Raw genomic sequence first — 55653 nt, forward strand, 5'->3', positions numbered from 1 at the left:
GGCGCACGACGACGGCGACGGGCATGTCGTGCACGGGCTTGTCGCCGTACGGTTCAACGGCGCCTGGCACCGGCAGGACCCGCGCGGCAACAAGGCGGGCGTGGACGCCCGGTTCTCCCTCGGCGGGGAGCGCCTGGCCTTCACGCCCGATGCGAAGTTCAGCGAGTTGGACTATCCAGTGCTGTACGCGAAACCGCACCCGGTTGTCCTCGGCGCCCTGCGGGCCGCCCCCGACCGGCCGTACCTGTGGAAGACGCTCCCCACCGCACTCTGAGGTCCAGGAACGGTCAGCGGGCCTCGGCCGCGCGTACCTCTTCCGGGGTCGGCGCCGTGCCGCCGAGGTGGGCCGGCAGCCACCACGTGTCGTCCGGACCCTTGGGGCGTACCGGGTACGCACGCTGGGCGGCCTCCAGCAGTTCCTGGACCCGCTCGCGCAGCTGCCGGGTGATCGCGCCGGCGTACTTGTCGCGCGAGGCCTCGAGCGCCTCGCCGACCCGGATCGTGATCGGCGTGTGGCTGCGCCGGAAGTTGCGCGGGTGGCCCTTGGTCCACAGCCGCTGCGTGCCCCACACGGCCATCGGGACGAGCGGGACGCCCGCCTCCTGGGCCAGTCGGGCTGCGCCGGACTTGAAGCCCTTCAGGGTGAACGACTGCGAGATCGTGGCCTCGGGGAACACACCGACCACCTCGCCGGAGCGCAGTGAGTCCAGGGCGTGCGCGTAGGCCGCCTCACCCTGCTTGCGGTCCACCGGGATGTGCTTCATGCCGCGCATCAGCGGGCCGGAGATCTTGTGCCGGAAGACGGACTCCTTCGCCATGAAACGCACCAGGCGCTTCTGGGGGAGCGCGGCCAGGCCGTTGAAGATGAAGTCCAGATAGCTGATGTGATTGCTCACCAGCACGGCGCCGCCCGAGCGCGGGATGTTCTCCGACCCCTTGCAGTCGATCTTGAGGTCCCAGGCCTTGAACATCGTGAGGGCGAGACCGACGACGGGGCGGTAGACGAGTTCTGCCATGGGCGGAGTGGACCCTTCCTGCTCTGCCTGGGAAGGGATTCCCGGCGGAAAAGCTACGGAGCCGTAGGTTTACGGCATCTCGCAGATCGTGCCCCAAGAACGGCCGGGGAGCCAGCCCTGGTGCCCGGCCGACACGAGATCCTCGTCACGTCGGCCGGTGATCCACCTCGTGCTTTTAACGGTCTTTTACTTTGCGCGTACCGCCACTCGTTGGGCCATCAGGTACAACTCGCAGCCCAGGCAGTACCCGAACGCGGCATTGAGGAAGGCGGCGCCGAGCGCGGCCCCGGTGGCCGCGAGGCCGAGCCATACGGGCCCCAGGGTGAAGCCGACCAGACCGACGCCGGCAAAGAGCAGGCCCACCGCCTGCGCGAAACGCGGCGGTTCGGGTGACTCGAACTCCAATGGCGGCCCGATCCGGGGCCGTACGAACGTGCGGAACACCCAGCCGTACGGCGAACGGCCCACGCCGCCGGCCGCGCCGAGCGCGAACACCAGGGTCTGCCAGGCCAGCAGCCAGGCGCTTGTGGTGATCAGGGCGACCGCCAGGAGGACGGTCGTCACGGCCGCCCCGAACCGCGGCCCTCTCACGTCGATGTCCATGAATCCAGCATTCCGCAGCGGATCCGCTTCCGGGAGACGGGAATCTTTGCGGTCTCGTGAATGCTTGTGCATGCGATGACGGGACTTGTGGTGTGTCTTGCGGTGCTCGCGGCGGCGAGCGTCTACGGAGTGCTGCACCGGTGGCGGAGCGGGAGAGTGCGCGTGCGCGGGCGTGACGAGGGAAAGCGGCTCGGCGCGGCCGAGCTGGGCACGGAACTCGGCGAGCGGGCCACGCTGGTGCAGTTCTCCAGCGCCTTCTGCGCGCCCTGCCGGGCGACCCGGCGCATTCTCGACGAGGTGGCCGGTCTGGTCCCCGGCGTCACCCACGTCGAGATCGATGCCGAGGCCCACCTGAACCTCGTCCGCGCCCTCGACATCCTCAAGACGCCGACCGTGCTGGTGCTGGACGCCGACGGCCGTGTCGTGCGGCGGGCCACGGGGCAGCCGCGCAAGGCCGATGTGATCGCCGCGCTGGGGGAGGCGGTCTGAGTGTCGACGGTCAGGAGGTCGTTTCCGCATGCCGGAACGAACTTGACTGCGTACACCACCTATCGTCAGCCTGGCCGTATGCCTTCGGAACTCCTTCTCTTCGGGCGGGTCCATGTCGACCTCGTCCGTACCGCGAGCGCGTGCTGTCCGGGCTGTTGAACCGCCCTGGAATCCTCGCCCACCTCGCCCCTCGCAGAAGGTCAACTTCATGACGGCCATCCCCGACCTAGCCGCCCCCCGTACCGCCTCACCCGATCTGCTCCGCGCCGTCTTCCGTCGGCACGCGGCCGGAGTCGCGGTGATCACCGCGCAGGGCGACGCCGGCCCGGTCGGCTTCACCGCCACGTCCCTCACGTCGGTCTCCGTGGAGCCGCCGATGCTCTCCTTCGGGATCGGCACGGGCTCCTCCAGTTGGGCGGCGATCTCCGAGGCCGGCCACGTGGGGGTCCACATACTCGGCGAGCACCAGCAGGAGCTGGCCGCCACCTTCGCCCGAAGCGGCGCCGACCGGTTCGGTGCCCCCACCGGCTGGCGTGAGGGCCCTGAAGGCGTTCCCGTGCTCGACGACGTGCTGGCCTGGCTGGTGGGCCGGGTCCACGCGCGCGTGCCCGCCGGCGACCATCACATCGTGCTCGCGGAGGTCGTTCTCGGTGATCCGGCCGGGGCGGGCCGCCCGCTCCTGTACCACCAGGGGCGCTTCACCGCCCTGCGTGACTGAGCACGGCCCGACCGTCCTGCGAAGCCGTCCAGTTCCGGTTACGCTGCGTTGCGAAGGTCACAGTTCAAAGCGCTTGCTTAGCGGGAACGAACTGGGTGTACTGACGAGTAATATTTCGTTCGGAGCGAGGGTCGCCCCGACCGGGATCGGCCGCTTCAGGCGCCTATGCTGCCTGCAAGCAGGCAGCCGAGAAATGACGATGCAGTAGGAGAGCCGGCGTGAGCTTGAGGATCGTTGTCACTGTGAAGTACGTGCCCGACGCCACTGGCGACCGGCACTTCGCCGATGACCTGACCGTCGACCGGGACGACGTGGACGGTCTGCTCTCCGAGCTGGACGAGTACGCGGTCGAGCAGGCGCTGCAGATCGCCGAGGACGCGGACGACGCCGAGGTCACCGTTCTGACGGTGGGCCCGGAGGACGCCAAGGACGCGCTGCGCAAGGCGCTGTCGATGGGTGCCGACAAGGCGATCCACGTCGAGGACGACGACCTGCACGGCACCGACGCCATCGGCACCTCGCTGGTGCTGGCCAAGGCGATCGAGAAGGCGGGCTACGACCTGGTCATCTCCGGCATGGCCTCCACCGACGGCACCATGGGTGTCGTCCCGGCCCTGCTGGCCGAGCGTCTGGGCGTCCCGCAGGTGACCCTGCTGTCCGAGGTTTCCGTCGAGGACGGCACGGTCAAGGGCCGCCGGGACGGCGACGCCGCCTCCGAGCAGCTCGAGGCCTCCCTGCCGGCGGTCGTGTCGGTCACCGACCAGTCCGGTGAGGCGCGTTACCCGTCCTTCAAGGGCATCATGGCCGCCAAGAAGAAGCCGGTGGAGTCCTGGGACCTGTCCGACCTGGACATCGACGCCGACGAGGTCGGCCTGGAGAACGCCTACACCGTGGTCGACTCCGCGGAACCGCGCCCGGCCCGCACGGCCGGCACGATCGTCAAGGACGAGGGCGAGGGCGGCAAGCAGCTCGCTGAGTTCCTCGCGAGCCAGAAGTTCATCTGAGCTCGAATTCGCTGACCGCCCCTCATACTTCGCAAGCAGGAGAGAAGAAGTCCCATGGCTGAAGTTCTCGTCTACGTCGACCACGTGGACGGTGCCGTCCGCAAGCCCACCCTGGAGCTGCTGACCCTGGCCCGCCGCATCGGCGAGCCCGTTGCCGTCGCGCTGGGAGGCGGTGCCGCCGACACCGCGTCCACGCTCGCCGAGCACGGCGCGGTCAAGGTGCTCACGCACGACGCCGCCGAGTACGCCGACTACCTGGTCGTACCGAAGGTGGACGCCCTGCAGGCCGCCGTCGAGGCCGTGTCCCCGGCCGCCGTCCTGGTCCCCTCCTCCGCCGAGGGCAAGGAGATCGCCGCCCGTCTGGCGCTGCGCATCGGCTCCGGCATCATCACCGACGCCGTCGACCTGGAGGCCGGTGACGAGGGCCCGGTGGCCACCCAGTCGGTGTTCGCCGCATCCTTCACCACCAAGTCCCGGGTCTCCAAGGGCACCCCGGTCATCACGGTCAAGCCGAACTCGGCCGCCGTGGAGGCCGCCCCGGCCGCCGGCGCGGTCGAGGCGCTGTCGGTGACCTTCTCCGACCAGGCCACCGGCACCAAGGTCACCGCGCGCACCCCGCGTGAGTCGACCGGGCGTCCGGAGCTCACCGAGGCCGCGATCGTCGTCTCCGGCGGCCGTGGCGTCAACGGTGCGGAGAACTTCGCGATCATCGAGGCGCTCGCCGACGAGCTCGGCGCGGCCGTCGGTGCCTCGCGTGCCGCGGTGGACGCGGGCTGGTACCCGCACACCAACCAGGTCGGCCAGACCGGCAAGTCCGTCTCGCCGCAGCTGTACATCGCCTCCGGCATCTCCGGCGCGATCCAGCACCGCGCCGGTATGCAGACCTCGAAGACGATCGTGGCCGTCAACAAGGACCCCGAGGCCCCGATCTTCGAGCTGGTCGATTACGGCGTCGTCGGCGACCTGTTCGAGGTAGTCCCGCAGCTCACCGAGGAGATCAAGGCCCGCAAGGGCTGATCGTCCGCAGGCTGTACGAGGCCCCCGTGACCAAGCGCCGGTCACGGGGGCCTCGGCTCATCCCAGGGTCAGCGACGCCTGCACCGGCAGATGGTCGCTCGGGAACTGGCCGTTCACGGAGAAGGTGTTGATCTCCGCCCGGTGCACGGTGACCCCCGGCGTCGCCAGGATCCAGTCGATGCGGTCGCCGTCCGGAGTCAGCGGCCGGTAACCGTGGAACGTCCCGTACAGCGCGCTGCGTTCGGCGGCCTGCTCCCAGGTGTCGACGAGCCCGGCGCCCAGCAGCGTGTCGTAGACCGGGCTCCCGTGGGCCGCGACGTTGAAGTCGCCGGTCACCAGCAGCGGCAGCGAACGGTCGAGCCCGGCGATCCGCTGCACGGTCAGGGCGGCGGCACGCGCGCGTGCGTCCTGGCTGCGGTTGTCGAGGTGGGTGTTGAGGAAGTAGAACTCCCGGCCGGCGTCCCGCAGATCGCGGAAGCGGACCCAGGTGACCATGCGGATGGACCCGCCGCCCCAGGTGTTCGACCCGATCACGTCCGGGGTGTCGGAGAGCCAGAAGTGGTCGTACTCGACGGGGGCGAGACGGCGCGTGTCGTAGAAGATCGCCATGAACTCGTCGCGGCTGCCGCCCGCACGGCCCGTGCCGATCCAGTCGTGGTGCGGCCCGAGGTCGGCCTCGATGTCCTGCAACTGCTGGTAGAGGCCCTCCTGGGTGCCGATGACATGCGGGCGCTCGCGGCGCAGCAGTTCGCGCATCACCGGTCTGCGCACCGCCCAGCTGTTCGGTTCGCTGGTGCTCGCGAAGCGCAGGTTGAAGGACATGGCCTCCAGGCGCCGGCCGGCGGAAACCTCGGCCGACGCGGGCGACGGGGACAGTGCTGTACTGGACAGGGGCAGGGCGACCGCTGCGGCTAACGCGGTCTTCAGACCCAGACGGCGCGTGACTCGGCTGTGGTTCGGCACGGTGGCTCCTTCGTTGGGGACTGCCGGGCGGAGTCGTGCGTACCGAAGTGTTCTACCGCCGCATGAGATGAGCGTGAACATGCCGAAAGTTCGCGGTGGCACCGCAAGGAAGCGGTGTTGACCAGGCGGAAGGTCCCCGGATAACTTCGTTCTACGGATTGTTGATTCCGTAAAGCGGAAAGCTGGAGGGTGTGGGATGGGTCAGGGTCAGCAGGAGCAGGTGGCGACGAGCCTGGCGGGCACGGTCAGCGAGGAGATCAGCGCCTCCCTCGCACCGGTCGACGCCGAACTGGAGCGCCGCTACCCCGGAGACCCCGGCACCCGCCAGCCCGTCCACACCGTCTACGTCCCCGGCGACGCCTTCGCCGCCGACACCATCCGCTCCTGGGGCGACCAGGCCCTTGCCGCCCTCGACGAACACGCACCGGACGCCGCCTCCTTCGCGGCCGTCCTCGGCCTCCCCGACGACCTCGCCGAGCCCGTCCACGACCGGGTCCGCGCCAAGCTGGAGCGTGAGCCGATCGAGGACCTGCGCGTCGACTTCGAGGACGGCTACGGCCCCCGCCCCGACGCCGAGGAGGACGAGACGGCCGCCCGCGCGGCCCGGCTGATCGCGGAGGCGTACGAGAACGGCACCGCGGCCCCGTACATGGGCATCCGCATGAAGTGCATGGAGGCCGCCGTCCGGGACCGGGGCATCCGCACCCTCGACATCTTCCTCACCGGCCTCATGAAGGCCGGCGGCCTGCCCGACGGGCTGGTCCTCACCCTGCCCAAGGTCACCTACCCCGAGCAGGTCACCGCCATGGTCCGGCTCCTCGAGGCCTTCGAGAAGGCGCACGCGCTGGAGCCCGGGCGGCTCGGCTTCGAGATACAGATCGAGACCAGCCAGTCCATCCTCGCCACCGACGGCACCGCCACCGTCGCCCGGATGATCCAGGCCGCCGAGGGCCGCGCCACCGGACTGCACTACGGCACCTTCGACTACAGCGCCTGCCTCGGCGTATCCGCCGCCTACCAGGCCGGCGACCACCCGGCCGCCGACCACGCCAAGGCGATCATGCAGGTCGCCGCCGCGGGCACCGGCGTCCGCCTGTCCGACGGCTCCACCAACGTCCTGCCGGTCGGCCCGACCGAGCAGGTCCACGACGCCTGGCGCCTGCACTACGGCCTCACCCGCCGCGCCCTGGCCCGCGCCTACTACCAGGGCTGGGACATGCACCCCGGCCACCTCCCGACCCGCTACGCGGCCGTCTACGCCTTCTACCGCGAGGGCTTCGAACAGGCCGCCGCCCGCCTCGCCCGCTACGCGGGCCGTATCGGCGGCGACGTCATGGACGAGCCCGCCACCGCCAAGGCCCTCAGCGGCTACCTGCTGCGCGGCCTGGACTGCGGGGCCCTCGACATCGCCGAGGTCGCCCGGCTGACCGGCCTGACCCGGACCGACCTGGAGGGCTTCGCGGCGCCCCGGCGGGGTGATCTGACGGCCTCCGCCAAGTAGCGGTTCACAACTACGCCCCGATGCCCGGACTCCCCGTCTGCTGAGCCCGTACGTACCGCTCCAGGCCGGAGGCCGTCACCAGCTTCTCCTCGGCGAACAGCCGAGTGCCCCGCTCGCACAACTGCCGGTCGGCGCGGGCCCGTGCGCAGAACTCCGCGGGCGTGGCGCCGAACAGCTTTCGCAACCGGGGCAGGGTGACGAGGAGTTCGGTGAGCAGGGCACGCTGCCCGGGATGCGTGCGGGGCGCGGGGGAGCCGTTGTGCAGGACGCCATGGCGGTTGACGTACACGTACGCGCCGGGCAGCGGCTCACCGTTCTCCAACTCGATCCACACCTCGGGCGCGGGCAGCCAGGCGCGGGCGAAGTTGCCGTGCGACAGCGGCACGCCCTCACTCGCATCGACCACCGCGAGCTGCTCGGCGTCGAGCCAGATGACGAACAACTCCCGTACGATTCCTGGAGCGTTGAACGGGGAAGCGCTCACGTACCCCAGGCGGCTCACGTGGGCGGAGACACCCACGTCGACACCCGTGACCCGGGCCTTGACCATCGGGACGGGGGAGGTGATCCCGAACTCGGTGAGCTTGTGGCGCAGTTGGCCGGGGCAGGCGTTGGAGCCCACGGCCAGGACCGGGGTGCGGTCCGCGTGCACCAGCCGGGTGAGCGGCAGCAGCCGGTCCCCGTCGAGCAGCCCCGACGCCTGCGGCCAGGCACCCGGATAGCTCAGCGGACGGTCTCGGGGCGCCTCCGCCAGCCCCAGCGCCTCCAGGGTGCGGTCCGGCCCGTCATGCCGCGGCTGCTTCGCGTGTTCCTCCATGGGCCGCTCAGTCCGCCGGCGGCAGCTCGCCCGAGCCGCGGGTGATCAGCCGGGTCGGCAGTTCGATGCGCTCCGGGACGACGAGCGAGCCGTCCAGCTGGCGGAACAGCCGCTCCGCGGCGGTGCGGCCGAGGGCGGCCGCGTCCTGGGCGACGACGGTGACGCCCGGCTGGAGCAGATCGGCGAGTTCGATGTCGTCGAATCCGACCAGGGCGACCTGCCGGGACTGCTCGGCCAGCACACGGATCACGGTGACCGTCACACGGTTGTTGCCCGCGAAGACCGCGGTGACCGGGGCGGGGCCGGAGAGCATCTCCTCGGCCGCCCGGCGCACCCGGCGCGGATCGGTGATCCCCAGGGACATCCAGGACTCCTCGACCGGTATGCCGGCGTCCTCCATCGCCGCCCGGTAGCCGCGCAGCCGCTCCGCCGCGGTGTGGATACGGGGCATGTCGCCGATGAAACCGATCCGCCGGTGACCGTGCGCGATCAGGTGTGCGACGCCGTCCCGGGCGCCGCCGTAGCTGTCCGACAGGACGACATCGGCGTCGATCTTCCCGGCCGGACGGTCCACGAACACCGTGGCGACACCCGCTTTGAGCTCGGGTTCCAGATAACGGTGGTCGTCACCGGCCGGGATGACGACCAGCCCGTCCACCCGCCGCGCGCACAGCGCCAGCACCAGCTCCTGCTCGCGCTCGGGGTCCTCGGCGCTGGAACCGTTGATCAGCAGGGCGCCATGGGCGCGCGCCACCTCCTCGACCGCGCGGCTGAGCGGCCCGTAGAACGGGTCGGCCAGGTCCTCCAGGACCAGCCCGATGCTGGCCGTACGGCCCTTGCGCAGCACCCGCGCGCTGTCGTTGCGCCGGAAGCCGAGCGCCTCGATGGCCTCCTGGACACGGCGTTCGGTCTCCGGCGTGACCCCCGGTTCACCGTTGACGACCCGGGAGACCGTCTTCAGTCCGACCCCGGCACGGGCCGCGACGTCCTTCATGGTCGGCCGGTTGCCGTAGCGGTTCGCGGAGAGATGCGCGGAGAGGTGGTTTGCTCGGCGGTGGGTCTCGGGCACGGTGCGGTGTCCTGTCCTGTGGTCCGCGGGGATGCGTCTGTCCATGGTTTGTATGAGGATGTGGCGTCGAGCATAGAGCCTGGACAACGTTGTCAGGCGCAGGGGAGACTGTCCACCGCAATCTCCGGCCCGCGCCCCACCGCTGGACCGGCCAGCCCTTTTACCCAGGTTGACGGGGAGATCCGACACTGATGCACACCGACCTCGTGGCTGCGCTCGACATCGGCGGAACCAAGATCGCAGGCGCGCTGGTGGACGGCGGCGGCCGGATCGTGGTGCGCGCCCAGCGACCCACGCCCGCCCAGCAGGACGGCGACACCGTGATGCGGGCGGTCGAGGAGGTGATCGGCGAGCTGACCGCGGCGCCGCTGTGGGGCCGCGCGAACGCCGTCGGTATCGGCAGCGCAGGTCCGGTGGACGCCTCCGCGGGCACGGTCAGCCCCGTGAACGTGCCCGGCTGGCGCGACTACCCACTCGTGGAGCGGGTCCGGGCTGCGGCCGGCGGACTGCCCGTCGAGCTGATCGGCGACGGCGTCGCGATCACCGCCGCCGAGCACTGGCAGGGCGCCGCACGAGGCCACGACAACGCGCTGTGCATGGTGGTCTCCACCGGCGTCGGCGGGGGCCTGGTCCTGAACGGCCGCCTTCACCCTGGCCCCACCGGCAACGCGGGCCACATCGGTCACATCAGCGTGGACCTCGACGGCGATCCCTGCCCGTGCGGTGCGCGCGGCTGTGTGGAGCGCATCGCCAGCGGTCCCAACATCGCACGCCGCGCCTTGGAGGCCGGCTGGCGGCCCGGCCCCGACGGCGACACCTCCGCCGCCGCGGTGGCCGCCGCCGCACGCGCCGGCGACCCGGTCGCCGTGGCCTCCTTCGAACGCGCCGCCCAGGCCCTGGCTGCCGGTATCGCGGCCACCGCGACCCTCGTCGAGATCGACATCGCGGTCATCGGCGGGGGAGTGGGCAAGGCGGGCGACGTCCTCTTCTCCCCCCTGCGCAAGGCCCTCGGCGACTACGCGACGCTGTCGTTCGTCCAGGGGCTGAAGGTGATGCCGGCTCAGATGGGCACGGACGCAGGCCTGGTGGGGGCCGCCGCGGCCGCCCTGGCGAGCCGGACGGACGCCACGGCGGCGGGGGTGTGAGCGCCGTCGGCAGGAACGTTCACCCCCGGTCGGACAGGGTCCCACGAGCCGACAGACCCGGGACAGGTGCGTGACCCCGGACCGGGTCCGTCGGTTGAACGGGGCATGAAGAAGCGCAGCATGCTCGCCATCGCCTCCCTCGCCACCGGATTCGTCGTCGCGGCGGTCACCCCCTCCCAGGCCGGCGGTGAAGAGCCGGGCAACCCCAAGGTGGACGACGCCCTCAGCACCCTCGACAAGACCAGCGTGACCGACGGTCCGACCCTGGACGACCGCACCCCCGGCGGGCAGGAGAACTGACGCAGCCGCCACAGCCGCACCGCGAGGCGCCGGCCCCCGGAACGGGGGGTCGGCGCTTCCGCTTGTGCACCCTCAACTGGGCCTGGTTTCCGTGGCAGGGTGGAACGGGCAAGCCACAGGGGTCCAACAGAAGAGGGGGAAACGTGACCGTCGTCTGGATCAACGGCGCGTTCGGTGCGGGGAAGACCACCACCGCACGGGAACTGATCGAACTGATCCCGAACAGCACGCTCTTCGACCCCGAGGTCATCGGCGGCGAACTGACACACCTGCTGCCGGCCAAACGCCTCGCCGAGGTCGGCGACTTCCAGGACCTGCCGATCTGGCGACGCCTCGTCATCGACACCGCGGCAGCGCTGCTCGCCGAACTCGGCGGCACACTCGTCGTGCCCATGACCCTGCTGCGCCAGGAGTACCGCGACGAGATCTTCGGCGGTCTCGCAGCCCGCCGCATCACCGTCCGGCATGTGCTTCTCACCCCGGCCGAAACGATCCTGCGCGACCGAATAGCGAACCGTGAGCTCCCGCCCGACGTGCCCGACGGCGAGATACGCACACGCCAGTGGTCGTACGACCACATCGAGCCGTACAAGGCCGCCCTCGCCTCCTGGCTGACCGCCGACGCCCACCCCATCGACAACGGCGCCCTCGCCCCGTACGAGACCGCCTCCCGTATCGCCGAGGCCGTCGCCTCCGGGGCCGCGCCCGTCTGTGACATCGTGCAGACCCCCGAACCCACCGCCGAGACGCTGGCCGCCGGTGTCCTCCTCTTCGACGAAAAGGGCCGCGTGCTGCTCGTCGACCCCACCTACAAGGCGGGGTGGGAGTTCCCCGGCGGTGTCGTCGAACCCGGCGAGGCGCCCGCCCGGGCCGGCATGCGCGAGGTCGCCGAGGAGACCGGGATCCACCTCGACGACGTACCCCGCCTGCTGGTCGTCGACTGGGAGGCGCCCGCACCGCCCGGCTACGGCGGGCTGCGCCTCCTCTTCGACGGCGGAAGCCTCGACTCCGCCGAGGCCCGTGAGGTGCTGCTGCCCGGACCCGAGCTGCGCGCCTGGCGCTTCGTCACCGAGGAGGAGGCCGCCGGCCTGCTGCCGCCGGTGCGCTACGAGCGGCTGCGCTGGGCACTGCGGGCCCGCGAACGCGGCGCGGCGCTCTACCTGGAGGCCGGGATCCCGGTCGGCTGAGCGCAGCTGTCCGCGCTCAGCCGGGGGCGTGGCGGAGGCCGGTCAGCTCGCCGCGTAGTTGCGCAGGAACACGGCCTCCGCCACCGACAGCCGCTCCAGTTCCTCGGGGGACACGCTCTCGTCCACGGCGTGGATCTGGGCCTCCGGCTCGCTCAGGCCGATGAGGAGGATCTCCGCGCGCGGGTAGAGCGCGGCGAGGGTGTTGCACAGCGGGATCGAGCCGCCCTGCCCCGCGTACTGCATCTCCTGGCCCGGGTATGCCACCGCCATCGCGTCGGCCATCGCCTGGTACGCCGGGCTGGTCGTGTCGGCGCGGAACGCCTGGCCCTGGCCGATCTGCTCGGTGCTCACCCGCGCACCCCACGGCGTGTGGGCCTCGATGTGCGCCTGGAGCAGCTTGGTCGCCTCGGCCGCGTCCTCGCCCGGCGGCACCCGCAGGCTGATCAGCGCCCGGGCGCTCGCCTGCACGGACGGGGTGGCGCCGACGACCGGCGGGCAGTCGATACCGAGCACGGTGACCGCCGGACGCGCCCAGATCCGGTCGGCGACCGTGCCGGAGCCGATCAGACCGACGCCGTCGAGCACCTTGGCGTCCTTGCGGAACTGCTCGTCCTCGTACTGCAGACCCTCCCACCGCGCCTCGGACGTGAGCCCGTCGACCGTCGTCGAACCGTCCTCGGCGCGCAGCGAGTCCAGTACACGGATCAGCGCGGCCAGCGCGTCCGGCGCCGCGCCGCCGAACTGGCCCGAGTGCAGGTTGCCTTCGAGCGTGTCGACCCGCACCCGTACGAGGGTCATGCCCCGCAGGGTCGAGGTCACCGTCGGCAGCCCGACGCGGAAGTTGCCCGCGTCGCCGATGACGATCGTGTCGGCCTCCAGGAGCTCCGGGTGCTCCTCGGTGTACCGCTCCAGGCCGCCCGTGCCCGTCTCCTCGGACCCCTCGGCGATCACCTTGACGTGCACCGGCACGCCGCCGTTCGCCTTGAGCGCGCGCAGCGCCAGCAGGTGCATGATCACGCCGCCCTTGCAGTCGGCGGCACCGCGCCCGTACCAGCGGCCGTCGCGCTCGGTCAGCTCGAAGGGCGGGGTCGTCCAGGCGGCCTCGTCCAGCGGCGGCTGCACGTCGTAGTGCGCGTAGAGCAGGACGGTCTTCGCGCCCTCGGGACCGGGCAGGTAGCCGTACACCGACTGCGTCCCGTCCGGGGTGTCGAGCAGCGCCACGTCCTCGAAGCCCTCGGCGCGCAGCGCGTCCGCCACCCAGCGTGCGGCGCCCTCGCTCTCGCTCCGCGGGAACTGGTCGAAGTCCGCCACCGACTTGAAGGCCACCAGCTCGGTGAGCTCCGCCTTCGCCCTGGGCATCAGCGAGGCGATGGTCTCGGCGACCGGATTCGACGACATGGGCACGCTCCTCGTAGGTGCGACGTTGTACTTCTCGGTACGGGTCTGCGCGGTGGGCCCGTGGTGTGGTGCACGGACATCCGCTGCGGTGCGCACGGATGACCGCGCGCGTGTAGGCGCGTCCTGGTGTGCGGGCGCATACGCTGCCGATCCTCCCACAGCGGTCGGCGGCGATGCCCGCCGTAGGATGCGGGGGACAGATGCGGCAGGCGGCGGATCGGGAGCAGCAGACCATCGTGAGCAGCGAGAACTCTTCGGCGGACGACGACGTGCGGCAGGTGTGGGACGTCGTCGTGGTGGGCGCGGGACCCGCAGGGGCTTCGGCCGCCTACGCGGCGGCGGTCGCGGGACGGCGCGTGCTGTTGCTGGAGAAGGCGGAGCTGCCCCGGTACAAGACGTGCGGCGGCGGGATCATCGGCCCTTCGCGCGACGCGCTGCCGCCCGGCTTCGAACTGCCCCTGCAGGACCGGGTGCACGCGGTGACGTTCTCCCACAACGGACGGTTCACCCGTACCCGGCGCTCCAGGCAGATGCTCTTCGGGCTGGTCAACCGGCCCGAGTTCGACCAGCAGCTCGTCGAGCAGGCCCAGAAGGCGGGCGCCGAACTCCGCACGGGTGTCACGGTGTCGCGGGTCGAGCAGCACGGACCGGCGGTGCCCGACCGGCGTACGGTCGCCGTCGTCCTGCAGGACGGTGAGACGGTGCTGGCACGTGCGGTGGTCGGCGCGGACGGCAGCGCCAGCCGCATAGGAGCCCACGTCGGGGTCAAGCTCGAGCAGGTGGACCTCGGCCTGGAGCTGGAGATCCCGGTTCCGGATACGGTCGCCGAGGACTGGAAGGGGCGCGTCCTCATCGACTGGGGGCCGATTCCCGGGAGTTACGGCTGGGTCTTCCCCAAGGGCGACACACTGACGGTCGGAGTGATCTCCGCACGCGGTGAAGGCGCCGCGACCAAGCGCTACTTGGAGGACTTCGTCGGGCGGCTGGGACTCGCCGGCTTCGAACCGGGCATCTCCTCCGGCCACCTGACCCGGTGCCGCGCAGACGACTCGCCCCTGTCGAGGGGGCGGGTGCTAGTGTGCGGGGACGCGGCGGGGCTGCTGGAGCCGTGGACGCGGGAAGGCATCTCCTTCGCGCTGCGGTCGGGGCGGCTCGCGGGGGAGTGGGCGGTGCGGATCGCCGAGGCGCACGACGCGGTGGACACCCGTAGGCAGGCCCTGAACTACGCGTTCGCGATCAAGGCGGGACTGGGCGTGGAAATGGCCGTCGGCAAGCGCCTGCTGACGGTGTTCGAGCGGCGTCCCGGTCTCTTCCATGCGGCCGTGACCGGGTTCCGGCCCGCATGGAAGGCGTTCATGGACATCACGCGCGGCGCCACGTCCCTGGGCGAGATCGTCCGCAGTCATCCCCTGGCCCAGCGTGCCCTGACCGCGCTGGACCGCCGGCCCACGCCGGGTGGCGAGGTCAGCTCCTGACGCCCGTGGCGTTCGTGTAGGTGATCCGGAAGACGGGGTGGTCGGGGGCGATACGGCGCAGCTCCTCGTCCGAGGAGTCGGGACCGACACCTTTGAAGAAGACGCCGACTTCGGCCTTCCAGCGCTTGAGATAGGCGCGTAGCAGCGCGGGCTTGTCGTCGTCGGCGATCTTGGTCCACGTTCTTGCCGAGCGTCTCTGATCAGCTTGGTGATTCCGTGCCAGGCGTGGTGACTGGTGTGGGATCTGCCCATCGTGGAGGGGTGGCGTGGGCGTGCAGGTGGAAGCCAGCGCCCAGTGCTGCTCCTCGTGGCCGGTGTCGGCTGGTGGTGGGTGTGCTGATCGTCGTCACGCCCTGGTGCCGGTGGGCTGCGCGGGGCAGCCTCGTCCGGTCCGTTGGTGCGTGTCCCTCCGGACGCTTGCCCGCCGGGCCCGAGGGGCTGGTGGGGGAGGGTGCCCTGCGTCGCCTGCGCGCGGGGCGTGTGTTTCGGCGCCGGGTGGGGCCGGTCTTGGACCGGTCGGCCCGGCGAGTCTCGGCGGTCGGGGTGATGACCGCTTTCGTTTCGAGCGTGGCCGCCACCGTGCGGATCACCATCTGCCCGGTGGTCCGGTCGGTGACGGTTCTGGCCTGGTGGGTGAGGCCGCGTGCGGCGATGCGCTGCCATGAGCCGTGGTCGCGGTCACCCTGCCAGCCGCATCGGTCCGGTCGGGGCAGATGGCCCATTTCCAGCCCGTCGTGGTGGGGCGGTCGGGGGCTTTGCGGTGCCGCAGGGGGGTCAGGCACCGGGGGCAGTGCCGGGAGGTGTTGCGGGGCGGGACGGTGACGACGGCGATCCCCGCTTCGGCGGCGAAGTGCCGGATGCGGTCGGCGATCTGGCCGCGCACGGTCTGGGACAGGCGGGTGTTGTGGGTGCGGCCCATGCCGCCCGCTTCCATCGACCGCAGGTCTTCCAGGTAGATGACCGTGGCTCGGACGGCGATGGCCTGGTCCACGGCCCAGCGGGCGGCGGCCCGGGCGAGGGCGTCGTTGAGGTTGGAGCGGCGGTCGCAGACGCGGCGGGTCTCCTCAACCAGCACATTGTGCCTGCCGGTGAGCGGATGACCGGCGGTGTCGCCGATGAGCCGCCGGTACTGGTCGGCCTTGGAGTGCAGGTGTTCCGACAGGCGCCGCAGGCGGTGCTGCCTGGCCAGGATCCCGGCGGCCCGGAACTGGGCGCCGTGCCCGAGCGCGGTGATGTGCCCGTCGTCGTACAGCCGGGCGGCGCCCGCGGGCAGCAGGGTGTTCAGGCCCCAGTCCACGCCGAGGGCCACTGTGTGGCCGCTACGGCGGGCCCTGGGGACGGCGTGGGTGTAGGCCAGGTCGGCGCGCACCTCCCCGCCCGTGATGCGCAGGGTGGGCAGGTGCAGCACCGCACCGGGCGGGACCGTGGGCGGCAGCGTGACGGAGCAGGCCACCCACGTCCAGTCCCGGTAGGAACGCGGGTCGGACCGGGTGGGCAGCTGCAGGCGCAGCAGCGCCCGCTGCGGGTCGTCCTCGCCGCGTTCGAGGGTGGCCTGCTGCCCGTCACACGCCGACAGCAGCAGCATCCGCGCCGCCCGGGGCGGGGCCTCCAGCTCGAACACATCAGCCGGCAGGCGGCCGTTCTTCGCGAGAAAGGCGGTGATCTGCCGGGTGCGCGAGCGGATCACGCTCGACGGGAGATACCGGCCGCCGGGCACCGCCTCCCGCACCCGGTCCCACTCCTCAGGGGTGCGTCGGCCCGAATCACACGGCCACGTCTGAAGGACCGCGGACGTCAGCTCGGCCCGCCAGCCTGCCGAGCGCAGGGCACGCCCGGCCTGTTCCTGGGCCATGCGCACGATCCGGTCATTGACCCTCACGCCCGCGGCCGGGACGGCCGTCCAGCCCAGCCGGCGCAGCGCCATCCACGCGTTCGACGGCAGCTTCCGCCCGCCCGCGTCCAGCACGCCCACATCGGCGGCGTTCCAGTGCCCGGCCAGCAGTCCGGCGGCCATGCCGGACACCAGATCAGCGGCCCAGCCGACCCGCTGCGCCAGCACAGCGGCCGACAGCACCTCACCCGTCTGCTCCACCACGCCCGCCCGCAGCAGACCCCGGGCATAGGCCGTCCGGGCGGTCTCGCCGTCACCGAGCGGCAGCTTCCGGCTCACCAGTCCTCCTTGCCCGCCCGCGGTGCCGTCATCCGAGCAACGACACACCCACGAAAAGGTCACGCATTCGATCCACGCACTCAGATGCGACACCGAGACCGGTACTGGCCACGCGGCACGACACCGACGGACGACACATCGCCACGGACACCAAAGGAAACACACGAGCCTGAGCTCGCCGCCGCCTGCGGCCCGCGTGTGTGCGTCCACGGGATGTGGCCGCGGGGGCGACGAGGTACTGCTGTCCATCCACAGTCAGCAGGTTCACAGGGGTGTTCCGCCACTCGCCGCTCTTGCGGCTGCGGACCGTGAGGACGCGGGAGCCCCAGATGCTGATGCCGCGACGGTCATCCCGGCCACCGCGCGTTTGAAGACATTGACGGTGAACCAGCCGGGCTTCTGGACGTGGGTGGACATGCGGGCTTCCTAAGACCGGGGGCGCGGACGAGCGCGCCCCGTGGACGGCCGGCCCGTCACAGGATGGGCTGCGCCGGCTGCGGATCAGGGAGGCCGGCGAGGTGGGGGAGGTACTTCGCCGGGAGTATGTGTGATCACCTCGCCCGGGTGACGCCGCCGGTGGCGCACGCGGTCTAGCGTGGCGGTCATGGAGGAGCAGCGCATACGGCGGGGCGGACCGCCCATGTGGTGGCGTCACGGGCCGCCGTGGCTGAACCGCTGGGACGAGGAGCGCGCGGTCCGGTGGCCCTGGCGCTCCACGGTGCTCCTGACCGTCTTCGTGCTGACGGGCTCCAACTTCGCCGCGCACGCCCAGGAGGGCGAGCGAGCGGCCATCGACCTCTTCGCGCGCGTGCTGCTGCTCGTGGCCGCGGGACAGTTGCTGTGGCGGCTGCGGTACCCGGTGCCCGTCGTGTTCGGCACCGCGGCGACCGTCGCGGTGTACCTGGGTGCCGGATACCCCTACGGGCCGGTCCTGCTGACCGTCGCCGTCGCCTGTTTCAGTGCGGTCGTCGCGGGCCGGCGCAGGGCTGCCTGGGGCGCTCTCGGGATGCTCTGGGCGGCGCATGTGGTGGTCGCCCACTGGCTCTACCGATGGCTGCCGCCGTCGGGGGACGGGCCCGCCTCCTGGGGGCAGGAAATCGTGATCGCCACCTGGGTGGTGGCGATCGTGGCGCTGTCGGAGCTGGCCCGGATCCGCCGGGAGCAGTGGGCGCGGGAGCGGGCCGAGCGTGCGCAGGCGGCGCGCCGCCGCGCGGACGAGGAGCGGCTGCGGATCGCCCGCGAACTGCACGACGTCCTCGCGCACAGCATCTCCGTCATCAACGTGCAGGCGGGCGTCGGACTGGCGCTGCTCGACACCGACCCCGAGCAGGCGCGCACCGCGCTCACCACCATCAAGGCCGCCAGCAAGGAGGCGCTCGGAGAGGTACGCCAGGTACTTGACACCCTGCGCACGCCGGGGGACGCGCCGCGCGCTCCGGCGCCCGGCCTCGACCGGCTGCCCGAGCTGGTGGAGCAGGCGGCGAGCGCGGGCCTGACCGTGGCGGTCGAGGGTGAGCCGCCCCGCCTCCCGCCGGGCACGGACCTCGCCGCGTTCCGCATCGTCCAGGAGGCCCTCACCAACGTCGTACGGCACTCCGGCTCCCGGCACGCGTGCGTGCACCTCGATCACACTGCCGGTGCACTGCGGCTGCGTATCGACGACGACGGACCGGCGACCGGCGCCGACGCGGGCGGCAGCGGCAACGGACTGGCCGGAATGCGGGAGCGGGCCGCCGCTCTGGGTGGCACGATCGAGGCGGGCCCGCGGTCCGACGGCGGCTTCCGGGTGCTCGCCGTGCTGCCGCTCACCGCGCAGGAGGAGAACCGGTGATCCGCGTACTGCTCGCCGACGACCAGTCACTGGTCCGGGCCGGTTTCCGTGCCCTGCTGGACGCCCAGCCCGACATCGAGGTGGCCGGGGAGGCCTCCGACGGTGCGGAGGCGCTGCGCAAGGTGCGTGAACTGCGGCCCGACGTCGTGCTGATGGACATCCGGATGCCCGCGCTCGACGGCCTCGCCGCGACCCGCCGCATCACCGAGGACGCGGGGCTCGAGGACGTCAAGGTGGTCATGCTGACGACGTTCGAGCTGGACGAGTACGTCTTCGAGGCGATCCGCTCGGGCGCCTCCGGGTTCCTGGTGAAGGACACGGAACCGGAGGAACTCCTGCGCGCGGTACGGGCGGTGGTCGCGGGTGACGCACTGCTCTCACCGGGCGTGACGCGTCGGCTGATCGCCGAGTTCGCGGCCCGCTCCAAGGAGCCCACGGCCGCGGACGCCCTCGCCGAACTCACCGAGCGGGAACGGGAGGTGATGGCCCTGGTGGGCCTCGGCCTGTCCAACGAGGAGATCGCCCGCCGCCTGGTCGTCAGCCCGCTCACCGCCAAGACCCATGTCAGCCGCACGATGGTGAAGTTGGGTGCCCGGGACCGGGCCCAACTGGTCGTGCTGGCCTACGAGTCGGGGCTGGTACGGCCCGGCTGGCTGGGCTGAACCGCGCGCTGGAACCGGACGAGGACGGCGACCACCCGGGCGATGAACAGGACCGGCGCGACAACGAGGCCCGTGCGGACCAGCAACGTCTCCACCACATCGGGCAGTTCGAAGAGCAACGCCGGACCGGCGACCGCCCCGAGGACCACCGCCGCCGCGAACGCCGCACTGCACAGCGCGTACCCGATCTCGACGGTGATCGCATCCCGCTCGGCCTGCGTGCGCCGTCCCCCGTGCCTGGTCATCCGGTAAGTCAAGCAGGCGTGGGCCCGGCGGAGCAACAGCCCCGCCGGGCCCACGCAATGGAGACGGCCCCCTAAGCGGCCTCGGCGAAGTCCGGTCCGATTCGGCAGCACCCCAAAGGGGCGCGGGGAACTGCGCGACCAGCCACGACGCACCCGCAGGTGGCGTACCGGACTTCCAGCGGAGCGCTTAGTCGCGGACCGGCACGCGCTCCGCGTCCGTCTCCTTCACCAGGGACTGGGACTGGGCGACCACCACCGACTGCGTGGCACGTGGGGTGCGCAGCCCCGACAGTGCGATCAGCAGGCCGGCGACGGCGATGACCGTGACCACGATCAGTCCGGGGCGGTAGCTGTCGAGGACGGCCTGCGGTGAGGCGTTCTCCGGGGCGCCCGCGGTGACCACCGCCGTCACGACCGCGAGGAAGATCGCCCCGCCGACCTGCACGGACGTGTTGAGCAGGCCGGAGACCATGCCCTGTTCGTGGTCGTCGACGCCGTTGGTGGCCTGGATGTTGAGCGACGGGAAGACCAGCGCGCAGGCCGCGCCGATCAGCAGCATGCTGGGCAGGATGGCAGCGGCGTAGACCGGGTCGAGATCGACGCCGAGGAACAGCGCGTATCCGACGACCATCAGCGCGAAGCCCACCGCGAGGAGCCGCTGGGTGCCGAACCGGTCGACGATCGAGCCCACCGTCGTCGAGGAGATCGCCACCAGCGCGCCGGCCGGCAGGAAGGCGAGGGCCGTGTGCAGGGCGGACCAGCCGAGCAGTGACTGCATGTACAGCGTGACGATGAACTGGAAGCTCACATACGACCCGAAGAAGGTCATGGCGCCGAGCTGGGCGCGGATCTGGGTACCGGAACGCAGCACGCCGAGCCGGATCAGCGGTCCGGGGGAGCGCCGCTCGACCGCGACGAAGACCGTGAGGAGGACGGCGACGGCGAGGAAGGACAGCAGCGTGCGGGCGGAGGCCCAGCCGACCTCAGGGGCCTGTACGACGGTGAAGACCAGCAGCAGCATCGAGGCGGTGCCGAGAACGGCGCCCGGGATGTCGTAGCCGTTGTGGTCGCGCTCGCGGGAGCTGCGTGGCAGCAGTTTCAGGCCCGCGATCAGGGCGATCAGGGCGATGGGTGCGGGCAGCAGCATGGTCAGGCGCCAGCTGGCCTCGGTGAGCAGGCCGGACAGCACCAGGCCCATCGAGAATCCGGTGGCCGCGCAGGTGGTGTAGATGGACAGGGCCCGGTTGCGCAGCGGGCCCTGCGGGAACGTCGTCGTGATGATCGACAGGCCGGCGGGTGCCGTGAAGGCCGCGCTCAGGCCCTTGATGAAGCGGCTGGCGATCAGCAGCGGGCCGGAGTCGACGAGGCCGCCGAGCAGCGAGGCGAGCGCGAAGACGCCCAGGGCCACCAGGAACACCTGGCGTCGGCCGAGCAGGTCGGCGGTGCGGCCGCCGAGCAGGAGCAGACCGCCGTAGCCCAGGATGTAGCCGCTGACGATCCATTGCAGTGCCGAGGTGGACAGGCCGAGGTCGGAGCCGATGGACGGCAGGGCGACGCCGACCATCGACACGTCCAGGGCGTCGAGGAACATCGCGGCGCAGAGCACCAGCAGGGTGCCCCACAGTCGGGGGGTCCAGCGTCCCTCGGACGCGGAAGTGGTGAGCGGAGAGGTCATGCCTCAGCACACTACATGCGCATGCATTGATTGCAAGCACATTTAATGCCCGTGCAATTAATTTACTTCTCTGCTACCGTGCGGCCATGGCGACGAAAAGCGCCGAGCCGGCGCTTGTGGAGCAGTGGCGGGGCATCCTCGCACTGCATGCGCGCACGCAGTGCGAGATCGACCGTGCCCTGCACCAACACGGCCTGTGCGCCAGTGATTTCGAGGTGCTCGACGTCCTGGCCGGCGGCGACGCGGCGGACGGCGTCTGCGCGTACCGCGTCCAGGAGATCTCCGAGCGCGTCCATCTCACCCAGAGCGCGCTGTCGCGGCTGATCGCGCGGCTGGAGAAGGACGGGCTCGTCGAACGCACGATGTGCCCGGAGGACCGTCGCGGCGTCCGAGTGGCGCTCACCGGCAAGGGCCGCGCCCTGCACGGTGAGGTGCTGCCGGTGCAGCGGGCGGTGCTGACCCGGATGCTGGCGGGCGGCTCGGCCGGCTGACGCTCCGGAGCGGGGATCAGCTTCAGACGACGGCCGACTTCTCCCGCCACAGGTCGGCCAGCGAGGTGTCACCGGTGACGCCGGGGAACGGCGACCGGTTCCACAGCGCCAGGTAGAGCCGCGCGGCCGGTCCGGCCAGTTCACAGTCGGCGGCACCTGCGTCGCTCCGCTCCGTCACGGGTGGTTCGGGCGACAGCCGTACGGTCCACACCGCGTCGTCCGCGTCCGTCGCCCGCACCCGCAGCACCCGGGACATGTCGGTGCGGAGCCTGCTCTTGCTGCGGGCGTGGAACCCGCGCAGCAGCTCGTCGATGCCGTCCACCGCGAAGTCGACGGTGATCTCCTCGCCCGTACCGCCGCGCGCCGCCTCCGCGTCGACCCGGTGCACGGTCGTCTCGTGCGCCTGCCGCCTGGCCCAGAACGCGAGCGGCGACGGGGCGGGCAGGAAGTGCCAGCAAGCGACATCGGGTCGGGCGGCGGTGAGGGTGTCGACGAGCCGGCGGTGCCCCTCGCGGAACCAGGCCACGAGGTCGGCGCCGTCGAGGTCGGGGAGCTCCTCGCCGGGGTGGTACGAGGTGCGCGCCTCGGCGACGAACGCCGTCGCCCAGCGGTGCACCATGCCCGTGTGCCGCAGCAGGTCCTTCACCTGCCAGTCCGGGCAGGTCGGCACCTTGGCCTCGGTGCCGGCCTCCGTGGCAGCCAGGGCCAGGACGCGGCCCTCCCGGTCGAGTGTGCGGACGAAGTCGGCGATCTGCATGGTGCCGAGTCTGCCGCATGGAGCGGGGTCGAAGGGAAGAAGACGTATGACCGGCTGCTGCGGAGCTACAGGCTGGACACGATCCGACGCCCGGTCATGCTCAGGGGCTCGATGCTCACCCACACATCCCGCCGGCCGCCGACCCAAGGGGCGCTGTACGCCTGCCTCTCCAGTCGGCTCACCGCGTCGGGATCCGTCACGGCCCGGGCGTGGCCGCGTACCAGCACACTCCAGCCCTGGCTGAGTGCGTCGTCGACGTGGTCGACCTCGAAGGCGACCTGGGTGTCGACAGCCCGCCAGGGTGTCGCGCCGGGGGCGGTCCTGAAGACGATCGCACCGTCGACGACGCTGTAGTTGACGGGGACGACAACCGGCCCCGGGGTGTCGGGCACCACGACCCTCCCCACGCCGTGCGTCGACAGCAGCGCCCGGCACTCCTGGGCGCTCAGCTCCACGAACACGGGGGCGCGTGCGGCCTGCCCGAGGCCTGTCGGCAGGTCGGCGCGGCCACCGGTGAGCTCGTTCAGAGAGGTTCCCAAGCTGCCCGCCAGCTTGCGAAGGACGCCCGTACCCGGCAGTGCGGTGGGGCACTCCTCCAGATACTGCAGGTAGCTCGGCGGTACGCCCGCCCGCGCGGCCGTTTCGTGCAGCGTCAGGCCGGCTTCGGCGCGTCGCCGGGCGAGGCGGCGTCCGAGGTCGCCCGGCCGGAGTCCCTCAGCGGGGCTCACCAGGTTCGGCGATGTCTGCTTGGTCATGTCCTCACGTCCTCTCGTCGCGCCGCCTGCGTACTCCCTCGGGGTTCGCCGGAGGGGTCGGGCACCGGACGGGCGTGGATGCGGTGCCAGGAAGCTCCGCAGGTTCAGTGTGGCCTGGGCAAGTGGCATCCGCTTGGGTCGAAAGGTCCTTATTTGTCCGAGCGGGTGGGTCGAAAGGTCCGATCGCTGGGACGGGGTCCCGTTGGGTCCCACGAAGTACCATCGGCAGGGCCGACCGGCCCTTCCGTACACCGGCCCGTCCGGCTTGTCTCAGACCATGTCCGAAACCCGTACCGGACCCTGGGCCGGGACACCGAGCGCCTCATGGTCGGCGGTGTCTCCGCCGACCCCCAGATCGTCGCCGACGAGATCGTCCGTGTGATCGGTCTTCCCGCCGGGCGGCGCCCACGGCGCTGCGTCGCCGACGGCTCCGACTACGGCGCCGAGATCGTCAACGGCGCCGCGGAGGAACTGCGCCTGCGCCTGGCCCGCCGCATGGGCGTCGTCGGCCTGCTGCAGCCCGCATGGCACCCGGCCCTCAGCGGCTGAGCCGCGCGGCCCCGTCCCTTTCCGATCTTCCACCAAGGAGAACCACCATGACCATCGCGACCCGCAAGCTCGGGACCAGCGGCCCGGAGGTGTCCGCCATCGGCCTGGGCGCCATGGGCATGTCCGATCTGTACGGGCCCGCCGACGACGCCGAGAGCATTGCCACCCTGCACGCCGCGATCGACGCGGGCCTGAACCTCATCGACACCGCCGACTTCTACGGATCGGGCGCCAACGAGATGCTCATCGCCCGCGCGCTGAAGGGGCGCAGGCGTGACGAGGTCGTGCTGAGCGTCAAGTTCGGCTCCCGCCGCACCCCCGACGGGGGCTTCCAGCCCGTCCCCTACGACGTCTCCCCGGCCGCGGTCAAGGACCGCCTCGCCTACTCCCTGCGGCGGCTGGACACCGACTACATCGACATCTACCGCGCCCCGTCCGCCTCAACCCGGACATCCCCGTCGAGGAGACCGTCGGCGCGCTCGCGGAGATGCAACAGGCAGGCTTCATCAGGCACATCGGTCTGTCCGAGGTCGGCGCGGACACCATCCGCCGCGCCGCGGCCGTCGCGCCCATCAGCGACGTACAGATCGAGTACTCGCTGCTCTCCCGCGGCCCGGAAGCCTCCATCATTCCGACGCTGCGCGAGCTCGGCATCGGTCTGACCGCCTACGGCGTGCTCTCCCGCGGCCTGCTCAGCGGCCACTGGACCGCCGTGCGGAACCTGGGCGCCGACGACTTCCGCGCCCACAGCCCACGCTTCCAGGGCGAAAACCTCGAGGCCAACCTCCGCCTGGTCGAGGCGCTGGGGCGCGTGGCCGAACGCCTGGGCGCCACCACCGGCCAGGTCGCCATCGCCTGGGTGGCGGCCCAGGGCCAGGACATCGTCCCTCTGGTCGGCCCGCCGACGAGAGCGTCTGGCCGAATCCCTCGACGCCGCCGGCCTCGTCCTCGACTCCGACGCCCTCACCCAGATCGAAGCAGCGGTCCCCGCCGGGGCCGCCGCCGGTGAACGCTACGCGGCCCCTCTCATAGCCACCCTCGACAGCGAACGCTGACCTGCCCCGCAACCGACACAGGCCCACCCCGGCCACACAACACTTCACCGAAGGACGGATCACCATGACCGACAGCTCCACCACCCGCACCGCCCTGGTCACCGGCGGCTCCGGCGGCATCGGCCGCGCCGTCGTCGAGCGCCTCGCCAAGGACGGCATCGCCGTCGGCGTCCACTACGCCGGCAACAAGGCCCGCGCCGACGAGACGGTCGCCGCGGTCACCGCGGCGGGCGGCCGGGCGATCGCGGTTGGCGGTGACATCGCCGACGAGCATGCCATGACGGAGGCGTTCGACGCCGTGGAGCGGGAGTTCGGCGGGATCGACGTCGAACGTCGCCGACCGCATCCGCCGCGAGTTCCTCACCCGGGTCGGCCTCGCCGACCTGCTCACCGTGCACCCGGCGAACGCGTCCGAGGGGCCCGGCGCGATCGTGGCGTAGTCCCCGAGCGCCGCCTCGCACCGGACAACAAACCAACCCCGGGTCACGAATCCGGGATTTCAAACTGACGCCGTGGTCATTCCAGCGGAGGGCCGCACCGGAGCGTCCTGCTCCGGTGCGGCCCTCTGTCGGCCCCGCGGGTCACGCCTTGCCGAGGGCGCCGCGCAGGGTGGCGATGGCCTGGGCGATCGCTGCCTGGGCCGCGTGGGTCTCGCGCAGGGCGTTGAGCATGACGAAGTCGTGGATGACGCCCTGGTAACGCACGGCGGTGACGGGTACGCCGGCCTCGCGCAGCTTGTTGGCGTAGGCCTCGCCCTCGTCCCGCAGCACGTCGGCCTCGCCGATGATGACCAGGGCCGGGGGCAGGTCCTTGAGCTGCTCGATGGTGGCGCGCAGCGGGGAGGCGGTGATCTGGGCGCGTTCGGCCTCGTCGGTGGTGTACTGGTCCCAGAACCACTGCATGCCGTCGCGGCGCAGGAAGTAGCCTTCTGCGAACTGGTGGTAGGACGGCGTGTCGAAGTTCGCGTCCGTCACGGGGTAGAACAGCACCTGCTGCACCAGCGGAACGCCGCCGCGCTCCTTCGCCATCAGGGTCAGCGCGGCCGTCATGTTGCCGCCCACAGAGTCGCCGGCAACGGCAAGCCGCGTGCCGTCGAGGTTCTTGGACGCGCCCTGATCCACAACCCACTTCGCGACGGCGAAGTTCTGCTCGATCGCGACCGGGTAGCGGGCCTCGGGCGACAGGTCGTACTCGGGGAACACCACTGCGGCGTTCGCGCCGACGGCGAGTTCCCGCACCAGACGGTCGTGGGTGTGAGCGTTGCCGAAGACCCAGCCCGCGCCGTGGATGTAGATGATCACCGGGAGGGCGCCGGTCGCGCCGACGGGCTTGACGATACGCGCCCGGACGCTGCCCGTCGGACGCCGGAGACGGTGATCCACTCCTCGTCGATCGCCGGCTTGTCGACGTCGCCGGACTGCACCTCGTCGACGGCCTTGCGCCCCTCCGCCGGAGGCAGGTCAAAGAGGTAGGGCGGGTTGGCGGTCGCCTCCGCGAACGCTGCGGCGGCGGGCTCCAGGACGGGCTGCGTGAGGGACTCGGACATGGCTGACTCCTGAGGGGATTTGTGTGAGGGGATCGGTTGCGCCGGGCCGGGGCGATGACGGGTCCCGGCCCGGCCGTGTTCGCGCCCGGCTGCCTGCCGGAACGCGCCACGGCTTCGGGCTTCCTGGGGCAGAGTGCGGGCGTGGTGGATGCGCCCTGTGATGAGCGGGACCGCCCGGTTGGGTGTCCGCACACCAGGGGGAGGCCCCGCCCTGGGTCTTGTTTGCCCCAGGGCGCTGGTTGGGGGGGGTGGCTTGCGGTCGGAGTGGGGTGCCGACCACTGCAGTGCGGTTGTCCGCTCGTGCTGGGTGTGAGGGCGCCGGGCACGGGGCCTGGATGCCCGGATGCGGTCGCGCTCCTGGCCGGCCGCCGGGTGGGGGTTTTAGAGCCCGAGGTCGGACAGGCCCGGGTGGTCGTCGGGTCGGCGGCCCAGCGGCCAGTGGTACTTGCGCTCCTCCTCGGCGATCGGCAGGTCGTTGATGCTCGCGTGGCGCACGCGCATGAGGCCGTTGTCGTCGAACTCCCAGTTCTCGTTGCCGTAGGCGCGGAACCACTGGCCGGAGTCGTCGCGGTACTCGTAGGCGAACCGCACCGCGATGCGGTTCCCGTCGAACGCCCACAGCTCCTTGATGAGGCGGTAGTCCAGTTCCCGGTTCCACTTGCGGGTCAGGAACTTCACGATCTCGTCGCGGCCGGTGACGAACTCCGCGCGGTTGCGCCAGCGCGAGTCGGGCGTGTAGGCGAGGGCGACCTTCTCGGGGTCGCGGGTGTTCCAGCCGTCTTCGGCCTGGCGGACCTTGCTGATCGCCGTTTCCCGGGTGAACGGCGGGAACGGGGGACGCTGCTCGGACATGACGCACTCCTCTGGGAAGCCCTACGGCAGTGAGAACGGTCGTTCTCGCGATGTCCCCTACACTAGGAGAACGATGGTTCTCATGCAAGGGGCAGAAACGTTGGACACCGAGCTGGCACGCGAGCGCATCCTGGACGCCGCCGAAGACCTCTTCTATGCCCGAGGCATCCAAGCCGTCGGCATGGACGTGATCCGCGACGCCTCGGGCGTCACGCTGCGGCGCCTCTATCAGCTGTTCCCCTCCAAGGGCGACCTCGTCGAGGCCTACCTGGCCCGCAGGGATACCCGCTGGCTCCAAAGCCTTGCCGCCCATGTCGACACGGCCGCGGAAACTCCAAAGGAGCGGCTGCTCGCCGTCTTCGACTGGCTGGAGGACTGGTTCACCCAGGCCGACTTCCACGGCTGCGCCTTCATCAACTCCTTCGGAGAGCTGGGCGGCACATCACCCCAGGTCGGCGCCTTGGCCCGGCACCACAAGGACGCCTTCCACGCCTACCTGCGGGAACTGGCAACAGCTGCGGGAGCAGCAGCAGATACCGGCACCCAGATCGCCCTGCTGGCCGAGGGAGCCATGACCACCGCCGCCATCTCAGGCACACCCGCACCGGCCCGCCAAGCCAAGCAGGCGGCGCAACTTCTGCTGACGCCCGACACACGCCACGTCGCCTTCCCTTCGTAGCGGGGAGTCGTCGGCGCCTTCGCGGTGGCCACCCGCACAACGCCGTGACCGGGCAGGAAGGGCAGATCCCCCCCATGGCCACCAACGTGACTCCGCCCGAGCGGCTGGGACAGACGTGCCTTGCGGACGGCCGCCGGCTCGGCTGGGCGGAGTGGGGGCCGCCCTCGGGCACGCCTGTCCTGCTGTGCTCCGGATCGGCGACGAGCCGATGGCTCGGGCTCCCCGTCGACGCGATCACACGCCTCGGCGTCCGCCTGATCACCGTCGACCGTCCCGGGCTGGGTGCGTCCAGCGCGGCCGATGGGTGGACCCTGCACGACTGGGCGCTCGACATTGGGGAGTTCGCCCGGATGCGGGCAGTGGCGGGGATGGTGGCCATCGGCTTCTCAGTGGGCGCGCCCTTCGCGCTGGCATGCGGTGCAGCGCGGGTGGTCACCGGCATCTCCTTGGTCTCCGCCACCGACGAACTGGCCCATCCAGCACTGGCGCCTGCGCTCGAGCCGGAGGCCGCCATGCTGGTGAAACAAGCAGCCGCCGGCGCGTCCGGCGCGGAACTCCTCCTCTCGAACGCGGCCGACGCCGACACTCTCCGGGAAGCTGTCGCCGGCCCGAGCCACGGCACCGACCAGCGCGTATACGCCGACCCAGCGTTCGACCGGAACTACCGGCGGGCACTCACGGACGGCTTCGCGCAGGGCGGCGCCGGGTATGCGCGCGAGACGGTACTCGCCCTGAGCCGCCGGCCGTTCGACCCTTCATCGATCCCGGTCCCGGTCGACCTCTGGTACGCAGACCAGGACACCAACCCCCTGCACTCACCCGACCTCGGAAAGTCCCTCGCCCGGCGCATGCCCACAGCACGCCGCTTCCTCGTACCGAACGCAGGCAGCGCACTGTTGTGGACGCACACGGAGACCGTCCTGCATTCGCTGCTGAGCCGCATCGCCCCGCAGTAGGCGGTTGGAACATCGGAACGAAAACTGGCGCTAAGAGGTCGTTTTCATCGGTGAAGTCTGTTTCATCCCAGATGGCTTCGCCGTCGCGGTGTGACTTCCGAGGCGTCACTGCACCCATGCGGCTGGTGAGATCCCGCGGCAGCCCGAATTGCCAGTCTCACTCCCTGAAGTCCGTCTCGCTCCAAGACATGCCGTATGGGCGATTGCTCTCGCCTCGTCGCGGACGGGCTTGTCGCATGAGAGGCGAGAGTGCAGTACTGAGGTGCGTTAAGTGGCGTAAATCAGGTGAAAACGACCTCTAAGCCCGTCGGTCCTGGTGGGCGGTTGAGGGGGTGTCGGCGGGCGGACCCGTCTGTGGGAAGGGAATTCGAGTGTCCACCGTCGTCCGACTGCCCGTCGGGAAGGCGCTGACCGTCCGCGCGGCGGCCGACGCGTTCCTCGACTCGCTCGGCACCCCGAACACGGTCCGCAACCATGGGATCGGAGTGGGCAAGACGGCCGAGCGGATCGGTGAGGACCGGCCGCTGGTGTCTGTCGCGGACGACGAGATCGGCGAGGCCCTCGAACTGCTGTGGGGCGAGGCCGCGGTCAATACCTGGAACGCCCGCCGGGCCTCCGTGCCGTCCTGGCTCGGCTGGTGCGGCGAGCGCGAGTACCACGGCCCGTCCCTCCCGGCCTGGACGCAGCGGCTCACCCCACCGGACTCGGAGACCCCGGCCCGCTCGAGGATGGCCATCGACCGGCTGATCGCCCGCCGTGAGGTCCACCTGCGGGAGAAGACGCTCTATCGGATGCTGTACGAGACGTACGCGCGGGCCGGTGTTCGTCACCCACCGCCGATCCGGCCCCCGCAAGGTCGTCAGTCCTCGCGACGTCTGCCCGGACACCGGGTTCGCCCGGCTGTCGTACGGGCAGGCCCGCCCCCTGCTGAACGGGCACACGGCTGTCGGCGGTGTGCCGGGGACGGGATGGGACCTGCACGAGTGGTGGCACCCCGGCCTCACCCACCTCGGTGAGGCCGGGGCGAGCCTGCTCATGCTGATGGCGAAGTCCCGGCACAAGAAGCCGGAGAACGTGCGGAAGTACTTCCACCCCTCCCCGGAGGTGATCGCCGAGGTCAGCAGCCTGCTCGCCCCGCGCGACAGCCGACGCCGACCGTCAATTGCCGGCGAGACGCCAAAGCGAGGTGACTTCCGCGGCGCGGGCGGCGTGGAGGGGATCAGCGGTGCCCCTCGCTCGTGGATGCTGCGGCCGGGTGTCGATCTTGTCCACGATGTGCAGGCCCGCTGCCTCGATGTCGGCCAGCAGCTCGCTGCGCGTCCTGAGCCCGAGGCGCTCGGCCAGGTCCGACAGGATGAGCCACCCCTCACCCCCCGGTTCGAGACGGGCGGTGAGCCCGTCCAGGAAGTCGCGGAGCATGCTGCTGCCCGGGTCGTAGACGCCTTGCTCCACGGCGGAGGTGGGCCGGGCCGGAATCCAGGGCGGGTTGCAGACGACGAGGTCCGCGCGTCCGTCGGGGAAGAGAGCGGGGCCCACGACGTCGACGCGCCCGGTGAGGTGCAGTCGGCGGACGTTGTCGCGTGCGCAGGCCAGGGCACGCGGGTTGATGTCGGTGGCCATGATGTGGTCGATCCCGCGGCGGGCCAGGACGGCTGCGAGTACTCCCGTCCCCGTCCCGAGGTCGAACGCGGTGCGGCGGCCCGCGCGACGGTCCGTCGGCACGGGGAGCGGCGCATGTGCGACGAGGTCGACGTATTCGCCCCTGACCGGGGAGAAGACGCCGTAGTGCGGATGAACGCGAGCGTCGAGGGCCGGTACCTCTACGCCCTTCGTGCGCCACTGATGCGCTCCGATCACGCCCAACAGTTCCGTGAGCGAGACAGCCATCGCTCCGGACGGCGGACCGTACGCCTCGGTGCACGCCTGGCGCACCTCGGGGGCTCTGCGCAGGTCCAGGCGGTAGTCGGCTTCCAGCAGCACGAGGAGCCTGCCCAGCACACGGGCGCGGTGGCTGCGGGACCGGCGGTGCAGGTGGAAGGACTCTGCCGGACCGTCGCCTTGCCGGGGAGGTTTCCGGTCGATGCGGCGGCCCATCGCTTGCAGGAGCTGACGTGCGTTGTGGAAGTCGCCCCGCCACAGCAGGGCGGTGCCTTCGCAGGCCAGACGGTAGGCGGTGTCGGCTTTCATACGGTCGTCCGCGCGGACGACCCGGCGGGGAAGCGGCGCTGCGCTCTCGGAATGCCAGTGGGCGGAACGGGGGATGTTCGTCTCGGTCCGGTCGATGGTGGACACCGAGTACTCCTCGTGATCGAGCGTGCAGGGGCACGAAGAGCACTTCGACGAGGAGCAGGGCAAACGGCCCGTATCGCAGTACGGATGCGTGTGTCAGCGCAGATGGGGCTACCGCTCCCGCGTCGAAGCGCGAGAGGAGGAGTCGCCGAGAACCATGCCGAGAACCATGGCGAGCGTCATGACCAGCCTTTCAGACAGATAGCCCCAAGAGCCTCGCACACCCTCTCGCCCCGGACGAACCAGCCCATGGGGGCCGTGCTGTTCGGTGCCGGGGCGGCGGGTGTCCGATGGCTGCCGTGTACTTGTCGGCGTCAGCTGCTCATGCCGCCGGCGAAGGGCATGGTCTGCCACTGGTCGACGGCGGGCTTGAGGTACTCCATCAGCTCGGGAAGCTGCGGGACCAGCGTGAGGGTGGCGACGACCCGCAGCATGCCCAGGGCGTTGACGAAGCCCAGGACCTCCTCGTTGAGCGGCCTCGTGCCGTTGCGCCGCGCGCCGCGGTTGTAGGCGGCTTCGTGCTCGGGTCCGAGAGCGGCCAGGTCCCACTCGACGGGCCCCAGCGTGACCAGTTCGAAGTCGGCGTAGAGGTCGCCGTCCACCCCGGAGAAGATGTTCGCGGGCGGGGAGTCGCCGTGGATGGGCTGGAGGTCGACGCCCGGGAACCGGGTCTCGAAGGCCCTGCGTGAGCGTACGAGGGGTTCGAGGATCTGCCACTCGCGGCGGGCGCGGTCCAGCTCGGCCGCACCGATCAGGCTGGGGTGCTGGTCGAGCCGGGCGAGGCTTTCCGCGATGAACCGCGGCTCGGCCGCGGACAGGAACTCCAGGCGGCCTGGGTAGGCGTGCAGGGCCGCGTGCAGGTCGGCGACGCTCTCGGCGTTCGCCACGTAGTCGGGTTCCTTGTCCCGGTCCTCCTCGACGAACGGCCAGAACGTCATGGAGAACCCGTCGCGCTGCACGGGTTCCCGCGGCACGAGCGGGCTGGGCGCGATCACGGGGATTCCCTGGTCGTCGAGCCAACGTGTCACGTCCAGCTCGTCCTGCTGGCGGCGCGCGAGGGCGGCCAGGTCGTCCGGGCGAGGCAGGACGGTGGGAATCCGGGCCACGACCGGCGAGGGCGCCAGGTGGACGACGACGGAGAAGACGTCGTGGAGCACCGTGGGGTCGGTGACGGTCAGGCCGAGCTCGCGCCCTGCCGCGACGGCCGCCTCGACGGCGGTGGAGGTGCGGCCGGCGAGCTGTTGTGGTGTCAGGAAGGTGGTCATGGCTCCATCGTTTCGGCGGATTTTTCCGGATGTTGGGCAGGTCGGGGCGGGGGGCGCGGGCCGTTCGCGGCGGAGGCGGACCCGACAGGGTCAGCACCTGCGGCCGGCACACAGCTCCAGCCGCTCCCCTTCGAAGCGTGCTCGGAAGCCGCGGTCGTGCGAGACCGCGACCACCGCCCCCCGGTACGCCGCGAGCGCCGCCTGAAGGTCCTCGACCAGGTCGAGCGCGATGTGGTTGGTCGGCTCGTCGAGGACGAGGAGGTCCGCGGGCCGGGTCACCAGGCGGGCGATCTGCAGCCGCCGCTGCTGTCCCGCGGACAGGGCGGCGACCGGGACGTGCAGGTCCTCCTCGCGGAACAGGCCCAGGGCAAGCAGCTGTTCGGCGTACTCCTCCGGCAGTCCGGGCCGCCCGGCCGCGAACGCGGCGAGCAGCGGGAGCCGCGTGGAGCGCACGGGCAGCTCCTGCGCGAGGTAGCCGATCCGGGCAGCGCGGCGTACCGCGCCCGCGTCCGGCTCCAGGTCGCCCGCCAGAACGCGCAGGAGCGTCGTCTTGCCCGCGCCGTTCTCGCCCGTGACCAGCAGCCGCTGCCCGGGGGTGATCGCCAGGAGCCCGTCCAGACGCAGCCGCTCGCCGACCCGTACGCCGTCGAACTCGGCGAGGGGGCCCTGGGCCGGGCCGTCTGCCGCCGACAGCGCCGCCGTGAACCGCAGGGGTTCCGGCGGTGCCGCCACGGGGTTGCGCCGCAGCTGGGCCAGGCGCTCCCGGACAGAGCGCACCTGCCCGCCGAGCTTCGCCTCGCTGGACCGGCGGTGCTTGCCGAAGCCCTGCTTCGGGTCGCGGCCGGTGGTAGCAAGCCGCCTCCCTGCGGCCTCGAGCAGCTCCTCCATGCGGGCCATCTCCTCGACCCAGTCCGCGTACCGCTGCTCCGCGCCGCGCCGGGCGGCGGCCTTCGCGGCGCGGTAGCCGGCCCAGCCGTCGCCGTACCGGCGCACCGTGCGCGCGTCCCGGTCGACCTCGAGGATCGTGGTGGCGATGCGCTCCAGGAAGCCGCGGTCGTGGGTGACCGCGACGACGGTGCCGCGGTGCGCCCGCAGGTGTTCCTCCAGCCAGCGCACGGCCGCCGCGTCGAGATGGTTCGTCGGTTCGTCCAGGAGCAGCAGCTCGGGGGCGGCGGCCAGCACGCAGGCCAGCGCCAGCCGCGACTGCTCTCCGCCGGAGAGCGAGCCGAGCAGGCGGTCGCGGGTGATCCGGGCGAGCCCGAGCCCGTGCATCGCGGCATTCACACGGGCGTCCGCCTCGTATCCGCCGCGTTCCTCGTACGCGATCAGCAGCTCGCCGTACGCGGCGAGCTCGTCCTGCGACGCCTCGCCGAGACGCTCCTCCGCCGTGCGCAGCCGGCGCTCCATGTCGCGCAGTTCGGTCAGGGCGAGGTCGACGGCGTCCTGCACGGTGCAGTCCGGGTCGAGGTCGAGGGTCTGGGCGAGGTGTCCGGTGCCGCCGGGGAAGCTGACGCTGATCTCCCCGGTGTCCGGCCCCTCGGCCGCGGCGAGCAGCCGCAGCAGGGTGGACTTGCCGGAGCCGTTCTCACCGATGACGGCGGCCTTCTCCCCCGGGCGGACGGTGAAGGAGACCTGGTCGAGGACGGTCCGGGTGCCGTAGGACTTGGTGACGTTCTTGACGGACAGCTGCGCCACGGCAGCGGGGGCGGTGGCGGGTAGGGCGGTATGGGCGCGGTCGCGCATATGACTTTCCCTGGGCATGCGAAGGGTCTACGGGCAGCAGAGACGGCGGTATCGGCCGTGCCCGGACTCAGACGAAGAAAAGGAAAGCCATGCCCCCACCATACAAGACGGACCGTCTCGCCTCTACTCGTGCGTGGCGCGAAGCCCGTGATCCGCTCACCGGTGGGACGACCGTCGTGGAGCTACGTGGCGAGATCGGCATCCTCACGGCGCCGCCCCGTGCGGCACACCTCGACGTCCTGACCGCCGGTCCGTGTCCCGACCTGGTGCTGGACCTGCGCTCCGTGTCGTTCATCGATTGCCGCGGACCGGGCCTCCCGATGACCTTGTCCGCACGCCGGCTGGGTCCTGCTCCCTGACCGAGGCCGGTGTCAAGGTGGGGGTGAGAAAGGCCCTCAGTGTCCGTGAGAGGGGGCGCTGAGCATGGAACTGCCCCTGGTCGTGGGAGTCGACGGCTCCGAGCACAGCCTTCGAGCGGTGGACTGGGCCGTTGACGAGGCAGCCCGGTGCCGCCCGTGCCGGGCAGTACCTCAGCGCCCGGGTGCGGATGCCCGACGGCGTGCACCAGGTCCGCCAGTACAGCCTGTCGAACGCACCCGGCGAACAGATGCGTCGCATCACCGTCAAGCGCGTCGCGAGCGTGGCCGCCGCGCCGGAGGGCGAGGTGTCCAACCACCTGCACCGCACCGTCCGCACCGGTGCCGAGCTCACCCTGTCCGCACCGTTCGGCGACGTGGTGCTCGACAATGCCGACACCCCGCTGCTGCTGGTCTCGGCGGGCATCGGCTGCACCCCGATGGTCGGCATGCTGGAGCACCTCGCGGCGACCGGGTCCGAGCGCCCGGTCCGCGTGCTGCACGCCGACCGCTCCCCGGCCGACCACGCCCTGCGTGCGGACACCCGCCGGATCACCGGTGAACTGCCGGATGCCCAGGCCCAGTTCTGGTACGAGCAGGACGCAGCCGACGAACCGGGCGCCCGTACCGGACTGATGGACCTGGGCGACCAGGACCTGCCCGCGGACGCCGACGTCTACCTGTGCGGCGCGCTGCCCTTCATGCGTGCCGTGCGCGCCCAGTTGCTGCAGGCAGGTGTCCCCGCGCGCAGGATCCGGTACGAGGTCTTCGGCCCCGACCTGTGGCTGGCTCACGCGGAGGGCTGAGAGAACCGGCCGGTAGGCTCTGGCGCACAGACCTTGAGTGGATGGCGAGCCGCGCAGTGATACGAGACCTTTACAACGTCCGGGTGCTGCCCGCGGAGGGCGCCACCACACCGCTGACCGACGAGGAAGAGCAGCGCTTCCGGGCTGTGTTGTTCAGCGAACTCGGCAACAAGGTCGCCGACCAGGGCTGGGCGCGTTTCCCGGCGTACACGCCGGAGGAGCGCCGTCGGCTGGTCGACGTCGCGCACCGCCTCACCACCTACTGGGGACAGCAGGTGTTCGTCGAGGCCGAGGACCAGTGCAGTCTCAGGCTCTGCCTCGCCGGATACGAAGCGCAGGCGAAGACGTTGTCGCCGCGTTCCTGAGTCTGCCCTTCCACCGGGTCCCCCGGGCGTGGCCACACCGATCCGCAGCTGCTGTTTCGACTGAGCCGCATGGGCAACTTGGACACAGGTGCGTCTGGTGGGACGGCTTGGTCACTGCTGTCCGGTGCCGTGCTACCGCCCGAGGAAGGGACGGACGGCATGCTCGAGTCGGCGAGAAACGACAGGGACACGTCAGGACCGGGCTCGTCGCCGCCCGGCAGAGCCTGGTTGATGCTGGCCCTGGCGACGGTGGGCTTCGCCGTGAACTTCTGGGCATGGGCGCTGATCAGCCCGCTCGGACCCCGCTTCAAGGACAGCCTCGACCTGACCTCCTTCGAGCAGTCGCTGCTGGTCGCGGTGCCGGTGGTGGTCGGGTCGCTGGGCCGGATCCCGGTCGGCGCCCTGACCGACCGGTACGGCGGGCGGGTGATGTTCCCGATCGTGTCGGCCGGGACCATCGTTCCGGTGCTCTACCTGGGATTGGCCGGCCACTCCTCGCTCGCCGCCCTCCTGATCGGCGGCTTCTTCCTCGGCATCGGCGGCACCGCGTTCGCCGTCGGCGTGCCGCTCGTCAGCGCCTGGTTCCCGCCCGAGCGGCGCGGCCTGGCCATCGGGATCTTCGGCGCGGGCATGGGCGGTACCGCGATCAGCGCGCTGACCACGGTGAACCTGGTGGACGCGTACGGTATGGCCAGTCCGTTCCTGATCACCGCCGGTGTACTCGCGGTCTACGCGGTGGTGGCCGCGCTGATGCTGCGGGACGCACCCGGCCGTACCGTGCCGGCCGAGCCGCTGGCCCACCGCCTGGCTGCCACTCTGCGGCTCGGCATCACCTGGCAGGCGTCCGCCCTGTACGCCGTCGCCTTCGGCGGCTACGTGGCCTTCTCCGTGTACCTGCCGACCTACCTGCGAACCGGCTACGGCCTCGCCCAGGCGGACGCGGCGAACCGGATGGCCGGATTCGTGCTGCTCGCGGTGGCCATGCGGCCGGTGGGCGGCTGGCTGTCGGACCGTATGGGCCCGGTGCGGGTGCTGGGCTGGTCACTGGCCGTGGTGATGGCCGGGGCCGTCGTGCAGTCGTTCACCCCGTCCCTGGTGCCGCTGGGCACGCTCGCCTGCCTCGCCATGGCCGGCGCGCTCGGCGCGGGCAGCGGCGCGGTGTTCGCCCTGGTGGCGCTGCTGGCCCCGGCGAGCAAGGTCGGCTCGGTCACCGGCATCGTCGGCGCCGCGGGCGGTCTGGGTGGCTTCGTCCCGCCGCTGGTGATGGGCTCGCTGTACGGCGCCTACGGCTCGTACGCGATCGGCCTCGCCCTGCTCGCGCTGGTCGCGGCAGCGGCCCTCGCCTTCACCGGCACCGGCGTGCGCCACGCCGTCTCCCAGCGCGTGCCCGCGCAGCAGCACTGAGTGGGTGCCGGCACCATGACGCACACCCTGCTGCACCGCTTCCGCCGTCCTGTGGTCATCGTGGCGACGGGTCAGCGGTGTCCCGGCCCCTTCAGCGGGTGGGTGTGACCCGAACGGCCCTGTCGGGTACCCGGGGATCCGTCGGAGGGTGGTCCGGTGCGGAACGACATGCACCTGCCGCCGAACCCCGGATCCGGAAGGGGACCCAGATGTCCGTCGACACCCCGCAGGCGCCCGCCCCCCTCACCGACGACGAGCTCAGGACGCTGGACGCCCACTGGCGTGCCGCGAACTACCTGTCCGTCGGCCAGATCTATCTCATGGCCAACCCGCTGCTGACCGAGCCGTTGCGGCCCGAGCACGTCAAGCCGCGGCTGCTGGGCCACTGGGGCACGTCCCCCGGCCTCAACCTCGTGTACACCCACCTCAACCGTGTCATCCGGGCCCGCGATCTGAACACCCTGTGCATCTGGGGGCCCGGCCACGGCGGCCCCGCAGTGGTCGCGGGTTCCTGGTTGGAAGGCTCGTACACCCGGACGTACCCCGATGTCACCCGGGACGCGGCGGGCATGGCGCGGCTGTTCAAACAGTTCTCGTTCCCGGGCGGGGTACCCAGTCACGTCGCGCCGGAGACGCCCGGCTCGATCCACGAGGGCGGTGAGCTGGGCTATTCGCTCTCCCACGCTTACGGGGCCGCACTGGACGCCCCCGACCTGGTCGTCGCCTGCGTCATCGGCGACGGCGAGGCGGAGACGGGCCCCCTGGCCGCCTCCTGGCACTCCAACAAGTTCCTCGACCCGGTCCACGACGGTGCCGTCCTGCCGATCCTCCACCTCAACGGCTACAAGATCGCCAACCCGACCGTGCTGGCCCGGCTCCCCGAGGCCGAACTCGACGCCCTGCTCGAAGGGTATGGCCACGACCCGATCCACGTGACCGGCGACGACCCGGCCGCCGTGCACCAGGCGATGGCGCACGCCATGGACACCGCCCTGGACCGCATCGCCGCCATCCAGCACGCCGCCCGCGAGCAGGGCGCGGCTGAGCGCCCTCGGTGGCCGGTCATCGTGCTGCGCACCCCCAAGGGCTGGACAGGACCGGCTGAGGTCGACGGCCTGCCGGTGGAAGGCACGTGGCGCTCCCACCAGGTCCCGCTGTCTGCCGTACGGGACAATCACCAGCACCTACGGCAGCTGGAGGACTGGCTGCGCTCCTACCGCCCGGAGGAGTTGTTCGACGAGCAGGGCCGTCCCCGCCCGGAGGTTCTGGCCTGCATCCCCGAGGGCGCCCGCCGGCTCGGCGCCACCCCGCACGCCAACGGCGGCCTGCTGCTGCGCGAACTCCCGCTTCCGTCACTGGAGTCGTACGCGGTCGACGTCGACAAGCCCGGTGCCACGATGCACGAACCGACCCGCGTGCTGGGCGACTTCCTGGAACACGTCATGAAGGCGACCGCCGAACGACGCGACTTCCGTCTGGTCGGCCCCGACGAGACCGCCTCCAACCGCCTCCAGGCGGTCTACGCCGCCAGCGGCAAGGCCTGGCAGGCCGGCACCCTGGACGTCGACGAGCATCTGGACCGGCACGGCCGGGTGATGGAGATCCTCTCCGAGCACACCTGTCAGGGCTGGTTGGAGGGCTACCTCCTCACCGGACGGCACGGCCTGTTCTCCTGCTACGAGGCCTTCGTCCACATCGTCGACTCGATGGTCAACCAGCACATCAAGTGGCTGCGCGTCACCCGCCGCCTGCCCTGGCGCGCCCCCATCGCCTCCCTCAACTACCTGCTGACGTCGCACGTGTGGCGCCAGGACCACAACGGCTTCTCCCACCAGGACCCCGGTTTCGTCGACCACATCATGAACAAGAGCCCGGAAGCGGTACGGGTCTACCTGCCGCCGGACGCCAACACGCTGCTGTCCGTGGCCGATCACGCGCTGCGCAGCCGCGACTACGTCAACGTGATCGTCGCCGGGAAGCAGCCCTGCTTCGACTGGCTCTCCATGGAGCAGGCCCGCGTCCACTGCGCGCGCGGCGCCGGGATCTGGGAGTGGGCCGGGACGGAGAACGGCGGCGAACCGGACGTGGTACTGGCCTGCGCCGGCGACGTCCCCACCCAGGAGGTGCTGGCCGCCGCGCAGTTGCTGCGCCGCCACCTCCCGGAGCTGTCGGTGCGCGTGGTCAACGTGGTCGACATCGCGCGGCTGATGCCGAGCGAGGAACACCCGCACGGCATGACCGACTTCGAGTACAACGGCCTGTTCACCCCCGACAAGCCGGTGATCTTCGCCTACCACGGCTATCCCTGGCTGATTCACCGGCTCGCCTACCGCCGCACCGGACACCGGCATCTGCACGTGCGCGGGTACAAGGAGATCGGCACCACGACCACGCCGTTCGACATGGTCGTCCGCAACGACCTCGACCGCTACCGCCTGGTCATGGACGTCATCGACCGCGTCCCCGGCCTCGCGGTGCGCGCCGCGGCCGTACGGCAGCGGATGGAGGACGTGCGGCTGCGCCACCACGACTGGATCCGCGAGCACGGCACCGACCTGCCGGAAGTCGCCGACTGGACCTGGGACGGCTGACCGGCGCGGTGAGGCGGGTTCGAAGGGACAGGGCCGATCGGCCCTGTCCCTTCGGCCCTGAGACGAGCAGGATCTGGAGGAGAAGCCGGGCTCGCCCACGACCGGGCACCGGCAAGGAACGCGACGCAAGGACACGAGGAGTAACTGATGGCGGACAGTGAGCGGTCCGGCCCCGGCAGCCCGATCCGGGTCTTCCTGTTGGACGACCACGAAGTGGTACGGCGGGGAGTGCGCGACCTGCTCGACGACGAGCCGGACATCTCGGTGGTCGGCGAGGCCGGCACGGTCGAGCAGGCACTGGTGCGTGTCCCGGCGTTGCGCCCGGACGTGGCGGTGCTCGACATCCGGCTGCCGGACGGCGACGGTGTGACCGTGTGCCGGGAGCTGCGCTCGCGCATGCCCGAGCTGGCCTGCCTGATGCTGACCTCGTTCGACGACGAGGAGGCCCTGCTGGACTCGATCATGGCGGGCGCGTCCGGGTACGTCCTCAAACAGATCCAGGGCTCCGACCTGGTGTCGGCCGTACGCACCGTGGCACGTGGCCAGTCGCTGCTCGACCCGAGCGCCACGACCAGGCTGATGGCCAGGCTCCGCGGAGGGCAGCAGCAGGAGCCGGAGCCGGACGGGCTGCCGGGCCTGACCGACCGGGAGCGGGAGATTCTGGCGCTGATCGGCGAGGGCCTGACCAACCGCCAGATCGGGCAGCGACTGTACCTGGCCGAGAAGACCGTGAAGAACCACGTCTCCCGCCTGCTGGCGAAGCTCGGTGTCGAGCGGCGCATCCAGGCCGCGATGATCGCCGGCCAGGCCCGGGACCGGCTGAGGCAGCAAGGGCACTGAGCCGGCATCCGCATCCAGGGGCGTGCCGGCCGCTGACTCGGGCCCGGGGTGGATCAGACGACGCTGCCGCTGCCGTACGGGGCGTACAGGTCGAGCAGGCGCGTACGGGTCGAGTGCAGCCGGTGGGCGAGGATGTCGCCCACCCACTGGGTGACGGACAGGCCGAACGCGGAGTCGTCCTGGCACATCGTGCGCACGGCCGTGGCGTCGAATTCGTACGCCCGGACCGGCGAGGTCGCCTCCGCGCCCAGATGCCAGGCGTGCGGGGCGAACAACCATGACCAGCCGATGAGTTCGTTGTGGCCGAGGGTCTCGATGACAGCGGCCCGGCGGCCGGGGACATGCAGGTCGAGGGCAACCGTGCCGGTGCGGATGATCCAGAACCGGTCGGCCCGGCCACCCTCCTCGAACAGGCGGGTGCCCTGGGAGAACATCACTTCCCGTGGGATCCGCATCAGCCGCTGCCGGTGCCCGGCGGGCAGGGCGCGCAGGATGCTGAGGGTGGCGGGAGCGGTCATGACCTGCCTCCGGTGAGGGTCTGGGGACCTGCTGCTTTCAGCGTGCAGGCACGGTAGAGCCCGTGCCCATGGGCCACTCGGCCCTGATCAGGGACCACTCGGGCCATGCGGAGGCCGCGTACGGCAGACCGCCTGCTGCCGGGCCGACGGCCGTTCGGCGCAACAAAAGCCATGGGGTGTCGGGCGTCGATGTCAGAGTTTGAGGCAAGGCGAGGAACGGCGTTCCCTGGTGAGACCGAACCGAACATCCAGATGGGCGACGAGGCCTGAGGAAGGGGCGGAGCGGTGGCCGCACAGACCGAGCCGACATCCGGCAGGCAACGCAGGAAGCGGCAGGCGGCGCTGGACGGGGAGGTGGCCGAGGCGCTGGTGCGCTCACGCCGGTTCTTCACCCGCGCGGAGGTCTCGGGGGATCTGCGCTCGCTGCACAGGACCGGTGGCCGTCAGGCGGACGAGTTCTACCGGGACCGCTGGTCGCACGACAAGGTGGTGCGCTCCACGCACGGCGTGAACTGCACCGGTTCGTGCTCGTGGAAGGTGTACGTCAAGGACGGCATCATCACCTGGGAGGCACAGCAGACGGACTACCCGTCGGTGGGCCCGGACCGCCCGGAGTACGAGCCGCGCGGCTGCCCACGTGGGGCAGCGTTCTCCTGGTACACGTACTCGCCCACCCGAGTCCGCTACCCGTATGTGCGGGGCGTGCTGCTGCAGATGTACCGGGAGGCCAAAGCGCGGCTGGGTGATCCGGTGGCGGCCTGGGCGGACATCGTGTCCGACCCGGAGCGCGCTCGCCGCTACAAGGCGGTCCGGGGCAAGGGCGGCCTGGTGCGGGCGAGCTGGGACGAGGCGGTGGAGCTGGTCGCCGCCGCGCATGTCCACACGATCAAGGAGTACGGTCCGGACAGGCTGGCCGGGTTCTCCCCGATCCCGGCGATGTCGATGGTCTCGCACGCCGCAGGGGCCCGCTTCTACTCCCTGCTCGGCGGGGTGATGCTCTCCTTCTACGACTGGTACGCCGACCTGCCGGTGGCCTCGCCGCAGATGTTCGGCGACCAGACCGACGTGCCCGAGTCCGGGGACTGGTGGGATGCCGGGTATCTGATCATGTGGGGCTCCAATCTGCCGGTGACCCGCACCCCGGACGCCCACTGGATGGCCGAGGCGCGCTACCGGGGCCAGAAGGTGGTGGCGGTCTCCCCGGACTACGCGGACAACGTGAAGTTCGCCGACGAGTGGCTCGCGGCCCAGCCCGGCACCGACGGGGCGCTGGCGATGGCCATGGGGCATGTGATCCTCAAGGAGTTCTTCGTCGACCGCACCACCCCGTACTTCCAGGACTACGTCAAGCGGTACACCGACCTGCCGTTCCTGGTCGCGCTGGACGAGCGCGAACCCGGGACGTACGTGCCGGGCAAGTTCCTGACCGCCGCCGACCTCGGCGGGGCGGAGGCGGAGGCCGAGCACGCGGAGTTCCGGACCGTACTGCTGGATGCGGCCACCGGACGGCCGGTGGTGCCGAACGGCACGCTCGGCGACCGCTACGGCGAGAGCGGCGCCGGGAAGTGGAACCTGGACCTCGGCGGCATCGACCCGTTGCTGTCCGCGGCGGGCGGGGACGAGGTCCCGGTCGTGGTGGAGCTGCCGCGCTTCGACGCCCCCGACGGCAGCGCGGGGCGCCTGCCGCGCGGGGTGCCGGTGCGGCGGATCGCCGGGCGGCTGGTGACCACGGTGTACGACCTGCTGCTGGCCCAGTACGGGGTGGCGCGCGAGGGGCTGCCCGGCCGGTGGCCGGCCTCGTACGACGACGCGGAGGAGCCCTGCACCCCGGCCTGGCAGGCGGCCGTCACGGGCGTCGACGCGGAGCGGGCGGCACGCATCGCGCGGGAGTTCGCCGCCAACGCGGAGGAGTCCCGCGGCCGTTCGATGATCATCATGGGGGCGGGGACGAACCACTGGTTCCACTCCGACACCATCTACCGGGCGTTCCTGACCCTGACCACGCTGACCGGCTGCCAGGGCGTCAACGGCGGCGGCTGGGCGCACTACGTCGGTCAGGAGAAGGTCCGTCCGATCACCGGCTACCAGGCGCTCGCGACGGCGGCCGACTGGAACCGGCCGGCCCGCCTGATGATCCAGACGGCGTACTGGTACCTGCACAGCGACCAGTTCCGCTACGACCCGTTCTCCGCCGACACTCTGGCGGCGGCCGGGGCGGGCGGCCCGTTCGCCGGAAAGGCCACCGCGGATGTGATCGCCGCGTCGGCGCGGATGGGCTGGATGCCCTCGTACCCGACGTTCGACCGCAACCCGCTCGACCTGGCCGACGAAGCGGCGCGGGCGGGGCGCGACGTGGGCGAGCACGTGGTGGGGGAGCTGAAGGCGGGCAGGCTGCGGTTCGCGGTCGAGGACCCGGACGCGCCCGAGAACTTCCCGCGGGTGCTGACCGTGTGGCGGGCCAATCTGCTGGGCTCGTCGGCGAAGGGGAACGAGTACTTCCTCAAGCACCTGCTGGGCACCGACTCCTCTCTGCGCGCCGCCGAGGCACCGCCGGACGCGCGCCCCCGTGATGTGGTGTGGCGGGAGGAGGCCCCGGCCGGCAAGCTCGACCTGCTGCTGACGCTGGACTTCCGGATGACCAGCACCACGGTCTTCTCCGACGTCGTCCTGCCGGCCGCCACATGGTACGAGAAGCACGACCTGTCCAGCACGGACATGCACCCGTTCGTGCACGCCTTCAACCCGGCGATCGCCCCGCCCTGGCAGACCCGCACCGACTTCGACGCCTTCCACACCCTGGCGCGCGAGTTCAGCCGCCAGGCCGCCGGCCATCTCGCCGTACGCAAGGACGTCGTGGCCGCGCCGCTGCTGCACGACACGGTGGACGAACTGGCCACTCCGCACGGCAGAGTGCGGGACTGGCAGGCGGGTGAGTGCGAGCCCGTACCCGGCCGCACCATGCCGAAGCTGATCACCGTCGAACGTGACTACGGCGCCGTGGCCGAGAAGATGGCCGCGCTCGGCCCGCTGCTGGACAGCCTCGGCGCCACCACCAAGGGCGTCACCTTCAAGCTCGACCGGGAGCTGGAGTACCTGCGGCACAAGAACGGCACCGTGCGCGGGGGAGTGGCCGACGGCCGCCCGTCCATCGCCCGGGACGTGCACGCCTGCGAAGCGATCCTCGCCCTGTCCGGCACCACCAACGGCCACCTCGCCACCCAGGGCTTCCACGCCCTGGAGGCCCGCACGGGCACCCGGCTGGCCGACCTGGCGGCCGAACACGAGGGCAAGCAGATCACCTTCGCCGACACCCAGGCCGCCCCCGTCCCGGTCATCACCTCACCGGAGTGGTCGGGTTCGGAGACCGGCGGGCGCCGCTACTCGCCGTTCACCGTCAACGTCGAGCGCCTCAAGCCCTGGCACACCCTCACCGGCCGGCAGCACTTCTACCTCGACCACGACTGGATCACCGCGCTGGGCGAGCAACTCCCCGTCTACCGGCCGCCGTTGAACATGGACGCGTTGTTCGGTGAGCCGCGCCTCGGGGAGATCGGTGAACTCGGCGTAACCGTCCGCTACCTGACCCCGCACAACAAGTGGTCCATCCACTCCGAGTACCAGGACAACCTGTTCATGCTCTCCCTCTCGCGGGGCGGGCCGACGATCTGGATGAGCACGCAGGACGCGGCCAAGGTCGGAGTGAAGGACAACGACTGGGTCGAGGCCGTCAACCGCAACGGCGTCGTCGCCGCCCGCGCGGTCGTCTCGCACCGCATGCCCGAGGGCACCGTCTACATGCACCACGCCCAGGACCGGCTCATCGACGTGCCCCGCACCGAGACGAGCGGCCGGCGCGGCGGCATCCACAACTCCCTGACCCGGCTGCTGATCAAGCCCAGCCATCTGATCGGCGGCTACGCCCAGCTGTCGTACGCCTTCAACTACCTCGGCCCGACCGGCAACCAGCGCGACGAGGTCACCGTCATCCGCCGCCGCGCCAACCAGGAGGTGGATTACTGACATGCGTGTCATGGCGCAGATGGCGATGGTGATGAACCTCGACAAGTGCATCGGCTGCCACACCTGCTCGGTCACCTGCAAACAGGCGTGGACCAACCGCACCGGCGTCGAGTACGTGTGGTTCAACAACGTCGAGACCCGCCCCGGCCAGGGCTACCCCCGCCGCTACGAGGACCAGGACACCTGGGAGGGCGGCTGGAAACTGAACAAGCGGGGCCGGCTGACGCTGAAGGCGGGCGGCCGCTTCAAGAAGCTGATCGGTATCTTCGCCAACCCCAGACTCCCCTCCCTCGACGACTACTACGAACCCTGGACCTACGAATACGAGACCCTCACCAACGCCCCGCTGCAGGAGCACACTCCCGTCGCCCGCCCCAAGTCCCTGATCTCCGGCAAGGACATGAAGGTCTCCTGGTCGGCGAACTGGGACGACAGCCTCGGCGGCTCCGCCGCGACCGGAGAGCAGGACGTGCTGCTGCGGGAGGTCGCGGAGAAGATCAAGCTGGAGTTCGAGCAGACCTTCATGTTCTTCCTGCCGCGGATCTGCGAGCACTGCCTCAATCCCTCCTGCGCGGCGTCCTGCCCGTCCGGCGCGATCTACAAGCGGGAAGAGGACGGCATCGTCCTGGTCGACCAGGACCACTGCCGGGGCTGGCGGATGTGCGTCACCGGCTGCCCGTACAAGAAGGTGTACTTCAACCACCGCACCGGCAAGGCCGAGAAGTGCACCTTCTGCTTCCCCCGCGTGGAGGTCGGCCTGCCCACCGTCTGCTCCGAGACCTGCGTCGGCCGCCTGCGCTACATCGGCCTCGTCCTCTACGACGCCGACCGCGTCCTCGAGGCCGCCTCCACCCCCGACGACACCGGCCTGTACGAGGCCCAGCGAGAGGTCTTCCTCGACCCGCACGACCCGCAGGTGATCGCCGAGGCGGAGAAGGCCGGCATCCCCCGGGACTGGATCGACGCCGCTCAGCGCTCCCCGATCCACGCCCTGATCAACACCTACAAGGTGGCGCTGCCGCTGCACCCGGAGTACCGCACCCTGCCCATGGTCTGGTACATCCCGCCGCTGTCCCCGGTCGTCGACGCCGTACGCGACACCGGCCACGAGGCCGAGAGCCACCACAACCTGTTCGCCGCCGTCGACGCCCTGCGCATCCCCGTCGACTACCTCGCCCAGCTGTTCACGGCCGGTGACCCGGCGCCGGTCGACGCCGTGCTGCGCCGCCTGGCAGCGATGCGCTCCTACATGCGCGACATCAACCTCGGCCGCGAACCGAACGACACCATCCCCAAGTCCGTCGGCATGAGCGGCGAGCAGATCTACGACATGTACCGGCTGCTGGCCCTGGCCAAGTACGACGAGCGGTACGTCATCCCGCCCGCCCACGCCGAACAGGCCCACAAGCTGGAGGAGTTGGCCACCGAGTGCAGCCTGGACTACGAGGGCGGCCCCGGAATGGGAGGCTCCGGCCCCTTCGGTGAGGCATCGGGCGGCGCCGCGCCGATCGCGGTGGAGAACTACCGGGCGCTGCACGACCGGCAGACCTCCGACACCCCCGTCGCCCCCACCGACAAGGCCAGCCGTGTCAACCTCCTCAACTGGGACGGCAAGGGCTCCCCACCCGGCCTCTTCCCACCCAAGCCGTCCGATGCAGGCCATGACGCGCATACGGACACCGGCGGGGAGGTGGAGCCGAAACCATGAAGCGGACGACAGGACGCCCGGCGCGCACCGAGCCCTGGCACCCCTACGCCTGGCAGACCCAGTCCTTCCTGCTGGCCTACCCCGACGACCAGTTCCCGTCCCGCCTGGCCCTCACCCACAAGGTCGCCACTGCGCTGCCCGGGGCGGTCGCCGAACCGCTGCTGCGCTTCACCGCGCACGCGGAACGCACACCCGGCGCCGACCTGGCCGCCGCCTACGTCGCGACCTTCGACCACCGCAAACGCTGCTGCCCGTACCTCACCTACTACGCCCACGGCGACACCCGGAAACGCGGCATCGCCCTGCTGCGCCTGAAACAGACCTACGCCGCCTCCGGCCGGCGCCTGACCGACGACGAACTGCCCGACCACCTCGCCGTCGTCCTCGAATTCGCCGCAACCGACCCCGCGGCCGGACACCGCCTGCTCACCGAACGCCGTGCCGGCCTCGAACTGCTGCGCCTGGCCCTGCACGACGACAACTCGCCCTGGGCGGCCCTGCTGGACTCCGTCTCCGCCACCCTGCCCGCCCTCGCGGGCGACGAACACGAAGCCGTCGCCCGGCTCGCCGCCGAGGGCCCGCCCGAGGAGCAGGTCGGCCTCGCCCCGTACACACCCCCGCAGTTCATGCCCGACCCCGCAGGAGGCCCGCGATGACCGCACCCGCGCAGCCCGTCACCCTGGCGGTGGAGTCCGGCACCGGCGGCATCCTGCTCTGGGTCGCCCTGCCGTACCTGTCTCTCGCGGTCTTCGTCCTCGGCCACATCTGGCGCTACTGCTACGACAAGTTCGGCTGGACCACCCGCTCCTCCCAGCTCTACGAGAGCCGCCTGCTGCGCATCGGCAGCCCGCTGTTCCACTTCGGCATCCTCGTCGTCCTGATCGGCCACATCGGCGGCCTGCTCATCCCCAAGAGCTGGACCGAAGCGGTCGGGATGAGTGAGCACACGTACCATGTCTCGGCGGTCGTCCTCGGCACCATCGCCGGCGTGTGCACCCTGGGCGGACTGGCCATCCTCATCTACCGCCGCCGCACCGTCGGCCCCGTCTTCTCCGCCACCACCCGCAACGACAAGGCGATGTACCTCTCGCTCACCGCGACGATCGTCCTCGGTCTGGCCGCGACGGTCGCCGCCAACATCGTGGGCGGCGGCTACGACTACCGGGAGACCATCTCCCCCTGGTTCCGCTCGATCTTCTCTCTCCAGCCCGACCCGGACCTGATGACCGGAGCCCCGGTCCTCTTCCAGCTCCACGCCCTCAGCGCGCTGCTGCTGTTCGCGGCCTGGCCCTTCACCCGCCTCGTCCACATGCTCACCGCGCCCGTCGGCTACCTGACCCGCCCCTACATCGTCTACCGCAGCCGCGACACCCGACTCGGCGCCCGAGCCCCGCGCCGCGGCTGGGAACGGGCCGGGTAAGGGGGGCTCAGGTGGCCTGCAGTCAGCGGTCGGCCGGTGAAAGGGGCACGGCCCATTCCACAGTCGTACCACGGGGTTCGTTGGGGGACAGGCTGCAGGTACCGCCGAGTTCGTCGGCGCGCCGGTCGAGGTTGGCCAGGCCGCTGCGGCGGGTGACGGCAGGGTCGATGCCGCGGCCGTTGTCCGACACCCGCAGCCGCAGGGTCGTGCCCGCGACCTCCACGTTCACGTCGACCGCAGTGGCCCGGGCGTGCCGGGCGGCGTTGGACAGGGCCTCGCCGAGGACCGCCAGGAGGTGGTCGGCGTAGTCGGCGGGAACGTCGGTGTCCAGCAGGCCGGTCATCCGCAGTGCGGGGGTGAAACCGAGCGTTTCGGCGGCCCGCTCGGTGGCCGTCACCAGGCGGGCGCGCAGGCCGCTGTCCCGTCGCCTCTGGTCGTGCTCGCGCAGCGCGTAGATGGTGGAGCGGATGACTTTGATGGTGTCGTCCAGGTCGTCGACGACCCGCTGGATCCGCTCGCTCGCCTGGGGTCGGTCGGCGACCCTCCCGAGCGTGGACTGCAGTGACAGCGCGCCGGCGAAGAGGCGCTGGATGACCAGGTCGTGCAGATCGCGGGCGATCCGGTCGCGGTCGCTGAGGACCAGCATGTGCTCGGCGTCCCGCCGGCGCTCGGCCACCTCCAGGGCGAGGGCCGCCTGGTTGCTGAACCCGTTGATCATGTCGATGACGGCGTCCGGGAACTTCGGGCCGTCCGGTACGCGCGCCACCTGCAGTACGCCGCGGACGTTCTCCCGGGTGCCGAGCGGCACGAAGAACGCCGGCCCCAGTTCGACCAGCGCGGCGCTGCCGCCCTGACCGCGCGGGTCGGTGCTCACCGCCTCGCTGGTGATGGTCTCCCCGGACGCGAGTACCTTCGAGGCCAGTGTCGTGGCCGGCAGCAGCAGCCCGTGGACGTCCTGTGCCCCCGTCCCGCAGGCAGCTTCGATCACGAGCTCCCCGCTGTCACCGACCGGCACCGCAAGGGTGACCAGGTCGGCGCCCGCCATGTCCCGCACCGTGGCGGTGAACGAATCCAGCGCCGCGGCGGGCGCCTCGCCGGACAGCAGGCTGCGGGTCAGTTCGTTGCTCGCCGCCAGCCACCGCTGCCTGCGGCGGGCGTCGTCGTACAGCCGGGCGTTGTCGATCGCCACACCGGCCGCCGCGGCGAGCGTGCGCAGCACCGCCTCGTCGTCGGCGTCGAACTCCGCGCCGCCCTGCTTGTTGGTCAGGTACAGATTGCCGAACACCTGTTCACGGACCCGGATCGGGGCGCCCAGGAAGCTGCTCATCGGCGGATGGCCGGAGGGGAAGCCCACGGAAGCCGGGTGCTCGCTCAGATCCGGCAGGCGCAGGGGGGCCGGATCACGGATCAGCAGGCCCAGGATGCCCTCGCCGCGCGGGTAGTGCCCGATCCGGGCGATGGCTTCCTCGTCGATGCCGACGGTGATGAACTGCCTGATGGTTCCTTCGTCACCCAGCACCCCGAGCGCCCCGTACCGGGCGTCGACCAGCGTGACCGCCGACTGCACGATCCGGTGCAGCACCACTTCGAGATCGAGATCGCTGCCGATGGAGAGCACGGCGTCGAGCAGCGTGTGCATCCTGTCGCGGGCTGCCCGTACCTCCTGGATCTGCTCCTGCAGGCCCTCGAGCAACGTGTCCAGCCGCAGCTGGGGGTACGCTCCGGCTGCTCCGGCACCGCCCGTGTCGCGCGTCTGCTCGTTCACCACAGCTCCCCTTTGCCCGCGCAGCCGGCCTCAGCTTCAGGATGCCCGACGCGGTGTCCGCCCCACGAGGTGCCCCGGACCGTCGGTCAGACCGTCTCCGCCGGCTGGGCCTGCCGCTTGCGGGCGCGGTATGCCGCGGCCTTGATCTTGTTGCCGCAGGACTCCATGCCGCACCACTGCCGACGCATGCCGCGCGACCGGTCGATGTAGATGCGGGTGCACTCCGGATTGCCGCACTCCTTGATGAGCGGCACATCCGGTCCGCTCAGGAGCTCGACGGCGTGCCGTGCCACGGTGGACAGTGCCTGCTCCGGAGTCGCCGCCGTCCACCGGCCCGCCGGGGTGAGCTGCGGTGTGGCGGGGGGCCTGCGGGCGGCGTCGTTCAGCACAGCGAGCGCTTCCGTGTCGTACGGCTCGCCGAGCCGACGGTTGGTGGCCAGCGCGTAGACGGCCTCCCGTACCGCTATGGCCTGCTCGACGTCGGATTCCTGGCTCGGCGAGACGGCATCCACGACTCCGGATTCCAGGTACCAGGCGTCCAGCCGGTCCGGCGACACGAACATTTCGAACCGTACGGATCGGCGGGCCCGGAGTGTCGCTGCGAAGTCGAGCGCCGGGTTTCCGCACACGAAGACATGATCCAGATTCACATCACCATTCTGGCGGGTGACTGCGAGGTTCTGCAATCGCGTCACCGATCCTCACGCACCGTCACTAGCTTGACGGGTGACGAGTTGACTGCAAGTATCGTCACCAGTTGAACCAGTGACGCGGTTCTGTCGCTGGCGTGTTGAGAAAAGGAGCTGAGCATGGCTGTCACTTACACGGACGCCGCGGAGGTGGCGCGCCGGGCGCGGTTCGGCAGGCTGCCGGAGCGCATTCGCCTGGAGGACACGATCGAGGAGCGGCCGGCCATCGCGCCGGATCCGGCGCGAGACGCGTACAACGAGGACGAATGGCTCGCGCGTACATGCCTGTAGAGCCGCGCCGAGCGGCAAGGGTCTCGAGGATTCCGGTGCAGACGCGACGGATGTTCACAGTCCTCGCGGTGATCGCGACGGCGGCCGTGATCGGATTCGGCTGCTTCGCGCAGGTCTTCTGATCGCATGGCCACGGAGAACGCAGGACACGCTGATGACGAAAGGGAAGTCCGGATGTTCGACAGGCGGAGCTTCGGCAGGATCGTGGGCGTGGGTGCCGCCGGGGCGACTCTCGCCGGATGGTCCAGCGGTTCGGCGGCCGCGGTGGGCGGGGCGGAGTCGGCGGCCGGGCGGGGCCCACGTCCTTCGGCCGTCTGAAGCAGACCCGGGCCGGCGAGCTGAACGTCGGCTACGCGGAGGTCGGTCCCGCCCGCGGGCCCGTGGTCATCTGCCTGCACGGCTGGCCCTACGACATCCACAGCTTCGCCGACGTGGCGCCGCTGCTCGCCGCGCGGGGGCTGGCAACTGCTTGCCGGGGAGTGCACACGAGGTCGAGTTAGCTCGATCGTGTGATGGTCGGCTCGCGGGCTTGCAGCTCCCTGGGCCGACCGGGTTAACGTGATCGTGCGATCTGGGACGCCGGGTACGGCGCCAGCGTGGGGGCCCCCGCTCCACCGGAGAGATGGTCCGGGGCCTCCCCGTCGCCTCTGGCCGCATCCACATGGCCAGGTCGCGCAGGGAACTGGCCTCCCGGGATCGGACCACGCACAGGATGCGTGTCGCTGCCCCGGGATCGAGTACGCCGGGGACCAGTGCGCCCAAGACCGTTCGGGGCGTGCGGCTGCATGGGGTCACTCCCGCTCAGTCTTCAGGAACGGTACCGGGTGATCGTGCCCTACCTGCGTGGCCACGGCACGACGGGATTCCTGTCGGAACGGACGTTCCGCAACGCCCAGCAGGCGGTGGTGGCGCTCGACATCATCGCCCTGCCGGACCACGTCGACATCGTCGTCCACAACTACCGCTGGCGGCTGGGCCTGGCCGACGGCGACCCGCGCCACGGCCGACTCGAGCAGCGGCTTGCCGCGGGCCCCACGATCGCCGTACCCACCGTCACCCTCGACGGCGAGAAGGATCCCTTCACGCCCGCGGGTGACGGCTCGTCCTGCCGCGACAAGTTCACCGGCCCCTACGCGCACCACACCCTGAAGAACATCGGCCACAACGTGCCGCAGGAGGCACCCGGGGAATTCGCCCGAGCCGTCCTCGAAGCCGACGGGTTCAACCGTCCCTAGGCCGCCCTGCAGCGACCTCCGCCAGGGCGGTCAGGCCCGTCGGCCGCGCTGGTCGCCCGGATTGAGGAGTTGGCCGCGCAGGGCGTCGAGCTGGTGGGCGTGTTCGACCGCGGACGTTTCGTCGAGGGTGGTGAGGGCGAGCAGGAGAACGTCCGCGATGACGAGGCCGGTCAGTGATTCGTTGGTGGTTCCGGTGGGGGTGTAGGGGGCGAGGAGGACCGAGTCGACGCGGTCCCCGTAGGCCTCGCTCAGTTCGTCGGTGACGAAGACGACCCTGGCGCCGACCGAGCGGGCTCGTTCGACCACAACGGTCAGTTCGGACAGGGGTCGTCCCGGCTGGAAGATGACGACGGCGTCGCCCTGGCCGAGGGCGAGCAGTGGGTCGGCGAGGGCGAAGCCGGTGGCTCCGACGAAGCGGGCCCGGCGGCCGATGCGGCCGAGGGAGCGGGCGAGGTGGCGGGCCGCGAGTTCGCAGGCGGCCACGCCGTAGCAGAACACCTCGCGGGCCTCGGCCAGTACCGTCACCGCTCGTTCGAGGGCCTTGGCGTCGGCCAGTCGCCGGCACTGGTCGATGCGCTCCTGCGTCTCGTCGAAAACGTCGTTCCAGATCTTGTCGAGGTCCTTGCCGACGTGCGCGATGCGCTGGGCGAGCCGGACGTCGGGGGCCTGGGCGGCGGTGAAGTCCGCCGCCAACTCACGCTTGAGCGCGGGCAGTCCGGCGTATCCCAGCCGCTGGAGGGCACGTACGACGGTCGCGTTGCTGGTGCCGCTGGCCGTGCCGAGCTCCTGGGTGCTGGCGAACATCACCTGCTCGACCGGGGCGCTCACCAGGTACTGCGCGACGGTCCGTTCGGAGGCGGACAACTCGTCCCACAGGTCGCGGACGGTGGCACGCAGGCGGGTGAGTCCTCCGGGGGCCGCACTGCCCGCTTTTGAAATCTCCATTACGCCTCTTGACTCCCGCGGTATCGACGTTACGCTCTGAACAACTCGTTCCAGAAACATGAACACCTGAAACGAATGTTACAGCACGTCGGTCCTCCGAGGAGCCTCTCCATGAAACGCAGCCTTCCGGTCGTTGACATCTCCGGGACGCCGTCCCAGAGGGGCCGGCAGTACGGAGAGGCCGTGGCCCCCCAGCTGGACGCCGCCCTCCGCTACTACGCGGAAGCCTTCGGGGCGTCCTCCGGCCTGACCTGGGAGCAGGTCACCGCGCGGGCCGCCCGCTGGCTGGAGCCCGTCCGTGACTACGCGCCCCACCTCCTGGAGGAGATGCAGGGCATCGCCGACGGTGCCGGCGTGCACCTGCTCGACGTGCTCGCGCTGAACGCACGCGGCGAGGTCATCTACGACGACTCCTTCGCGCGGATGCGGGAGGGCCGTACCAGCGGATCGGACGGACCGGTCGAGGAGCCCGCCGAGGGCTGCACCTCGTTCGCCGCGTACGGCCCGGCGAGCGGCGACGGCCACGTCTGGGCGGGGCAGAACTGGGACTGGCGGGCCGGGGTCGCCGACACCGTCGTCATGCTCCGGATCGTCCAGCCGCCGAAGCCCACCGTGATCATGCAGGTGGAGGCCGGGCAGATCGGCCGCCAGGGTGCCAACTCCGCGGGCATCGCCCTCAACGCCAACGGCCTCGGCGGACGCTTCGACGACGCCGTCGGGCTGCCGCAGACCGTGATCCGGCGCAGCGTCCTCGACCAGTCGAGCATCACCGACGCGCTGGACGTGCTGAACCGCACCCGCGCCCACATCGCCAGCAACGCCCTGCTGACCTGCCGTGAGGGCTTCGCCGTCGACATCGAGACCACCCCGGCCGGCCACGGCTGGATGTACCCGGCCGACGGACTCCTCGTGCACGGCAACCACTACCAGGCGGGCGTCCCGGCCGCCCTCGCCGCGGACTACCGGCCGCTGTCCCCCGACTCCCTTGTCCGAGTCCCGCGCGCCGAGGAGGGCCTGCGCCTGCTGCGCGAGGCCACCGGCCCGGACGAGTCCCGCAAGCTGATCAAGCAGGCGATGTCGGACCACCTCGGATTCCCCGAGTCGCTGTGCACCCACGCCGACCCGCGCATGCCCGAGCTCAGGCACTGGACCACGCTGGTGTCCTCCTGCGTGGACCTGACCGCGGGCGACTACCACGTCACGGCCGGCACCCCCTGCGACCGCGAGTACCAGCACCTGCCCTGGAACCTCTACGACGGCCCCCACGCACCGAACTGATCCGCTCTTCCACACCCCCACATGCCGAAGCTCCCCACCCTCCGCTCAGCCCGTCCCGCTCAGGAGCCCCGCCATGAAACTCACGTCCTGTATCGCCGCCGTCGGTCTCGTCGGGGTGATGACCCTGACCGCCGCGTGCAGCGGCGCCGACACCGGTTCCTCCCAGGGCACCGCGAACGTCGACGTCTCGAAGCTGAAGCTCACCCCGACCACCGCCGAGGCCACCGGCACCGTCGACTCGGTGAACTGGCTCCTCGAGGACGAGCCCGAGTCCCTGGACCTCGACACCCAGGGCGGCAGCGCCGGACGCACCGTCCTCGGCAACGTCTGTGAACGCCTCTACCAGCTCCAGCCCGACATGTCCGTGCGTCCCTCCCTCGTCGAGAAGGAGACCCGGCCCGACGCGAAGACCCTCGTACTGACGCTGCGCGACGGTGTCACCTTCCACGACGGGTCCGCGATGACCACCGACGACGTCCTCTACAGCCTGCGACGCCACGCCGAGCCGGAGATGGAACAGTCCGACGAGTTCACGAACGTCAGCCGGATGACCAAGACCGGCGACCGTGAGATCACCGTCGCGTTCAAGCAGCCCGACGCCCTGTTCACCAAGGCCCTCGCCGGCGACGCCGGGCTCGTCTACAACCGCGAGCAGGTCGAGAAGGCGGGCGAGGACTTCGGCACACCCGGCCAGGGCGACGCCTGCTCGGGACCGTACGAACTGACCGGCTGGAAGTCCGGCGACTCGATCACCATCACCCGCCACGACGACTACTGGGGCGAGCAGCCGCTGACCGAGAAGGTCGTCTTCCGCTGGGCCGCGGACAGCGCGATGGTCAACGCGCTGAGCACCGGGGCCGCGGACGGCGCCTACCTCGACACCGTCTCCACGGCCGCCGCCCTGCGCGGCAGGTCCGGCCTCGACCAGCACTACGGTCCGAGCACCGCCGCCCTCGCCCTCATCCCCACCGAACGCGGCGGACTGGCCGACCCCGACATCCGCAGGGCGCTGTCCCTGGCCCTCGACCGCGAGGGCATCGCGAAGTCCGGGTACGGCGGACTCGTTCAGCCGTGGGCCACGTCCGTCGGCTCCGGAGCCTGGGGCTACGAGAAGGCCACCTTCGAAGCCGCCCAGAAGCAGCTCACCGGTGCCCCCGCCAAACCCGACGCGGACGACCTGGCCAAGGCGAAGGAAATCGT

The 55653-nt window shown here is 71.1% G+C and carries 50 protein-coding genes and 7 pseudogenes (2 of these 57 running past the window's edge); 35 read left to right on the top strand and 22 right to left on the bottom strand.

Annotated elements, in window-relative coordinates:
* On the top strand, nucleotides 1–274 hold the 3' portion of the coding sequence (locus ACFVJQ_RS08965; RefSeq protein WP_385782089.1) for a transglutaminase domain-containing protein. 320 nt of this gene lie to the left of the window's left edge; only the last 274 of its 594 coding nucleotides appear in the window; the start codon falls outside the window, past its left edge; its stop codon occupies nucleotides 272–274.
* 13 nt (nucleotides 275–287) lie between these two features.
* Here the strand turns inward: ACFVJQ_RS08965 and ACFVJQ_RS08970 are convergent, their stop codons facing one another.
* Both ACFVJQ_RS08970 and ACFVJQ_RS08975 read right to left on the bottom strand, forming a co-directional pair.
* The gene (locus ACFVJQ_RS08970) at nucleotides 288–1016 is read right to left on the bottom strand and encodes a lysophospholipid acyltransferase family protein (RefSeq protein WP_129796480.1); all 729 of its coding nucleotides are present in this window, start codon (nucleotides 1014–1016) and stop codon (nucleotides 288–290) included.
* Between the two features lie 186 nt (nucleotides 1017–1202).
* Entirely contained in the window at nucleotides 1203–1619 is a 417-nt protein-coding gene (locus tag ACFVJQ_RS08975) for a DUF4395 domain-containing protein (protein WP_385782092.1), read from the bottom strand.
* A 75-nt stretch (nucleotides 1620–1694) separates the two neighbouring features.
* Here ACFVJQ_RS08975 and ACFVJQ_RS08980 point away from each other — a divergent pair, with 75 nt between their 5' ends.
* From ACFVJQ_RS08980 to ACFVJQ_RS09000, 5 genes are all read left to right on the top strand, one after another.
* Entirely contained in the window at nucleotides 1695–2108 is a 414-nt protein-coding gene (locus ACFVJQ_RS08980; protein ID WP_385509074.1) for a thioredoxin family protein, read from the top strand.
* Between the two features lie 78 nt (nucleotides 2109–2186).
* A complete protein-coding gene (locus ACFVJQ_RS08985; RefSeq protein ID WP_385268872.1) occupies nucleotides 2187–2267 on the top strand; it encodes a putative leader peptide in 81 nt (26 codons plus the stop codon).
* A gap of 49 nt (nucleotides 2268–2316) precedes the next feature.
* Nucleotides 2317–2826, top strand: a complete 510-nt coding sequence (locus tag ACFVJQ_RS08990) for a flavin reductase family protein (protein ID WP_385782095.1) — start codon at nucleotides 2317–2319, stop codon at nucleotides 2824–2826.
* A gap of 218 nt (nucleotides 2827–3044) precedes the next feature.
* On the top strand, nucleotides 3045–3830 hold the full coding sequence (locus ACFVJQ_RS08995) for an electron transfer flavoprotein subunit beta/FixA family protein (protein ID WP_385508867.1): 786 nt from the start codon (nucleotides 3045–3047) through the stop codon (nucleotides 3828–3830).
* Nucleotides 3831–3884: 54 nt separating this feature from the next.
* Complete coding sequence (locus tag ACFVJQ_RS09000) at nucleotides 3885–4847, top strand: electron transfer flavoprotein subunit alpha/FixB family protein (RefSeq protein ID WP_385508866.1); 963 nt, start codon at nucleotides 3885–3887, stop codon at nucleotides 4845–4847.
* Nucleotides 4848–4904: 57 nt separating this feature from the next.
* Here the strand turns inward: ACFVJQ_RS09000 and ACFVJQ_RS09005 are convergent, their stop codons facing one another.
* Nucleotides 4905–5810 (bottom strand): endonuclease/exonuclease/phosphatase family protein, encoded by a 906-nt coding sequence (locus ACFVJQ_RS09005; RefSeq protein WP_385508865.1) that lies wholly within the window; start codon nucleotides 5808–5810, stop codon nucleotides 4905–4907.
* Nucleotides 5811–6006: 196 nt separating this feature from the next.
* Between ACFVJQ_RS09005 and ACFVJQ_RS09010 the strand changes: the two genes are divergently transcribed.
* On the top strand, nucleotides 6007–7311 hold the full coding sequence (locus ACFVJQ_RS09010; protein ID WP_385508864.1) for a DUF6986 family protein: 1305 nt from the start codon (nucleotides 6007–6009) through the stop codon (nucleotides 7309–7311).
* A gap of 10 nt (nucleotides 7312–7321) precedes the next feature.
* Here ACFVJQ_RS09010 and ACFVJQ_RS09015 read toward each other — a convergent pair whose 3' ends face one another.
* Nucleotides 7322–8128 carry a hypothetical protein gene (locus tag ACFVJQ_RS09015; RefSeq protein ID WP_385782099.1) on the bottom strand — a complete coding sequence of 269 codons (807 nt, stop codon included), beginning with the start codon at nucleotides 8126–8128 and terminating at the stop codon, nucleotides 7322–7324.
* Nucleotides 8129–8135: 7 nt separating this feature from the next.
* Nucleotides 8136–9242, bottom strand: coding sequence for a LacI family DNA-binding transcriptional regulator (locus ACFVJQ_RS09020; RefSeq protein ID WP_385508862.1), 1107 nt, complete (start codon nucleotides 9240–9242; stop codon nucleotides 8136–8138).
* Nucleotides 9243–9388: 146 nt separating this feature from the next.
* Here ACFVJQ_RS09020 and ACFVJQ_RS09025 point away from each other — a divergent pair, with 146 nt between their 5' ends.
* From ACFVJQ_RS09025 to ACFVJQ_RS09035, 3 genes are all read left to right on the top strand, one after another.
* Entirely contained in the window at nucleotides 9389–10342 is a 954-nt protein-coding gene (locus tag ACFVJQ_RS09025) for an ROK family protein (RefSeq protein ID WP_385782102.1), read from the top strand.
* Nucleotides 10343–10447: 105 nt separating this feature from the next.
* Complete coding sequence (locus ACFVJQ_RS09030; RefSeq protein WP_385508860.1) at nucleotides 10448–10642, top strand: hypothetical protein; 195 nt, start codon at nucleotides 10448–10450, stop codon at nucleotides 10640–10642.
* A gap of 143 nt (nucleotides 10643–10785) precedes the next feature.
* Nucleotides 10786–11829: an NUDIX domain-containing protein gene (locus ACFVJQ_RS09035; RefSeq protein ID WP_385508859.1), complete on the top strand. Its 1044-nt coding sequence runs from the start codon at nucleotides 10786–10788 to the stop codon at nucleotides 11827–11829.
* 42 nt (nucleotides 11830–11871) lie between these two features.
* Here ACFVJQ_RS09035 and ACFVJQ_RS09040 read toward each other — a convergent pair whose 3' ends face one another.
* Nucleotides 11872–13227 (bottom strand): dipeptidase, encoded by a 1356-nt coding sequence (locus tag ACFVJQ_RS09040; protein ID WP_385508858.1) that lies wholly within the window; start codon nucleotides 13225–13227, stop codon nucleotides 11872–11874.
* A 236-nt stretch (nucleotides 13228–13463) separates the two neighbouring features.
* Between ACFVJQ_RS09040 and ACFVJQ_RS09045 the strand changes: the two genes are divergently transcribed.
* The gene (locus ACFVJQ_RS09045; protein ID WP_385508856.1) at nucleotides 13464–14702 is read left to right on the top strand and encodes a geranylgeranyl reductase family protein; all 1239 of its coding nucleotides are present in this window, start codon (nucleotides 13464–13466) and stop codon (nucleotides 14700–14702) included.
* Here the strand turns inward: ACFVJQ_RS09045 and ACFVJQ_RS09050 are convergent.
* The 3 genes and pseudogenes from ACFVJQ_RS09050 to ACFVJQ_RS09060 all read right to left on the bottom strand — a co-directional run.
* Nucleotides 14692–14883: pseudogene (locus tag ACFVJQ_RS09050) on the bottom strand (deazaflavin-dependent nitroreductase); the annotation flags it as partial. The gene ACFVJQ_RS09045 and the pseudogene ACFVJQ_RS09050 sit on opposite strands and share 11 nt — an antisense overlap.
* A 405-nt stretch (nucleotides 14884–15288) precedes the next feature.
* Entirely contained in the window at nucleotides 15289–16872 is a 1584-nt protein-coding gene (locus ACFVJQ_RS09055) for a transposase (RefSeq protein WP_385782255.1), read from the bottom strand.
* Nucleotides 16873–17037: 165 nt separating this feature from the next.
* Nucleotides 17038–17289, bottom strand: a pseudogene (locus tag ACFVJQ_RS09060) (deazaflavin-dependent nitroreductase); the annotation flags it as partial.
* 187 nt (nucleotides 17290–17476) lie between these two features.
* Between ACFVJQ_RS09060 and ACFVJQ_RS09065 the strand changes: the two are divergent.
* Nucleotides 17477–18703, top strand: coding sequence for a sensor histidine kinase (locus tag ACFVJQ_RS09065; protein WP_385782106.1), 1227 nt, complete (start codon nucleotides 17477–17479; stop codon nucleotides 18701–18703).
* Entirely contained in the window at nucleotides 18700–19365 is a 666-nt protein-coding gene (locus ACFVJQ_RS09070) for a response regulator (RefSeq protein ID WP_385508853.1), read from the top strand. The genes ACFVJQ_RS09065 and ACFVJQ_RS09070 overlap by 4 nt, the downstream gene beginning before the upstream one ends.
* Here the strand turns inward: ACFVJQ_RS09070 and ACFVJQ_RS09075 are convergent.
* Nucleotides 19326–19610, bottom strand: coding sequence for a DUF6332 family protein (locus tag ACFVJQ_RS09075; RefSeq protein ID WP_224739576.1), 285 nt, complete (start codon nucleotides 19608–19610; stop codon nucleotides 19326–19328). The two genes, ACFVJQ_RS09070 and ACFVJQ_RS09075, sit on opposite strands and share 40 nt — an antisense overlap.
* Before the next feature lie 187 nt (nucleotides 19611–19797).
* Complete coding sequence (locus ACFVJQ_RS09080; RefSeq protein ID WP_385508852.1) at nucleotides 19798–21285, bottom strand: MFS transporter; 1488 nt, start codon at nucleotides 21283–21285, stop codon at nucleotides 19798–19800.
* 86 nt (nucleotides 21286–21371) lie between these two features.
* Between ACFVJQ_RS09080 and ACFVJQ_RS09085 the strand changes: the two genes are divergently transcribed.
* Nucleotides 21372–21776 carry a MarR family winged helix-turn-helix transcriptional regulator gene (locus ACFVJQ_RS09085; RefSeq protein WP_385508851.1) on the top strand — a complete coding sequence of 135 codons (405 nt, stop codon included), beginning with the start codon at nucleotides 21372–21374 and terminating at the stop codon, nucleotides 21774–21776.
* 22 nt (nucleotides 21777–21798) lie between these two features.
* Here the strand turns inward: ACFVJQ_RS09085 and ACFVJQ_RS09090 are convergent, their stop codons facing one another.
* Together ACFVJQ_RS09090 and ACFVJQ_RS09095 are read right to left on the bottom strand one after the other, a co-directional pair.
* Nucleotides 21799–22533 (bottom strand): maleylpyruvate isomerase family mycothiol-dependent enzyme, encoded by a 735-nt coding sequence (locus ACFVJQ_RS09090; protein ID WP_385782110.1) that lies wholly within the window; start codon nucleotides 22531–22533, stop codon nucleotides 21799–21801.
* Nucleotides 22534–22598: 65 nt separating this feature from the next.
* Nucleotides 22599–23288, bottom strand: coding sequence for a pyridoxamine 5'-phosphate oxidase family protein (locus tag ACFVJQ_RS09095; RefSeq protein WP_385782113.1), 690 nt, complete (start codon nucleotides 23286–23288; stop codon nucleotides 22599–22601).
* A 324-nt stretch (nucleotides 23289–23612) separates the two neighbouring features.
* Here ACFVJQ_RS09095 and ACFVJQ_RS09100 point away from each other — a divergent pair, with 324 nt between their 5' ends.
* The 3 genes and pseudogenes from ACFVJQ_RS09100 to ACFVJQ_RS09110 all read left to right on the top strand — a co-directional run.
* The gene (locus tag ACFVJQ_RS09100; protein WP_385782117.1) at nucleotides 23613–23837 is read left to right on the top strand and encodes a hypothetical protein; all 225 of its coding nucleotides are present in this window, start codon (nucleotides 23613–23615) and stop codon (nucleotides 23835–23837) included.
* A gap of 47 nt (nucleotides 23838–23884) precedes the next feature.
* Nucleotides 23885–24892, top strand: a pseudogene (locus ACFVJQ_RS09105) (aldo/keto reductase).
* Between the two features lie 64 nt (nucleotides 24893–24956).
* Nucleotides 24957–25220: pseudogene (locus ACFVJQ_RS09110) on the top strand (SDR family NAD(P)-dependent oxidoreductase); the annotation flags it as partial.
* A 253-nt stretch (nucleotides 25221–25473) separates the two neighbouring features.
* Here the strand turns inward: ACFVJQ_RS09110 and ACFVJQ_RS09115 are convergent.
* Together ACFVJQ_RS09115 and ACFVJQ_RS09120 are read right to left on the bottom strand one after the other, a co-directional pair.
* Nucleotides 25474–26438 (bottom strand): annotated as a pseudogene (locus ACFVJQ_RS09115) (alpha/beta hydrolase).
* A gap of 381 nt (nucleotides 26439–26819) precedes the next feature.
* Complete coding sequence (locus ACFVJQ_RS09120) at nucleotides 26820–27290, bottom strand: DUF1348 family protein (RefSeq protein ID WP_385508847.1); 471 nt, start codon at nucleotides 27288–27290, stop codon at nucleotides 26820–26822.
* An 82-nt stretch (nucleotides 27291–27372) separates the two neighbouring features.
* On the opposite strand from ACFVJQ_RS09120, the gene ACFVJQ_RS09125 reads away from it, so the two are divergent.
* The 3 genes and pseudogenes from ACFVJQ_RS09125 to ACFVJQ_RS09135 form a co-directional block, all read left to right on the top strand.
* Complete coding sequence (locus tag ACFVJQ_RS09125) at nucleotides 27373–27969, top strand: TetR/AcrR family transcriptional regulator (RefSeq protein ID WP_385508846.1); 597 nt, start codon at nucleotides 27373–27375, stop codon at nucleotides 27967–27969.
* 74 nt (nucleotides 27970–28043) lie between these two features.
* Complete coding sequence (locus ACFVJQ_RS09130) at nucleotides 28044–28925, top strand: alpha/beta fold hydrolase (protein WP_385782121.1); 882 nt, start codon at nucleotides 28044–28046, stop codon at nucleotides 28923–28925.
* A 371-nt stretch (nucleotides 28926–29296) separates the two neighbouring features.
* Nucleotides 29297–30077, top strand: a pseudogene (locus ACFVJQ_RS09135) (site-specific integrase); the annotation flags it as partial.
* A gap of 6 nt (nucleotides 30078–30083) precedes the next feature.
* On the opposite strand, the gene ACFVJQ_RS09140 reads toward ACFVJQ_RS09135, so the two are convergent.
* The 3 genes from ACFVJQ_RS09140 to abc-f form a co-directional block, all read right to left on the bottom strand.
* A complete protein-coding gene (locus tag ACFVJQ_RS09140) occupies nucleotides 30084–31217 on the bottom strand; it encodes a methyltransferase (RefSeq protein WP_385782124.1) in 1134 nt (377 codons plus the stop codon).
* Between the two features lie 311 nt (nucleotides 31218–31528).
* Nucleotides 31529–32479, bottom strand: a complete 951-nt coding sequence (locus ACFVJQ_RS09145) for a phosphotransferase (protein WP_385508843.1) — start codon at nucleotides 32477–32479, stop codon at nucleotides 31529–31531.
* A gap of 90 nt (nucleotides 32480–32569) precedes the next feature.
* A complete protein-coding gene (abc-f, locus tag ACFVJQ_RS09150; RefSeq protein ID WP_385508842.1) occupies nucleotides 32570–34222 on the bottom strand; it encodes a ribosomal protection-like ABC-F family protein in 1653 nt (550 codons plus the stop codon).
* A gap of 89 nt (nucleotides 34223–34311) precedes the next feature.
* On the opposite strand from abc-f, the gene ACFVJQ_RS09155 reads away from it, so the two are divergent.
* From ACFVJQ_RS09155 to ACFVJQ_RS09180, 6 genes and pseudogenes are all read left to right on the top strand, one after another.
* Nucleotides 34312–34581 carry an STAS domain-containing protein gene (locus tag ACFVJQ_RS09155; RefSeq protein ID WP_385508841.1) on the top strand — a complete coding sequence of 90 codons (270 nt, stop codon included), beginning with the start codon at nucleotides 34312–34314 and terminating at the stop codon, nucleotides 34579–34581.
* Nucleotides 34582–34733: 152 nt separating this feature from the next.
* Nucleotides 34734–35384 (top strand): annotated as a pseudogene (locus tag ACFVJQ_RS09160) (hemin transporter); the annotation flags it as partial.
* A gap of 41 nt (nucleotides 35385–35425) precedes the next feature.
* Nucleotides 35426–35749 carry a hypothetical protein gene (locus ACFVJQ_RS09165; RefSeq protein WP_385508840.1) on the top strand — a complete coding sequence of 108 codons (324 nt, stop codon included), beginning with the start codon at nucleotides 35426–35428 and terminating at the stop codon, nucleotides 35747–35749.
* Nucleotides 35750–35980: 231 nt separating this feature from the next.
* A complete protein-coding gene (locus tag ACFVJQ_RS09170) occupies nucleotides 35981–37153 on the top strand; it encodes an MFS transporter (protein ID WP_385508839.1) in 1173 nt (390 codons plus the stop codon).
* 209 nt (nucleotides 37154–37362) lie between these two features.
* Nucleotides 37363–39744, top strand: coding sequence for a phosphoketolase (locus ACFVJQ_RS09175; protein ID WP_385508838.1), 2382 nt, complete (start codon nucleotides 37363–37365; stop codon nucleotides 39742–39744).
* A gap of 147 nt (nucleotides 39745–39891) precedes the next feature.
* Nucleotides 39892–40584 (top strand): response regulator, encoded by a 693-nt coding sequence (locus ACFVJQ_RS09180; protein ID WP_385508837.1) that lies wholly within the window; start codon nucleotides 39892–39894, stop codon nucleotides 40582–40584.
* Nucleotides 40585–40637: 53 nt separating this feature from the next.
* Here the strand turns inward: ACFVJQ_RS09180 and ACFVJQ_RS09185 are convergent, their stop codons facing one another.
* Nucleotides 40638–41102, bottom strand: coding sequence for a Crp/Fnr family transcriptional regulator (locus ACFVJQ_RS09185; protein ID WP_385508836.1), 465 nt, complete (start codon nucleotides 41100–41102; stop codon nucleotides 40638–40640).
* A gap of 342 nt (nucleotides 41103–41444) precedes the next feature.
* On the opposite strand from ACFVJQ_RS09185, the gene ACFVJQ_RS09190 reads away from it, so the two are divergent.
* From ACFVJQ_RS09190 to narI, 4 genes are read left to right on the top strand one after another with little or no spacing between them, the layout of a single operon-like run.
* Entirely contained in the window at nucleotides 41445–45122 is a 3678-nt protein-coding gene (locus ACFVJQ_RS09190) for a nitrate reductase subunit alpha (protein WP_385509073.1), read from the top strand.
* Between the two features lies 1 nt (nucleotide 45123).
* Complete coding sequence (narH, locus tag ACFVJQ_RS09195; RefSeq protein ID WP_385782131.1) at nucleotides 45124–46830, top strand: nitrate reductase subunit beta; 1707 nt, start codon at nucleotides 45124–45126, stop codon at nucleotides 46828–46830.
* Nucleotides 46827–47486, top strand: coding sequence for a nitrate reductase molybdenum cofactor assembly chaperone (gene narJ, locus ACFVJQ_RS09200; RefSeq protein ID WP_385508834.1), 660 nt, complete (start codon nucleotides 46827–46829; stop codon nucleotides 47484–47486). The genes narH and narJ overlap by 4 nt, the downstream gene beginning before the upstream one ends.
* The gene (narI, locus tag ACFVJQ_RS09205; RefSeq protein ID WP_385782134.1) at nucleotides 47483–48250 is read left to right on the top strand and encodes a respiratory nitrate reductase subunit gamma; all 768 of its coding nucleotides are present in this window, start codon (nucleotides 47483–47485) and stop codon (nucleotides 48248–48250) included. The genes narJ and narI overlap by 4 nt, the downstream gene beginning before the upstream one ends.
* A gap of 22 nt (nucleotides 48251–48272) precedes the next feature.
* Here the strand turns inward: narI and ACFVJQ_RS09210 are convergent, their stop codons facing one another.
* A complete protein-coding gene (locus tag ACFVJQ_RS09210) occupies nucleotides 48273–50015 on the bottom strand; it encodes a GAF domain-containing protein (protein WP_385508832.1) in 1743 nt (580 codons plus the stop codon).
* Between the two features lie 86 nt (nucleotides 50016–50101).
* Nucleotides 50102–50665, bottom strand: coding sequence for a CGNR zinc finger domain-containing protein (locus ACFVJQ_RS09215; protein ID WP_385508831.1), 564 nt, complete (start codon nucleotides 50663–50665; stop codon nucleotides 50102–50104).
* A 159-nt stretch (nucleotides 50666–50824) separates the two neighbouring features.
* On the opposite strand from ACFVJQ_RS09215, the gene ACFVJQ_RS09220 reads away from it, so the two are divergent.
* From ACFVJQ_RS09220 to ACFVJQ_RS09230, 3 genes are all read left to right on the top strand, one after another.
* Nucleotides 50825–50995: a hypothetical protein gene (locus ACFVJQ_RS09220; RefSeq protein WP_165396130.1), complete on the top strand. Its 171-nt coding sequence runs from the start codon at nucleotides 50825–50827 to the stop codon at nucleotides 50993–50995.
* Nucleotides 50996–51234: 239 nt separating this feature from the next.
* Nucleotides 51235–51495 carry an alpha/beta fold hydrolase gene (locus ACFVJQ_RS09225; RefSeq protein ID WP_385782138.1) on the top strand — a complete coding sequence of 87 codons (261 nt, stop codon included), beginning with the start codon at nucleotides 51235–51237 and terminating at the stop codon, nucleotides 51493–51495.
* A 324-nt stretch (nucleotides 51496–51819) separates the two neighbouring features.
* Nucleotides 51820–52230 carry an alpha/beta fold hydrolase gene (locus ACFVJQ_RS09230; RefSeq protein WP_385782141.1) on the top strand — a complete coding sequence of 137 codons (411 nt, stop codon included), beginning with the start codon at nucleotides 51820–51822 and terminating at the stop codon, nucleotides 52228–52230.
* Nucleotides 52231–52260: 30 nt separating this feature from the next.
* Here the strand turns inward: ACFVJQ_RS09230 and ACFVJQ_RS09235 are convergent, their stop codons facing one another.
* Nucleotides 52261–53175 (bottom strand): MurR/RpiR family transcriptional regulator, encoded by a 915-nt coding sequence (locus ACFVJQ_RS09235; RefSeq protein ID WP_385782144.1) that lies wholly within the window; start codon nucleotides 53173–53175, stop codon nucleotides 52261–52263.
* Nucleotides 53176–53286: 111 nt separating this feature from the next.
* On the opposite strand from ACFVJQ_RS09235, the gene ACFVJQ_RS09240 reads away from it, so the two are divergent.
* Nucleotides 53287–54453, top strand: a complete 1167-nt coding sequence (locus tag ACFVJQ_RS09240; protein ID WP_385508827.1) for a C45 family autoproteolytic acyltransferase/hydolase — start codon at nucleotides 53287–53289, stop codon at nucleotides 54451–54453.
* Between the two features lie 73 nt (nucleotides 54454–54526).
* Nucleotides 54527–55653, top strand: partial view of an ABC transporter substrate-binding protein gene (locus ACFVJQ_RS09245; protein WP_385782147.1) — the 5' portion only. The gene runs 517 nt beyond the window's last position; the window shows 1127 of its 1644 coding nt (coding positions 1–1127); its start codon is at nucleotides 54527–54529; its stop codon lies beyond the right edge, outside the window.

Source organism: Streptomyces sp. NPDC127197 (assembly GCF_042672405.1).
Lineage (GTDB): Bacteria > Actinomycetota > Actinomycetes > Streptomycetales > Streptomycetaceae > Streptomyces > Streptomyces flavusporus.

Bases quoted from the DNA above. Each gene is read 5' to 3' on its own strand.
- ACFVJQ_RS08970 (WP_129796480.1), bottom strand. From the start codon at position 1,016: ATGGCAGAACTCGTCTACCGCCCCGTCGTCGGTCTCGCCCTCACGATG.
- ACFVJQ_RS08985 (WP_385268872.1), top strand. From the start codon at position 2,187: ATGCCTTCGGAACTCCTTCTCTTCGGGCGGGTCCATGTCGACCTCGTC.
- ACFVJQ_RS09130 (WP_385782121.1), top strand. From the start codon at position 28,044: ATGGCCACCAACGTGACTCCGCCCGAGCGGCTGGGACAGACGTGCCTT.
- ACFVJQ_RS09155 (WP_385508841.1), top strand. From the start codon at position 34,312: ATGCCCCCACCATACAAGACGGACCGTCTCGCCTCTACTCGTGCGTGG.
- ACFVJQ_RS09075 (WP_224739576.1), bottom strand. From the start codon at position 19,610: ATGACCAGGCACGGGGGACGGCGCACGCAGGCCGAGCGGGATGCGATC.
- ACFVJQ_RS09175 (WP_385508838.1), top strand. From the start codon at position 37,363: ATGTCCGTCGACACCCCGCAGGCGCCCGCCCCCCTCACCGACGACGAG.
- ACFVJQ_RS09180 (WP_385508837.1), top strand. From the start codon at position 39,892: ATGGCGGACAGTGAGCGGTCCGGCCCCGGCAGCCCGATCCGGGTCTTC.
- ACFVJQ_RS09125 (WP_385508846.1), top strand. From the start codon at position 27,373: ATGCAAGGGGCAGAAACGTTGGACACCGAGCTGGCACGCGAGCGCATC.
- abc-f (WP_385508842.1), bottom strand. From the start codon at position 34,222: ATGCGCGACCGCGCCCATACCGCCCTACCCGCCACCGCCCCCGCTGCC.
- ACFVJQ_RS09030 (WP_385508860.1), top strand. From the start codon at position 10,448: ATGAAGAAGCGCAGCATGCTCGCCATCGCCTCCCTCGCCACCGGATTC.
- ACFVJQ_RS08990 (WP_385782095.1), top strand. From the start codon at position 2,317: ATGACGGCCATCCCCGACCTAGCCGCCCCCCGTACCGCCTCACCCGAT.
- ACFVJQ_RS09225 (WP_385782138.1), top strand. From the start codon at position 51,235: ATGGTCCAGCGGTTCGGCGGCCGCGGTGGGCGGGGCGGAGTCGGCGGC.
- ACFVJQ_RS09000 (WP_385508866.1), top strand. From the start codon at position 3,885: ATGGCTGAAGTTCTCGTCTACGTCGACCACGTGGACGGTGCCGTCCGC.
- narH (WP_385782131.1), top strand. From the start codon at position 45,124: ATGCGTGTCATGGCGCAGATGGCGATGGTGATGAACCTCGACAAGTGC.
- narJ (WP_385508834.1), top strand. From the start codon at position 46,827: ATGAAGCGGACGACAGGACGCCCGGCGCGCACCGAGCCCTGGCACCCC.
- ACFVJQ_RS09100 (WP_385782117.1), top strand. From the start codon at position 23,613: ATGGTCGGCGGTGTCTCCGCCGACCCCCAGATCGTCGCCGACGAGATC.
- ACFVJQ_RS09040 (WP_385508858.1), bottom strand. From the start codon at position 13,227: ATGTCGTCGAATCCGGTCGCCGAGACCATCGCCTCGCTGATGCCCAGG.
- ACFVJQ_RS09170 (WP_385508839.1), top strand. From the start codon at position 35,981: ATGCTGGCCCTGGCGACGGTGGGCTTCGCCGTGAACTTCTGGGCATGG.
- ACFVJQ_RS09240 (WP_385508827.1), top strand. From the start codon at position 53,287: ATGAAACGCAGCCTTCCGGTCGTTGACATCTCCGGGACGCCGTCCCAG.
- ACFVJQ_RS09120 (WP_385508847.1), bottom strand. From the start codon at position 27,290: ATGTCCGAGCAGCGTCCCCCGTTCCCGCCGTTCACCCGGGAAACGGCG.
- ACFVJQ_RS09010 (WP_385508864.1), top strand. From the start codon at position 6,007: ATGGGTCAGGGTCAGCAGGAGCAGGTGGCGACGAGCCTGGCGGGCACG.
- ACFVJQ_RS09065 (WP_385782106.1), top strand. From the start codon at position 17,477: ATGGAGGAGCAGCGCATACGGCGGGGCGGACCGCCCATGTGGTGGCGT.
- ACFVJQ_RS09015 (WP_385782099.1), bottom strand. From the start codon at position 8,128: ATGGAGGAACACGCGAAGCAGCCGCGGCATGACGGGCCGGACCGCACC.
- ACFVJQ_RS09165 (WP_385508840.1), top strand. From the start codon at position 35,426: ATGGCGAGCCGCGCAGTGATACGAGACCTTTACAACGTCCGGGTGCTG.
- ACFVJQ_RS09080 (WP_385508852.1), bottom strand. From the start codon at position 21,285: ATGACCTCTCCGCTCACCACTTCCGCGTCCGAGGGACGCTGGACCCCC.
- ACFVJQ_RS09085 (WP_385508851.1), top strand. From the start codon at position 21,372: ATGGCGACGAAAAGCGCCGAGCCGGCGCTTGTGGAGCAGTGGCGGGGC.
- ACFVJQ_RS09090 (WP_385782110.1), bottom strand. From the start codon at position 22,533: ATGCAGATCGCCGACTTCGTCCGCACACTCGACCGGGAGGGCCGCGTC.
- ACFVJQ_RS09145 (WP_385508843.1), bottom strand. From the start codon at position 32,479: ATGACCACCTTCCTGACACCACAACAGCTCGCCGGCCGCACCTCCACC.
- ACFVJQ_RS09235 (WP_385782144.1), bottom strand. From the start codon at position 53,175: ATGGAGATTTCAAAAGCGGGCAGTGCGGCCCCCGGAGGACTCACCCGC.
- ACFVJQ_RS09025 (WP_385782102.1), top strand. From the start codon at position 9,389: ATGCACACCGACCTCGTGGCTGCGCTCGACATCGGCGGAACCAAGATC.
- ACFVJQ_RS08975 (WP_385782092.1), bottom strand. From the start codon at position 1,619: ATGGACATCGACGTGAGAGGGCCGCGGTTCGGGGCGGCCGTGACGACC.
- ACFVJQ_RS09220 (WP_165396130.1), top strand. From the start codon at position 50,825: ATGGCTGTCACTTACACGGACGCCGCGGAGGTGGCGCGCCGGGCGCGG.
- ACFVJQ_RS09185 (WP_385508836.1), bottom strand. From the start codon at position 41,102: ATGACCGCTCCCGCCACCCTCAGCATCCTGCGCGCCCTGCCCGCCGGG.
- ACFVJQ_RS09020 (WP_385508862.1), bottom strand. From the start codon at position 9,242: ATGGACAGACGCATCCCCGCGGACCACAGGACAGGACACCGCACCGTG.
- ACFVJQ_RS09095 (WP_385782113.1), bottom strand. From the start codon at position 23,288: ATGACCAAGCAGACATCGCCGAACCTGGTGAGCCCCGCTGAGGGACTC.
- narI (WP_385782134.1), top strand. From the start codon at position 47,483: ATGACCGCACCCGCGCAGCCCGTCACCCTGGCGGTGGAGTCCGGCACC.
- ACFVJQ_RS08980 (WP_385509074.1), top strand. From the start codon at position 1,695: ATGACGGGACTTGTGGTGTGTCTTGCGGTGCTCGCGGCGGCGAGCGTC.